This window comes from Devosia sp. P1_H9 (genome assembly GCF_056405135.1).
Genome location: NZ_JBFUCQ010000005.1, coordinates 1 through 54745, shown reverse-complemented (window position 1 = coordinate 54745; position 54745 = coordinate 1). Strand labels below are relative to the sequence as shown.

The following is a 54745-nucleotide window of genomic DNA, read 5'->3' as shown; positions in this document are numbered from 1 at the left end:
GCGCTCGGCGGTGAAGCCGCGCACGGTATCCTGATCCTTTCGCCCCGCGCCGTTGAGCGGCTCGAGACTTTCAAGCCGGATCGCCCGCTGCCCAAGATCTTCCGCATGACCAAGGGCGGCAAGCTCATGGCCGATATCTTCGAGGGCGCCACCATCAACACCGTGTCGATGCTCTGCATCGAGGACGCGGTGGACGCGATGGAGTGGGGCAAGACGGTTGGCGGCCTCAAGGGTATGCAGGCGCGCGCCAACGCCAACTTCAAGGTGTTGAACGACTGGGTGGCGAAGACCCCGTGGGTCGATTTCCTCGCCAAGAACGAAGCCGAGCGCTCGAACACTTCGGTCTGCCTCGTCATCTCCGATCCGGAGATCACGGCGCTTTCCGAGGACGCGCAGGCGGCCTTCGCCAAGGCGATCGTTTCGCGGCTCGACAAGGCCGGCGTCGCCTACGACATCGGCGGCTATCGCGATGCCCCGACCGGTCTTCGCATCTGGGCGGGCTCGACCGTCGATGCCGATAGCCTCGCGGCGCTGACGCCGTGGCTCGATTTCGCCTTCGCGACGGAGAAGGCCGCACTTTCCAAGGCAGCAGCCTAGAAGTTCACGACCTTCACCGCTCCTTTCCCTGGAACAGGGGCGGTCCTTTCCATCGATTTCCATTCATCCGCGTGGCATTCCCGCGGCAAGAGGAGGGCGACATGCCCAAGGTTCTCGTTTCGGACAAGCTGTCGAAGACCGCTGTCCAGATCTTCAAGGACAACAATATCGACGTCGATTACCTGCCCGATCTCGGCAAGGACAAGGACAAGCTGTTCGAGGTGATCGGCCAGTATGACGGTCTCGCGATCCGCTCGGCGACCAAGGTCACCGAAAAAATCCTCAGCGCGGCCAAGAACTTGAAGGTCATCGGCCGCGCCGGCATCGGCGTCGACAACGTCGATATCCCCGCCGCCACCAAGGCCGGCATCATCGTGATGAACACGCCCTTCGGCAACTCGATCACCACTGCCGAACACGCCATCGCCATGATGTTTGCACTCGCCCGCCAGCTCCCCGAAGCCGACGCCTCGACCAAGGCCAGCAAGTGGGAGAAGAACCGCTTCATGGGCGTCGAAGTCACCAGCAAGACCCTCGGCCTCATCGGCGCCGGCAATATCGGCTCGATCGTTGCCGACCGTGCGCAGGGCCTCAAGATGAAGGTCGTGGCGTTCGATCCGTTCCTGACGCCCGAGCGCGCCCAGGCGATCGGCGTCGAGAAGGTGGAGCTCGACGAGCTGCTGAAGCGCGCCGATTTCATCACGCTGCACACGCCGCTGATCGATGCCACCCGTAACATTATCGACGCCGCGGCGATCGAGAAAATGAAGCCCGGCGTCCGCATCATCAACTGCGCCCGCGGCGGTCTCGTCGACGAGGCGGCGCTCTACGAAGCGCTGAAGTCGGGCAAGGTCGCCGGCGCCGCGTTCGACGTGTTCGTCGAGGAGCCGGCGCAGAACAACCCGCTGTTCGAGCTGGACAATTTCATCGCCACCCCGCACCTCGGCGCCTCGACCACCGAAGCGCAGGAGAACGTGGCGTTGCAGGTGGCCGAGCAGATCTCGGCCTACCTCAACACCGGCGAGATCGCCAACGCGCTGAACTTCCCCTCGATCACCGCCGAGGAAGCGCCGCGCCTCACTCCGTGGATCAAGCTCGCCGAAGCGCTGGGCTCGTTCGCCGGCCAGCTGACCGAGACCTCGATCAAGGGCATCCGCATCGAGTACGAGGGCAATGTCGCCGCGCTCAACACCAAGCCGATGACCGCAGCCGCGATCAACGGTGTGCTGAAGCCGCAGGTGGCCGAGGTGAACATGGTTTCGGCCCCGCAGATCGCCAAGGATCGCGGCATCAATGTCGAGATCATCACCCGCGACCAGCAGGGCGCTTATGAGGGCTACATCCGACTCACGGTGATCACCGAGCGGCAGGAACGGGGCTTGGCCGGCACCATCTTCGCCAACGGCAAGCCGCGCATCATCCAGGTCAAGGGCATCAACATGGACGCCGAGCTGACCCCGGCGATGCTCTACGTCACCAACGAGGATAAGCCGGGCCATATCGGCCGCCTCGGCACGCTGCTCGGCAACCTCGGCATCAACATCGCCAACTTCAACCTCGGCCGCGCCGAGGTGGGTGGCGATGCCATCGCGCTCCTGTCGATCGATGGTTCGGTGACCGCCGAGCAGCTCAGCGAAATTGCCGGTTTGCCCGGCGTCAAGCAGGCCAAGGCTCTGGCCTTCCAGTAAGAACGAAAGGCCGGGCCCAGTGCCCGGCCTTCTTGTTTTAGCCCCGCAGCGGGCGGAAGAATTTCTGCAGGTCGCCGGCCAGCAGGGCCGGCTCTTCCATTGCCGGGAAGTGCCCGCCTTCGGCGAACTCGCTCCAGTGGCCGATCTGGTGCTGCGGGTCGAACAGCGGGCGGACCAGGTCGCTGGCGTTGAACACGGCGACACCGCGCGGCGTGGCGCTGGGCGGCGCCCAGCCCATGGCCTTGAACGCCTCCCACAACGCATTCGCCGAGGCGGAACCGCCACCGCCGAACCAGTAGAGGCTCACATTGGTCAGGAACTGGTCGATATCGACCGCGTCCTCGATCGTCGTCTTGTTCGGGTTGGTCCACGCCTCGAACTTCTCGGCGATCCAGGCCAGTTGGCCGATGGGCGAGTCGTTGAGGGCGTAGCCGAGCGTCTTGGGGCGGGTCGACTGGATGGCGATGTAGCCGTTGCGATCGGCGACTTTCGCAAGCAGAGCGCCGGCCCGCTGCTTCTGCTCGTCGGAAAGCGCCGGGTTCTGGCTCAAGTCGCCGCCCATGAACGAGGCTACGGCGATGACGCTGTCAAGATCGGTGCCGAGGTGGAGGCCGATGGCGCGGCCGTTGGTCAGCACATCAAGCTGCGCCGCGACGTCCGATCCCATGTCGGTGCCGTGGATGGCGAAGCGATCATAGCCGAACTGGTTGAGCAGCTCGGCGATAGCTGCCGCCGTCTTGCCGGCGGTCCAGCCGGGCTGGCGCGGGGCAGGGGATAGGCCGAAGCCGGGAGCGGTCGGGATCACCAGGTGGAAGGCGTCCTTGCCGTCCGTCGGATTGGTCAGCGGCTCGACCAGCTTCAGGTACTCGATGCCCGAGCTCGGCCAGCCGTGGCAGAGCACCAGCGGGGTCGCATCGGCGTGCTTCGAGCGGATGTGGAAGGCGTGGATCTGCTCGCCCTCGAACTCGAGCATCACCTGGTCGTACTGATTGAGCTCCGCCTCTTTGGCGCGCCAGTCGAAGGCCTCCCAGCGTTCGGCGAGCTGGCGGAGATAGCCGCCGGGAATGCCGCGTTCCCAGGTGTCGGGGGCGACTTCTACCGGCCAGCGGGCGCTGCGCAGGCGGTTCTTGAGGTCAGCGATGTCGGCGTCGGCGATGGCGATCTTATGGGGCTTGGCGGTGGACGTCTTGGCGGTAGACATGGCGGTCTCTCCTCGGGCGGCTGAATTGGCGATGGCCGTGAACGCCAGCACGAGTGCTGCGGCTACGGCGGACTGGATGAGGGATCGACGGGTCAGGGGCATTTTCGGTCGTCCTCGCTGTTTCGGTGCCGGTCTCTGCCGGCCCCAGAACATTGCGCCAGCGCTGCTGACAGAGCCTGTCAGCAGCGCCGGGACCGGCCAATCTTCGACCCAAAATGCAATGTCCCCGCGGTCTCCCACGGGGACGTTTGCAGCGCCTCGCCTGTTGGTCAGTCGCGGCTCAGCGGCGGCCCGAGCAAGGTCATGCCGTGGCGGGTGAACACGGCCGCGATAGCCGCCCGGTCGGGATTTGCGGCACGCGCCACGGGGCCCAGTTCCTCGTAGAACTTGTGGCCGCCGCCAGGCACGTAGACCACCAGCACCTCCGCCGGCTCGTCGGTGAGGTTGAGGAAGGCGTGCGGCACGCCGGCGGGCAGATAGACGAAACCGCCTTCGTCGACGATCGCGGTCTGCTCGCCGCAGCGCACCTTGAAACGCCCCTTCAGCACCTGCAGCGTTTCCTCCTGCAGATGATGGACGTGCAGGGGCGGGCCGCCATGGGGTGCCACCTCGACGACGAAGTAGTCGAACTTTCCGGCCGTGTCTTCGCCGGTCACCTTGAAGATGAGATCGCGCCCGGGACCCGACTGCAGCCGCAGCCCCGCCTCCGGCGTCAGGAACTTCGGCTTGAGCATCACGTCATTCGATTGTTCGCGTACCACCTGCATTCAGACCTCCCTGGCGTTGAAGTTATTGCCATCGCCACATTCGCGCCGTGGTCCGCTCACGTGCTACAGCAAAGACTGATAGGCCGTTTTTCATTTCTGGGGTTGCCATGGAATGGGATGATCTCCGGCACTTTCTCGCCGTGGCGCGCACCGGCAGCCTCACCGATGCGGCCCGGGCCCTCAAGAGCAGTGCCGCGACGGTCGGCCGACATGTCGAGGCGCTCGAGGAGAAGCTCGGCGCACAGCTGTTCGAGCGCCGGTCCACTGGCTACCTCTTGACCGAAACCGGCACCGCTGTCCTCGCCAAGGCGGAAGAGGCCGAAGAGGCGGTGCTGTCACTGGAACGCGAGACCATGGGCGCTGACCAGCGGCTCGCGGGTCGGGTGCGGGTCGCCACCACCGAAGATCTCGCGACGATGGTGATCGTGCCGGCCCTGCCCAGCTTTTGCAGCTACCATCCCCTGATCTCGCTCGAGGTACTGGCGCGCCTTGACCTCTCGAGCCTGACGCGCCGCGATGCCGACCTGGCGCTGCGGACGGTACGGCCGGACAAGGGGGAACTGCTGATGCGCCGGGTGGGGGCGGTCGATCTCGCGGTCTACGCTTCGCCTGGCTATGTCGTTTCGAGGCACCTGGAAGAGGGTGCGGTGGATTTCCGCAAGGTCGAGATCATCTCGTGGATCGAGGAGATGGCCAACCTTCGGGGTGGGGCCTGGCTGGCCGAGCATGCGGCCGGCGCGCACATTGCGCTGCGCGTCAACACGACGCGACTGTTGTTCGATGCCTGCCGAGCCGGCCTGGGCCTCGCCATTCTGCCGTGCTTCGGCGCCGACGGCGATCAGGGCCTCGTTTGCGTGGTGCCGCCCGAACAGGTGATCTCGATCGATGCCTGGCTGGTGATGCACCGCGACCTGGCGCGGACCGCCAGGGTGCGGGCGGTCGCCGATTTCATCGTCTCGCTCGGGCCAAGATTGTCGCGCCGGCCGTCTCTGGGAGACCGGGATTGGCACTAGCGGCGAGAACCGCCCTCGCGGTGCACCCGCGAGGACGGTTTTGCTGGCCCGCAATCCTCAGGCGAGGGCGCGAGCCTGGCCGAGGCCGATCCACTGGAGGGCGGCTAGCGCCGCAACCGCGACGGCCTGGGCGATGACGAAAGCCACGCCGAGGAGGGTCAGGGGGAACGTGCCGGCCAGCAGCACGATGACGCTGCCGACGACCCACGCGGCGTTGACAATGACGATCAGCATCGCGGCACTGCGCGGCGTCTGCTGCTGCATGCCGACCCAGCCGACGAACGCGGCAAAGGCGATGAGGAACAGGCCGAGCGGCAGCGTCGCGGTTGCCGGCAGGCCGGTCAGGCCGGTGAGGAGGCTGCCGCCGATGGCGAGCAGCGCGCCGGTGGCAACGGTTGCAACGGCGTCGGCAACAAAGGCAAAGCGGACGAGGTTCATTTCGTTTCTCCGTCGGGGGTTCGTGAGTGACGGCGACACATTTCTACCTCCCGCTTCCTCGTCTCAACTAACGCAGAGGTAATTGAACCGACGGCGCGACCGGTTAGGGTCCTCGACATGACACACGCACAAGCCACGGCCTCTGACCGTTCCATCGGTGACTACATCCGCGACTGGCGGCAGCATCGGCGCTTCAGCCAGCTGGCGCTCTCGCTCGAGATCGAGCTCAGCCAGAAACACCTCAGCTTCATCGAAAGCGGCCGCTCGGTCCCCAGCCGCGAGGTGGTGTTGCGCATCGCCGCCGGCCTCGGCGTGCCGCTGCGGATACGCAACCTGATGCTGCTGGCAGCGGGCTACGCGCCGGTCTACCCGGAGCGGCGGCTCGATCACCCAGATCTGGCGCCGGCGCGCGCTGCCGTTGATCTGGTGCTCAAGGCCTACGAGCCCTACTTGGCCATCGCAGTCGATCGCGGCTGGAACCTGGTGTCGGCCAATGCCGCCGCGACGCCGTTCCTGGCTCAGGTCACCAATCCCGAGCTGCTGCAGGAGCCAATCAACGTGCTTCGCCTCAGCCTCCACCCGGAGGGGCTGGGAAAGCTGATCGTCAACTACGACGAATGGGCCCGCGACATCCTGCGCCGGGTCGCAGCCCAGCTCGAAGCAAGCGGCGATCCCGTCATCGCCGACCTGCTCGAAGAGCTGCGCGAGATCGCCAGCATCCCCGCCGGCCACGAAGGTCGCGACGAGCATGGCGGCGTATTCGTGCCGATGAAGATGCGCTTCGGCGACGCCGTCGCCAGCTTCATCTCCACCACCACGGTGTTCGGCACGCCCACCGAGATCACCCTCAGCGAACTGGTGATCGAGGCGTTCCTCCCGGCGGATGCCGAGACGGCGGCGCTGTTGGCGTCGTTGGCGGCGAGCTGAGGGCGCGACGATGCGCCCGACAGCCCATGGGCTTCGGTAGATTCAAAGATCGGGCGGTTCCGGCGTGGGTTCGACCACGCGGGTAGTCCGCAAATGAAAGGCCGTCGCCACGCCGGAACTATTCGGGTTTTTGCGGGGACCATGAGGAAGCGTTCGCACGCCGTGCGCTAGCCCGGACGGTGGATGGGTGCCCATAGCCGCGGCCGCCAGGGGACGGCTCCCCCAGCACCGAAGTCGCCCCACCGACCGTCCGTACGCGACCGCGCCCGTGTGGGTGACGGGGGCAGAATCGCATGGTTGGAGAGAGTGGGGATTAGTTGGGCGAAGAATTTTTCCGCGCAGAGAACTCCGCCAGCACAATTCCGGCGGCGACCAGCACCGCTGCGATGACGTGAAACGGCTGCAGCGCCTCGCCCAGCACGATCACCGAGCCCACGGTGCCGAATAGCGGGATCAGGTTGACGAACAGGCTGGCGCGGTTGGAGCCGATGAGTTCGACGCCGCGGACGTAGAGCAATTGCGAGATCACCGAGGGGAAGATCACTGTGTAGGCGGCGATCAGCCAGCCCTGCATGTCGATGGCGGCGAGGTTGGCGGGGAGAGCCGCGGTGCCGTTGCCGAGGGTGGCCTGGTAGACGAGCGAGGCGATGATGGCGCCGGTGCAGGTGGCGGCGAGAAAACTCAGCCAGTGGGTCTGCGGGCGCCAGCGCAGCGCGATCGAATAGATGGCGTAGGCGAAGCAGGCGAGGATCACCAGGAGGTCGCCGAAGTTCACTTCCAGCTTCAGGATGCGGGCGAGGTCGCCGTGGGTGGCGATGATTGCCACGCCGAGGATGGTGATCAGCACGCCGAGCAGTTGCAGGCTGCGCACCCGGGTGCGGAACAGCGCGAAGTTGAGGATGATGACGAAGATGTTGACCGCCACCTGCTCGAGCGAGGTGTTGACGCCCGAAGTGTAATAGGCGGCGACGTAGACCAGCACGTTGAAGGTGGCGAAGCCGACCGCGCCGTAGAACAGGTAGAGCCACCACTTGGCCCGGATCACCGGCCAGTCGCGCTTCAGCGGGCCGATGGCGAAGGGCAGCACCAGCAGCAGTGCGCCGGTCCAGCGCAGGATCATCAGCGAGTGCGCGTCGATATGGCCGACCGCCAGCTTGCCGGCCACGACATTGCCGCCCCAGAACAGCGTGGTGAGGACGAGGATCAGGTAGGGGCGATCCATCAGGGCGTGGAACGCCCGGGCGCCGGTCGTGGCAGAGGAGTTGGTCATTGGGGCCGTCTGGTTCGGGCATCGGCCGCCACCGTGGGCGGCGGCCGAAGAACGCGCGAACTTAGTCAGCCTTGGTGCGTCGCGCCAGCCCGTCAGGCGGCCGGCGGGATGTTCTGGTTGAGCCGGAACAGGTTCTCCGGGTCGTACTTGGCCTTGATCTGGCGCAGGCGGTCCCAGGTCGAGCCGGGATAGGCGGCGCGGAGGCCTTCGCCACCCTCGATGCCGAGGAAGTTGACGTAGGCGACGGAGTTGTCCTGCCGCACGGTGCCGATGGCGTCGGTTGCCCAGCGGTCGAAGTGGGCCGTGACGTCGGCGCCGCCCTCATACATGGCGAGGAAGGCCACCATGATCTTGCTCCGCCGGTGCGCGAAGGCCGTCGCCTCGGTGGCGACCCGGGAATATGCGCCGCCGAGGACGCGGATCTGGCCCATCTTCATCGGGCTCGGACAGGCCTCGAGCGCCGCCAGCATCTTTGCGGCGGTCTCGACGCTGACATGGTCGACGAAGCGCGAGCGACACGACACCGCTGGGCGCATCTCGGGCGGCGGATCCATGGCGTACATGCTGGAGTAGGGCGCCGGCCGCACCAGGTCGGCGATCGGCGCAGCGATGGCGCGGAACGGCGCCAGGGCGAGCGCCGCGGCTTCGGGCGTGCCCGAGAAGGCCATCATGCCGATCAGCGCCAGCTTGCCATGGTATTCGGCCGGCACGAACGGCACCGGTGGGACGGGCATCACCATGGCGATGGTGGAAAGCGCATCCGGTGCAGCATCGGCCAGCGCCGCGAACTTCGCGACGTTCTCGGCCGACGCCGGCAGCACAAGCGGACCGCCGACGAAGGACGGGAGCGGGTTGAGCTTGAACTTCAGCCGCGTCACCACGCCGAAATTGCCGCCGCCGCCGCGCAGCGCCCAGAACAGGTCGGGGTGGTTGGTCTCGTCGGCGATCAGGATGTCGCCGGACGCCGTCACCACTTCGCCCGCCAGCAGGGAGTCGATGGTGAGGCCGTGCTTGCGCACCATGTAGCCGATGCCGCCGCCCAGCGTCAGGCCACCGATGCCGACGGTGCCGGAATCGCCGAAGCCGACGATCAGGCCGTGCTGCTCGACGGCGCGGGTCACTTCGCCCGAAGTGAGGCCGGTGCCCGCCCAGACGGTGCTCGTCTCGCCGTCGACCTCGATGCCGTTGAGGTCGCGCAGGTCGATGACCAGCCCGCCATCGGTGCCGCTATGGCCGCCGACGCTGTGGCCGCCGCTGCGAACCGCCAGCTCGAGATCGGTGGCGCGGGCGAAGTTGATCACTGCCGCCACGTCCGCAACGTTGGCGACACGGATCACCGCCGCCGGGCGCCGGTCGAAGTTACCGAGGGCGACGGTGCGCACCTCGTCATAGGCGGCTTCGCTGGGCGTAATCACCCGGCCGCGCAGGCTCGAAGCCAGCATGTCGATCTGGTCTTCGAGCGGAAAGCGTTTGTCCATTCCCTGAAATCTCGCTGAGGTTTGCGTTGGAGCGCAGGCCTCTAGGGGCGGCGGATTGAACGGCAAATGAATGCGCCGCTCAGCGCCGGATCAGGAATGAAACGGGCGCCCGGATGTGCTGGGACATCCGGGCGCGAGTGGCCTCAGGCCGGCGGGATGTTCTGGTTGAGCCGGAACAGATTCTCCGGGTCGTAAACCCGTTTCACCTGTCTCAGCCGGTCCCAGGTGTCGCCGGGATAGGCGGCGCGGGTGCGGGCCGGACCCTCGTCGGCGACGAAGTTGACATAGGCGCCGTCATCGCCCCGGTTGAGCGCTTTAGAGAAGTCGGCTACCCAGGCTTCCTTGGTGGGCTTGTCCGCCTCGCCGTCGTAGAAGGCGGCGACGTTGAGCATGATCGGGCTCTTGCGGTGCGCATAAGCAGTGGCCGCGGGGGCCACTCGTCCGACAGCGCCGCCGAGCACGCGGATCTGGCAGACGCGGAGGCTCGCGTCGGACTCCTCGAGATAGCCGATGATCGTCTCCGCTTCCGGGGTTCCGATGTGGTCGACAAGCAGGTTCAGCGCCGTCGCGGTCGGGTGGTAGTCCGGATCCTCCGGCGGATACATGCTGGCGTATGGCCCCGGCTTGACGAAATCGGCCAGTGGCGTGGCGAGGGCGCGGAACGGGGCGAGGGCTTTCTCGGCCGCCTCGGGCTCACCGGCAAAGGCGAGCATGGCAAGGATCACCATCTTGCCGTGCTGCTCGGCGGGGAGGAACGGCATCGGCGGAGCCGGCATGACATTGGCGATGCTCGAGAGCTCCTCGGGCGCCGCCTTGGCTGCAGCGACGAAGCCGGCAATGGTCTTGGCGGTCGCCGGGAGCACCAGCATGCCGCCGGTGAAGGCGGGCAGGGGGTGCAACTGGAATTTCAACCGGGTGACCACGCCGAAATTGCCGCCGCCACCACGCAGCGCCCAGTACAGTTCGGGATGGTTGGCTTCATCGGCGAGCAGGCGCTTCCCGTCGGCGGTGACGAGCTCAACGGCGAGCAGCGAGTCGATGGAAAGGCCGTACTTGCGGGCGAGGTAGCCGACGCCACCGCCCAGGGTGATGCCACTGATCCCGACCGTACCGGCATCGCCGAAGCCGACGATAAGGTTGTGCGGGGCAAGGGCCTCGGTGAGTGCGATGGCGGTGACACCGGCACCGACCCAGACCGTGCGGGCGGCGGGGTCGATGTCGATTTCGGTCAGATCGCGGACGTCGATGACGAGGCCGCCTTGCGTCGTCGAGTGGCCGGCGCCGCTGTGGCCGCCGCTGCGTACGGCGAGCTCAAGGCGGTTATCACGGGCATGGGCAATGGCGGCTGCGATGTCGGCAGCATCGGCCACGCGAACGATGGCAGCGGGCCGCTTGTCATAGCCGCCATACATGACGGTACGGGCCTTGTCGTAGTCGGAATCAGTCGCAGTGATGACCCGGCCGGGGGATCCGGCGGGCAGGCGTAGGGCATTCGCGGCAGTCGAGAGGGGCATAATACTGACCTCAGATTCTCGGGTTGGCGCGCTGGGTTGCGGTAACATGGGTGTGACTATCCGTGATTGCTAGGGGGTGCGACGCAACGGGATTTGTCATCTGAGATGGACTGCTCTAAAGGACGTCCGCAACTACCTCGGACTTCCCCATTGGGAGTCGCCCGGTCAGCTTGCAGCGAAATCGAAACTGATCTTTGCGGTCCGCCGGCACCAGGCCCGGCCGGGCTGCCGCTTCCTGAGGGGCAATAAGCGCATGGCAAATGTGATCGTCGTCGGCAGCCAGTGGGGTGACGAAGGCAAAGGCAAGATCGTCGACTGGCTCAGTGAGCGTGCCGACGTGGTGGTGCGCTATCAGGGCGGTCACAATGCCGGTCATACGCTGGTGATCGACGGAACGAGCTACAAGCTGGCGCTGCTGCCCTCGGGCGTAGTGCGCGGCAAGCTGAGCGTGATCGGTAACGGCGTGGTGGTCGATCCGCATCATTTCGTCATGGAAGTCGAAAAGATCGGCGCCCAGGGGATCGACGTCACCCCCGAGGTCCTGAAGATCGCCGACAATGCGCCGCTGATCCTCAGCCTTCATCGCGAGCTCGACGCGGTGCGCGAGAGCGGCAATTCCGGGCTGAAGATCGGCACCACCCGTCGCGGCATCGGCCCGGCCTATGAAGACAAGGTCGGTCGCCGTGCGATCCGTGTCTGCGACCTCAGCGAACCCGATACGCTGATGCCCAAGATCGAGCGGCTGCTCGGGCACCACAATGCGCTGCGCCGCGGCATGGGCATGGCCGAGCTCTCGGCTCAGGCGCTCTACGACGAGCTGATGGAAGTCGCCGACAAGATCCTGCCTTACGTCGACCAGGTCTGGCGGTTGCTCGACGAAAAGCGGCGCTCGGGCGCTCGCATCCTGTTCGAGGGGGCACAGGGCGCGCTGCTCGACAACGATCACGGTACCTATCCGTTCGTCACCTCCTCCAACACCGTGGCGGGGCAGGCGGCGGCCGGCTCGGGTCTCGGCCCGACGGCGATCGGCTATGTGCTGGGGATTACCAAGGCCTACACGACCCGCGTCGGCGAGGGCCCGTTCCCGTGCGAACTCGATGATGAAATCGGCCGGCACCTGTCGACTGTTGGTCGCGAAGTCGGCGTAAACACCGGCCGGCCGCGCCGTTGCGGCTGGTTTGACGCGGTGCTGGTGCGTCAGACGGTGAGAACGTCGGGGATAAACGGCATCGCGTTGACGAAACTGGATGTTCTAGACGGCCTCAAAGAGCTCAAAGTGTGCGTGGCCTATGAGCTCGACGGTCAAAGAATTGACTACTTGCCTGCCTCAATGGGAGCACAAGCTGCTGTTAAGCCGATTTACGAAACCCTAGAGGGGTGGTCGGAAACTACGGCAGGGGCGAGAAGCTGGTCGGAACTCCCGGCACAGGCGGTTAAGTACGTCAGGTACATAGAGGAGCTGATCGGGGCGCCGGTCGCCATGCTCTCCACCAGTCCTGAGAGGCTGGATACCATTCTGGTGCAGGACCCGTTCCAAGACTGAGTTTTTTTCGTTAGAACATGCCTCCAAAATTACGGATGTCGTTTAGCGAATGGCGGACTACAAAGAGCTGTTACGTAGGGCGGTAGAAGCTCTGCCGGAGAACAATGGGGCCGCGCGCCGCGCGGTATACGAGAAGGCACGCGCTGCCCTCGTCGGGCAGTTGCGCGCCATTAATCCGCCATTGGCCGCCCGCGACATCACCGCTCACCGCCTGCAGCTCGAAGATTGCATCCGCCAGGTCGAGCAGGAAGCCAGCGAGGCAGTGATCGCCGGGCTCGGCTCGAGCAAGGAAGACAATCCGCCCCCGCCGCCGGTGTATTTCGAGGCGCCGGCCAAGAAGGCGCCATCAGCGCTGGCCAAGCCCGTCGCCAAAGCCGCGCCGCAAAGCGCCAAGGAGCCGCCGCGTCCGCTGCCGCCGGGTGGCTCGATCGAAGAGATCATCGCCGCCGCCAATGCCGAGCAGACCGAGTCGTCGGATCGCTCGCGCTCGATCGTCAGGCCCGATGCCAAGCCTATGGGCAAGCCGGTGCCCAAGCTGGTGCCGCCACAGCGGCCGCAGCCGCAGCTGGCTGCCCCGGTGCAGCCGGACGAGGATGAGGACGAAGTCGAGCAGCCGCAGCGCCAGGCGCCGGTCCGCTCCGTGGTCCCCGCCAAGTCGCCCGCCGGGCGTTCGCCATTGCCGTCGATCGTCGCTCGTGCCGAGGCAGCCAAAAGCCGCACCGGCAACACTGCCTTCGGCGCCCCGATTGGTGGCGCGGCACGTGGACCGGTATTCGAGCCGCGCCGCGAGCTGCCGTCGCCGCGCCTTGAGCCGGCAGGCCGGAGTGGCCAGGCCGCGGCGCGCCAGGTGGCGGAGCCGATGGCGTTGTTCAACGAGCCGCCGATTGCCGCTGCCATGTCGGCAGTGCGCGAAGTCGAGGTAGAAGCTCCGCCGGCCGATCCGCAGGGCGCGATCGATCGCGCCATTGCGACGCTCGACCGCGAGGCACGCGGCGATGGTGATCTCGACGGAGGGATGACCAACGGCAACGGTTACGGTGAGTTCGAGGACGAAGCCGACGAGCAGCCGGCGCACAAGAACGGCTTTGCGCCATCGATCCTGCGGGCCGACGCACCGGCCGTGTCGCGGTCGCAGCGCGAGGGTAAGGCAGCCAAGGCCAGCGTGTTTGCCCGTGACGCACGCGAGCCGCGCGGCAAGCAGCGCCGTGAGGCCGAGCCCAGCTTCCCGCGGGCCCGGGCCGAGGACGAGCGCCGTGGCCTCGGCGCCGTTACGATCTTCCTTATCGTTTTCGCCGTGCTGTTGATCGGCGCCGGTGGCGCCGGCTTCTGGGCCTGGCGTGAAGGCTTCATCGACCTCGATGCGATGTTTGGGCGCGGTGCGCCGACGACGCAGCAGGCCGTGGTTACGCCTTCGACCTCCACTGACGCCGCAACGGATACGCCGGCCACTGGCGTCGGCAATACCGCGACGCCGGCCGAGAGCGTTGCGCCGACCGCAGAACTCGGCACCGAGGATCGTCTCGGTTCCGAGCCCGCTCCGGTGGCCGAGACCCAGGCACTGCCGCTGGTCGAGCCCTCGTCCGAGCGGCTGGGCGCCGATACCGCGACCGCCGCGGCTACCGATCAGGCCGGAGCTTCGGTCGATCCGGCCAGCCTCGCCGGCAGCCAGTCCCTGCTGCTCGAGGCCTCGGATGGCGGCACCACAGGCGCCGTGCCGTTCTCGGGCACGGTCGAGTGGAGCAAGGGGACCGACGAGATGGGCCTGCCGACACTGATCGGCAAGGCGAACATCCCGGCGCGCAACCTCGCGGTCGACGTGCTGATCCGCAAGAACTCCGATGCCAGCCTGCCGGCCAGCCACCTGATGGAAGTGAACTTCCGGGTGACCGACAGCTTCATAGGCGGCTCGATCGCCGGCCTGCCCGGCGTGCTGCTGAAGAACGAAGAACTGGTGCAGGGCACGCCGCTGGTTGGCGCCTCGGCCCGGGTCGTCGGCAACTCGTTCCTGTTCGCGCTCAGCGCCTCGCCAGCCGATGTCACGGCCAACAGCAACCTGCTGACCTCGCGCAAGTGGATGGATCTCGCGCTCATCTACGCGACCGGCAAGCGGGCGATCATCACGCTCGAAAAGGACGCCGCGGCCGAGACGATGTTCGCCGAGGTCGTCGGCGCCTGGAACAAGACCGCGACGAACTGATCGGGTTGGCCCAGAATTCAAGACGCCCGGCCTGGTCCGGGCGTTTTCTTTTTGGCACTGCTAGCTCTGCGCCAGCTTTCCATCCGCCAGGTGATAGCGTTTGGCCGCCAGGGCCTCGACATCGTCGACGTGATGGCTGACCAGCAGGGTGATCCAGCCGTGGCGCTCGGTCAGGGATTTGACCAGCGTGCGGATAGTGCCGCGGGTCTCGTCGTCGAGCGCCGAGAACGGCTCGTCCAGCAACAGCACCGGCCGGTTGCGCAGCAGAGTGCGGGCCAGTGCCACGCGCTGCTTCTCACCGCCGGAGAGGGTGTCGGCGCGCTGCTTCAGCACGCCGGGCAGCCCGACTTCTGCCAGCGCCGCGGCCACCTGGACTTGCCGGTCGGCTGAGTTGCGTGGCAGTCCGAGCTCCAGGTTCTGGTACGCGCTGAGGTGCTCGAATAGCGTTTCCGACTGGAACAGGATGGAGATCGGCCGTTCCTCTGGCGGAAGCGGCAGCAGGTCGCGGCCGTCGAGCTTGAGCGACCCTCCGGTGGGGGCCAGGAAACCGGCGATCAGGTCGAGCAGCGTCGATTTGCCTGCGCCGGACTGGCCGCTTACGGCAGTGATCTCTCCAGGCTTTGCCGAAAAGCTCAGGTCGAAATGCCTGGTCGCGCCCGGATGCGTGAAGGTCAGGTGTTCAGCTTCGAGCATCGGTAAGCTTTCCAAACAGCTTCGGCAGCAGCACGAAGGCGGCGATGGTGATCACCAGCATCAGCGCCGCGATAGTGGCGGCGTCGTTGCTGCGATAGGCACCGAGCGCCCGGTACATGAGCAGCGGCAGGGTGGCGAAATCCTCGGTGCCGAACAGTGCGATGACCCCGAGATCACCGAGCGAGAAACAGAACGCCAGCGCCAGTACCACGCCCGCCTCGCGTCCGATCAGCGGCCACTCAACCGCAACGAACTGCTGCCAGCCGCTCAGTCCGAGCGAGCGGATCAGCCGCCCTCGCCGCTCTGCAATGGCATCGAACGGGGGGGCGAGCGTCGCGAGCGCGAAGGGCAGGGACAGCAGCGCATTGGCGAGCAGCACCACCACTGGGGCCGCCGCCTCCGGCATCATCCCTGCGTTGCGGACGAGGAGGAACGCGCCGAGCGACAGCACCACGGCAGGTACGGCGAGATAGGCGTAGGCCGGCGCGCCGATGCCGACGCGGACTAGCGGGATACCCGAGGCGGCGCGGCCCATGCCGATGCCAAGCGCCAGTAGCAGGGTCAGTAGCGCCGAGCCACAGCCGAGCGCGAGGCTGGTGCCCAGCGCCTTCCAGAAGCTCGCGCGGCTGGTGACGTCGACAATGCCCGAGCCGATGCCGTCGATGAGGATGGCGACGAGCGGCAGCGCGAAGCCGACGATGCTGACGACGAGCACCGCCCATTGGGCGGCGCGGGCCGTTGACCGGTCGCGCCAACTCGGTGGGGTGGAGCCGCCAGTGCTGGCCGAGATCGGCGCGAAGGCGGAGGCAGCGACAATGGTGATCGAGCAGATGCCGATCTGCACCAGCGCCAGCGTCACCGCACCCCGCAGGTCGAAATCGAGCCGGACGGCCGCATAGATCGCGACTTCCAGCGTCTGGTTGGCCGGGCCGCCGCCGAGCAGCAGCACGATGGGGAAGCTGGTGAAAGCGAGGAGAAAGATGATTGCGGCGAGCCCAGGCAGGGTGGGGCGCAGCATCGGCCAGTCGATCACCGAGAAGCGCTGCCAGGCGCCGAGGCCGAGGCTCTGGCCGGTCTTCAGCCGCTTTTCGGGAATGGCGTCGAGCCGGGCCAGGAGGATGCGGGCGGCGAAGGCGCCATCGAGGATGACGTGGGCGGCGAGGATGCCGCCGAGGCCGAACAGCGGCACCTCCAGCGGGTGCCCGGTCAGCGCCAGTGCGGTCTGGTTGACCCAGCCGGCACGGCCCCACACTGATAGCAGCCCGAAGGCGACGATCAGTCCGGGGGTGACGATGGCCGAGGCGAACAACCCGACGATCAGGTCGCGGCCGGGGAAACGCAGGCGGTTCAGCGCCCAGGCCAAAGCGGTGCCGACCAGCAGCGACAGGATGGTGGTGAGCCCGGCCTGGATGCTGGTCATCGACACGAGATGCCAGACATCGACGCTGGACTGATGAGCCGCCGGTTCACCGGCAGCCGTGGCCAGGATCGCCAGCAGCACCAGTGCCACCAGCCCGGCAATGGCCAGCGTGATGCCCGCCCCGGCGATGAGCCGGAGCGGGCGATGGGGCAGGACCAGGTTACTGGAGCGCGGCGAGAGCAGCATCGACCCAGGCCCGGCCGTTGGCGGCAAGCGCGGCCTCGTCGACCGGCAGCACCTTTTCCGGCGGTTTGCCGAAATCGGCGGGCAGGTCGGCGCCGATGTCGATCACCGGATACATCCAGTTGGTGGTCGGGATCACCTTCTGCGCCTCGGGAGTAACGAGATAGGCGAGGAAGGCCTTGCCGAGTTCCGCCTGGTCGGTGCTCTTGGTCAGCCCGGCCACTTCCACCTGCGGCACGAAGCCTTCCGTGAACGGTGCGTAGCCGTACTTGTCGTCCTTTTCGGCGATGGCGTGGTAGGCGGGCGAGGTGGTGTAGCTCAGCACCATGTCCGCCTGGCCGTCGAGGAACAGGCCGTAGGCTTCGGACCAGCCACGCGTCATGGTGAGGACGTGCGGCTTCAGGCCCTTCCAGATCTCGGGCGCGCGGTCGCCATAGGCTGCCTGCACCCAGAGCACGTTGCCCAACCCTGGCGTCGAAGAACGCGGATCCTCGATCACGATCTTGAAGCTCGCGGGCAGCGCAATGAGCTCTTCGAACGAGGTCGGCGGGTTGGGCGTCTTCTGCTTGTTGTAGACATAGGCGAAGTAGCCGTAGTCGAACGGCACGAATTCGCCGTCGCTCCACGGCAGCGTGAGACCCTCGAGGGTCAGCCCGTGTGGCGCGAACAGCCCGGTGGCACGGGCTTCGCCGGAGGTGGCGGTGTCGAGGCCGACGACGACGTCCGCCTTGGTGGCGGCACCCTCGAGCTGCACCTTGCGCAGCGTCGAGATGGCGTCTTCGGCGGTGGTGAATTCGACGGTGCAGCCGCAGGTCTTCTCGAAACCGGCCTTCAAGGCCGGGCCGGGCCCCCACTCGGCGGCGAAGCTGTCATAGGTGTAGACGTTGAGGACCGGCTTGTCCTCGGCGAGGACAGGCAGGGCGGTGGCGCAGATGACTGCCGCCAACGCGAAGCGTGCGAACGAGCGCATATCGTTCCCTTCGGTTGCGGCCATGTGAATGAAGGGGGACGTGCATGGGTCGGACGCCTGCGCGCCCTTGCCATCTCGAACTTCCTCCGCCAGCATGACCTGGTTCAGGTTCAATGGGTAACTCTCAGCTCCGGAAGATCCGGAACACCCCAGCGAGACAGCTGACAGATAGACAGAGTTTTCCCTCCGTGCAAGCACGTGCCCCCCAGACTTCCGTTGCGGTCTTTGACGACCTTATGGTCATCGTTGGCGGCGGGACGGTCGATTTCGACCTCCTGCGCGAGCTCTATGCCTCAGGCGGCCACCTGGTGGGGGCGGACGGCGGAGCAGACCAGATCGTCGAAGCCGGGCTGAAACCCGAGCTGATCATCGGCGATTTCGATTCGCTCAAGAACCCGCACTCGTGGCTCGGCAAGACCCGGCTGATGCAGATCGCCGAGCAGGAAACCACCGATTTCGAGAAGTCGCTCTATTCGACCCGTGCGCCAGTTACGGTGGCACTAGGGATGACCGGGCGACGGTTTGACCACACGTTGGCGGCGCTCGACGCGGTCACCAAGTATGCAGCGAAGCGCAAGATCGTGCTGGTCGACGAGGAAGACGTGGCGCTACCGCTGACCAAGTCGTTCTCGTTCACGGTCGAGCCGGGCGAACGGGTGTCGATCCATCCGCTGGCGCCGGTGACGTTCTGGACCTCGGAAGGGCTGAAATATCCGCTCGACGCGGTGAAGCTCGCCCCAGGGGTGCGCACCGGCACGTCCAACGAGGCGCTGACCGGACCGTTCAAGATCGTGCCGGAGGAGGGCGTGCATGCGCCGTACCTGCTGATCCTGCCGCGGAAATACCTCGCGCAGTTGATCTCGAAACTGCTGTTGGCGAAGCGCTAGCGGCGCCAAACGAAAGGGCCCCGGCGATGCCGAGGCCCTTTCTCATTTCAACGATCGTTCGATCAGACGGCAGCTTCGCGCGACTTGGCGTGGGCGGCTTTCTGCACGGCTTCCTGCACCTTCTCGAAGGCGCGGACTTCGATCTGCCGGATACGCTCGCGGCTGACATTGTATTCCTGCGCCAGCTCTTCGAGCGTCGCTGGCTCGTCGCGGAGGCGGCGGGCCTGGAAGATGGCCTTCTCGCGCTCGTTGAGGTCGCTCATCGCGTTGGTGAGCAGCCCCATGCGCTCGGAGAATTCCTCGGTCTCCCCGAGGGTGGTCTCCTGGTCCGGCGTATCGTCGACCAGCCAGTCCTGCCACTCCGAGGCGCCTTCGTCGGCGCGCATCGGCGCGTTGAGCGAAGCGTCGCCCGAGAGGCGCTGGTTCATTGACACCACGTCGTTCTCGGTAACGTGGAGGGTCGTCGCGATCTGCTTGATCTGGTCGGGGTGCAGGTTGCCGTCATCGAGGGCGGCGATCTGCCCCTTGATCTTGCGCAGGTTGAAGAACAGTCGCTTCTGCGCGGCGGTGGTGCCGATCTTCACCAGCGACCACGAACGCAGCACGTATTCCTGAATGGCGGCCCGGATCCACCACATCGCGTAGGTCGCGAGGCGGAAGCCCTTTTCGGGCTCGAAACGCTTCACCGCGTGCATAAGGCCGACATTCCCCTCCGAGATCACCTCGGAGATGGGCAGGCCATAGCCGCGATAGCCCATGGCGATCTTCGCCACGAGACGCAAATGCGATGTGATGAGCTTCTGGGCGGAGCCGGGATCCTGATGCTCCTTGTAGCGCTTGGCGAGCATGTATTCCTCGTCAGGCTCAAGCATCGGAAACTTACGGATTTCCTGGAGATAGCGGCTGAGTCCACCCTCAGCCGAAAGAATTGGCAGATTTGTCTGGGCCATGATGCACCCTCGTCTTTCCCCCGTATCACGGGCAGATAAGCAGCCGTGTCCAGTCCGGCACACGGCTGACTGTCTGGCATATATAGGTCGAAAATGAGCCTTGATAAGGCCCACCAACCCTTGATGAGAACGTTGGTACGCCCCGAAGGTTGCGTGAACCTTGCTAGCGGGCGAAGGCCCGATCGAAAGGTTCGATGGCGGCCTCGAGCGCCTCAAGATCAGGCGGTAACGGGGCCTCGAATTGCATTTCCTCGCCCGTCACCGGGTGCTCGAAGCCGAGTTCAGCGGCGTGCAACGCCTGCCGCCCCAACGCGGCAACAGCCGCTTTGGCTGCATCGGGCAGGCGGTTGACCTTGGTGGCAAAGCCGGAGCCGTAGACAAGGTCGGCGACCAGCGGGTGGCCGATATGCGCCATGTGAACGCGGATCTGGTGGGTGCGTCCGGTCTCAAGTTCGCAGCGGATGCGGGTGATATCCCAGCCCTCGTCGCCGAAGCGGGCCTCGACCGCATAATGGGTGATGGCCTCGCGGCCGTCCTTGCGCACCGCCTGCTTCAGCCGGTTGTTCGGATCGCGGCCGAGTGGCGCCTCCACCGTCCCCGAGGCTTGCTGGGTGCGGCCCCAGGCAAAGGCCAGGTAGGCGCGGTGCAGCGGGCCGGTGCGCCCATGGTCGGCGAATTGCGCCGCGAGGTGGTTATGCGCCTGCTGGGTCTTGGCCGCGACCATCACGCCCGAGGTATCCTTGTCGAGGCGGTGGACGATGCCCGGCCGCTTGACGCCGCCGATGCCCTGCAGGCTGTCGCCGCAATGGTAGAGCAGGGCGTTGACCAGGGTTCCGCTGTAGTTGCCGGGCGCCGGGTGCACCACCAGGCCGACTGGCTTGTTGATGACGATGAGCTGGTCGTCCTCGTAGAGAATATCGAGCGGGATGTTCTCGGGGGTCGGGTCGGCCTCGATCGGCTCAGGCGCCAGGAGCGTGACTTCCTCGCCATCGCGCAGCTTGTATTTGGGCTCCGTAACCGTTCGCCCATTGATCACGACGCTGCCGGCCAGTATCAGGTCCTTGATCCGGTTGCGCGAGAAGACCGGCACGGCACGGGCGAGTGCGGCATCAAGCCGGCTGCCGGCGTCGGCGGCATCGACCAGCAACTGCCACTCCTGTTCCTCGCCGGAAATATCCTGCATGAGCGATCCTCAAGACAAACCCGAAACCACCCCGGAACTGACTCCGGAAGCGCGGGTGGTGCTGAACCGGGCGCGCAAGTCCTTCATGGTGTCGATCGGGCTATTGGTGGTCGGCCTTATCGCCATCGGCGGCGCGCTTGTCTACCGCGCATCGCAGAGCGACAGCAAAGCCGGCGGCGACTATGTCATCGCGGCGCTGAAAATCCCCACGGGCGGCGACGTCATCTCGGCCGTCGCGGCGGATGGCCGCGTCACCGTCACCTACAAGCTCGGCGCGATGACCAGCGTGCGCATCTTCGATGGCAAATCCGGCGAAATGATCCGCGAGATTCCCGTCGTCAGCGAGTAGCCGCCGCTAGTTGTCGTTCCGCAGTTCCTGCAGCGCCTTGAGGCGGTCGGAGACGGCCTGGCCCTCTGGGGCGTTGCCCTTCCGGGCATTGGGGCCGCGAACCGGGGCAGCTTCCGCCTCGGCGTCGACGAATTTCTGCATCCGCGCCGCGAGGCTCTCTTCCTCGTCCACTGGTCCGTTGCCCTCAAGGGCGTAGACGAGGCGGCTGACGTCCGAGGCGATGTCGTTGAGGCGCTCGCGCAGGTGCGACTGCTCGATGCGGTCGGTGTCCCAGTCGGCCATCACGGTGTCTTCGACGCTCGCCACCTTGGCGCGGAGCTTTTCCATTTCCTCTTCGAGGCCGAGCTTTTCGGCCAGCAGCATGTCGCGCTTTTCCTCGCCGTCGCCGACCAGCTTGGTGGTCTCGGCCAGCAGGGTCGAGACGCGGCTCTCGGCGTCGGCGATGCGCGCTTCGGCGGTCGCTAGCTCGGTCTGGGCGTCGGTGGCGGCATCGTCGCGCTTGGCGAGCTTCTCGCGAAGTTCCGTGGCCACGGCCTGCGCTTCACTGGCGCTCCTGCCGGAACTTTCCAGATTTTCGATGAGGGTGCGGTTCTGGGTTTCGAGGAACTCGGAGCGCTTCTTTTCGATCTCGAGGAACTGCAGCAACTCGTCGACGTCGGCATTGTAGTCGCCGCTGAGGGCCTTGCCTTCGAGGGCGAAGGGGCGCGGGGCGCTGCCGCGCAGGCTCTGGCGGGCGGCGTCGAGCTGGCTGGATTTCTCGCCCAACTCCCTGTCGCGCATACGCAGCTTCTGCGCGATATCGGCGCCTTCCTTCTCCAGTTCGAGGATGCGGCGGCGGGCTTCGGCCTCGCGCTCCTCGAGTTCGCGGACCACCTGCAGGTGGCTGTCGCGCTCGCCCTTGATGCCGCCGAGTTCGTTCTTCTTGCGATTGATGTCGCGCAGCTGATCGGAGAGGCGGCGGCGCAGGGCCTCGACGTTCATCTCCAAGCGTCTGGTGGACAAGGCGAATTCGGCGCGGAGCTGGTCCTTGTCAGCGCGGAACTCGGCCATGGTCATGGGCGTCGCGGCTTCGATGCGCTTCTTGGTGAGGCGCACAGCACGGCGCCACACGGCGGGCAGGATGATCAACGCCAACAGCCCGGCCACGAGCAGGCCGAGCACAAAATACATAACGTTTTCAATGACCATAACTCAACTCCGCCACCGGCACGCGCGGTCCCGGGTTTTCGTGCACCACCAGGATCGCAGCAATGGCCGCCCCCGGCCATGCTTGTCAGGTCGTAACCTTACCGGAAGTCGGGGACGCGGTCACGATGAGCCTAGCACGGAAACGACACCGATCCGACACGCTCGCGCCGCCGCGATGAACGGCGGCTGAACGTATCCTGAAGGGTTTTTGCGTGGTTTTCGGCCCTCAGAAGGGGTTCCAGGTCGGTTCCTGGGTGAACTTCAGGTAGCCGACATTGATGCCGAGGCGGGCGCCGACACCGGAGCGGATCGGCACCATCACCACGTCGCCGTACTTGATCACGGTCATGCCGAGGCCGCCGACCACATAGGCGGAGCCGTCGACGCCGGGATAGCGGCCGTAGACGTCGGAGACCGTGTTGAGGTTATAGACCAGCATCATCACCTTGGAGCCGTCGCCGCCGAAATCGAGGCCGACCGTCGGGCCCTGCCAGAAGACCGGGTGCTCGCCCTGGTTGCGGGTATACATGGTGCCCTCGCCGTAGCGGGCGCCGGCGAAGATGGCGCCGCCGGCTTCCTCGCCAAGGATGTAGGCGTTGGGCAGGCCGAACTGGCTGACGGCGCGCTCGACCAGCGAGGCAAGACCCTGGGCCACGGAGCCGAAGAACTGACCGCCGGTAGCAACCAGCTCGTCACCTGAATAGGTATCGGAGACCGAGCCTTCCTGCGCCTGGCTGAAGGTCGGCGCGAGCACCAACGTCGCCGCGGTCAGCGCGACGAAGGCGGCGAGGATAAGGTAGACCATGCGGTTGAGCATGAAGGGAACTCCGGGGGCTTAATTCGAGCGGCAGTCCATTTACGCGGTACTTACCATGACGACGCTAAGGTTCAGCGCATCCGGTCTGCCTGAGGAGACCTCAAGCTAGGCCTTCATGGCGGCAATGATGCGGCAAAAGCGTAAACAAAACTTAACCATAACCGGGCTTCTTGCAGTCATCTGGCTGGCGGCTGGGCTCTGTTTCAGCCTGCCCGCGAGCGCCGCGGCGCTGGTCACCGCGATCGTCACCGACCCGCTGACCGGAGTGGCGCTCGAAGGGTATGATCCGGTGAGCTATTTCACCGAGCCCGATCCGGTGCCGGGGCTGCCGGATTTCGAGTACCAGTGGGGCGGGGTGCCCTGGTATTTCGCCACGGCGGCGAACCGCGACGTGTTCATGCGCAACCCCGAAATCTACGCCCCGCAGTTCGGCGGCCACTGTGCCACCAGCCTCAGCCGCGGCTATCTCTCGGACGGCAAGCCACGGCTCTACGCCATCGTCGGGATGAAGCTCTACCTGTTCTACTCTGTCGCCAACCGCGAGGCGTTCTTCCAGAGCGAGGAGACCTCGCTGCGCAGCGCCGAAAGCGGCTGGATGCAGCTCAAAGGCACGCTGACGGGCGAAGAGGGCAGCGTCGCCGAGGCGGTGGGCAAAGCCGCCGATGTCGAGGCGGCCGAGCAGGCCGCGCCTTAGCTTGTTGCCATGGCTCGGGCTGGCCAATGGCGGGCGGCAAGGGTCTTCCAGTCGCGCAGGGCCAGCGAGATGGCCTGATGCATGTCGAGATAGGTGTATGAGCCGAGCCGGCCGCCAAACCAGACATTGGGCAGGGCTGCGGCCCTGACGCGATAGTTCTGAAGCCGCGCGCGGTCGGCGGCCGTGTCGATGGGGTAGAACGGTTCGTCGTCACGGCCGGCCGAGTGTGCGTACTCCCGGACAATCACCGTTCGATCCTCGGGATAGGCCCGTTCGGGATGCATGTGGCGATACTCGGCGACGCGGGTATAGGGGATTTCGGCGTCGGCATAGTTGATCACCGCGGTGCCCTGATGATCGCCAGTCGGCAACACCTCCTGCTCGAAGCGCAGGGTGCGCCAACCCAGGATGCCATCGGCGTAGTCGAAATAGCGATCGATGGCACCGGTATAGACGACCGGCAGATCGGGCCGGGCCAGCTGGCGTAACTCCAGCCAGTCCGCGTCCAGCACGATGTCGATGAGCGGGTGGGCCAGCATGCGGGCAAAGACCGCGGCGTAGCCATTGAGGGGCAGGCCCTGGAACCGATCGTTGAAATAGCGCGAGTCGAAGGTGTAGCGGACCGGCAGACGCGCGATGATGCTGGGGGGCAGCTCCCGTGGATCGGTCTGCCATTGCTTGGCCGTGTAGCCGCGGATGAAGGCCTCGTAGAGCGGGCGGCCGATCAATGAGATGGCCTTCTCCTCGAGGTTGGTGGGCTGCCGATCGCCGAGTTCGGCGGCTTGTTCGGCAATCAACTGCCGTGCGGCATCGGGCGTGAGATGGCGGCCGAAGAACTGGCAGATGGTCGCCAGATTGATCGGCAGGGGGAAGACCTGGCCGCGATGCATGCTCCAGCCGCGATACTGGAAGCTGTTGAAGCCGGTGAAGCGGTTCAGGTAGGTCCAGACCGCCTCGTTGGGGGTGTGAAAGAAGTGTGGCCCATAGCGGTGTACCTCGATGCCGGTCGCCGGGTCGGGTTCGGAATAGGCGTTGCCGCCCACATGCGAGCGCCGGTCGAGCACCAGGACGCGCAGCCCTGATGCCGCCGCCTGCTCGGCGATCGTCGCTCCGTAAAAGCCGGCGCCAACCACGACTAGATCGGCACTGTTCAAGCTATCCATAGTAATCCCAAGTTGCGGCGCTTCGCGTGAACATGCATAGCGTAACTCAGTGGAGTTGCAGCGAGAAATCATGTCGTCGGGTCGCCGGTTTGTCGTCATCGTCCGCGCCGGAGAAAAGAGCCTGCACGCGAGCTGGCTGCGGGGCGGGGAGCGGAACTGGGACCTTATCGTGTCCTGGTATGGCGACGCGCCTTACCGGCCGGTCGCCGACGAGCGGGTGCTGGTGCAGAAGGGCGGCAAATGGGACGTGCTCGCGGAGCACTACGCGGCCGAGCCGGGCTTGATCGAGGCATACGACTACCATCTGCTGATCGACGACGACATCGCTACCGACAGCGCGGCAATCAGCCAGCTGTTCCTCATGACCGCTCGGCATGGGCTGGAGATCAGCCAGCCGGCGCTGACGCCGGACAGCTATTTCTCACACCTGCATACGTTGCAGGCCGCCTCTTTCCAGCTGCGCTACACTAATTTCGTGGAAGTAATGGCGCCGTGCCTGTCGCGAGCGGCGGTGCGGCGAATCCTGCCCTTGATGCCACAAACGCCGACCGGTGACGGACTCGACTATGTCTGGGGTCGACTGGAGGCCGACAACAGGCACCGCTGCGCCATTATCGATGCGGTGCCTATGCGCCATACCCGGCCGATCGGGCGTTTTCTAAGTGACCGAATGAAGGCGGCCGGGCTAGATCCGATGGCGTATCGCGACGCCTTGCCGGCACGGTTCGGGGTCGATCGCCACCAGCACGAGTTCCGTTGCTATGCCGGGATCAGCAGGTCGGGCAAGGCCCGCAACCTGGCGCAGACGTGGCGGCACATGCTGCTCGACCAGGCGCGGACTCTGCCCAAATGGCGTGACGACCGCCGACTGCGGACGCTGGTGCGTGGCTTTATCCGTGACCGGAAACCGGCCGGCCTGGAGCAGGTATTCTCGCTCTACGAGGGGCCACTGCGGTTCGACGCAGGTCGCGCCATTGCGGCGGCGGCGGAGTCGATCGGGACCCCCTAGGGCTGCTGCGTCCTTGCGGTTACGCTACGCCAAATTGATTCGACGGCAAGGACCTTACGAATGGCGGAATTCATCGAGCTCAAGGCGACCGATCTCGCGGCGATGCTGTGTTCTCGGGTCTGCCATGACCTGATCAACCCGGTGGGCGCGATCGGGAACGGGCTTGAGGTGCTGGCCGACCCGACCCAGGCGGCGATGGCCGATGGGGCGCAGGAGCTGATTGCCAGCGCCGCCAAGCAGGCCCGGGCGAAGCTGGAGTTCGCACGGCTGGCCTATGGCGCCTCGTCGACGGCGGGCACGGATTTCGACACCCGCGAGTGCGAGCGGGTGGCGCGGATTTATTTCGAGATCGAGAAGGCCGATCTCGACTGGCAGGTGCCGCTGATCCTGTTGCCCAAGCACAAGGCCAAGCTGTTCATGAACATGCTGCTGATCGCCGCCATGGCGGTGCCGCGCGGCGGCGTGGTGACGGCCAAGATCGAGGGCAGCGCGGGCGCCGAGGTGTTCACCTTGCTCTCGAAATCCGACCCCGAGAAGCGGCAGAAGACGCTGATGCCGTCGGGCGCCGAAGGGCTGCTGTTCGGCTCGCCCGAGGGTGGCGTCGATGCGCGCGGCATTCAGCCATTCTACACCGGCATCCTGGCGCGGATGACCGATATGGAGCTCAAGATCGGCATCGAGAACGACGTGTTCGAGTTTTCGGCGACCCCGAAGGCCGTAGCCGCCGCCGCCTGACCCATCCCAGGATGGCCGCCTTCAGCAGACGGTTCGCGGATTTCGGCAATTGCACTTCTCGCGCTGCAATCGGATTGCGGGCGGCATTTGTGCTGCGCAAGTTTTGAGCGGCGCCGAGACTGTCGAATTGCGCGCTGGCCAAACAGGCAAAGCCGGCATTGCTGGAAAAAACTCTCCCGATGGGGAGAAGGGTTCAAGTTTCGCTAACCATTCGTAGGGAGATTTGCGGGATAGTGTGCACTGGCGACCAACGTCGGACGATTGCTGCCGGAAGCGATTTGGCAAGGCAGATCAGGACGGTGACGGTCGCGCAGCGAAGGGGAGGGGCCTTGCGGCCGTTCATCTTCGTGCACTTGGGTCGGAGAGATGCGTCATGAAATCCTGCCTCGTGGTCGATGATTCCAGCGTGGTGCGCAAAGTGGCGCGCCGCATCCTGGAGGATCTCGACTACATTGTTGACGAGGCCGAGGACGGGCAGGAAGCCTTCGACAAGTGCCGGCAGGAGATGCCGGATGCAATCCTGCTCGATTGGCAGATGCCGGTCATGAGCGGGCTCGAGTTCCTCAAGCTGTTGCGCGGCTATGTCGGCGGGCAGGCCCCACGCGTCGTTTACATGGTCACCGAGAACGATATCGGGCAGATCGCGCTGGCGCTGAAGGCTGGGGTGAACGACTACATGATGAAGCCGTTCGAGCGCGACCATCTCGAAGGCAAGTTCACCGAGGTCCCGGCCGACCGCGTCAGCGTCGCCTGAGCCGGGTCACGTTTCCGGGTTGCGCCGGGTCGGGCGCCCAGTTCCTTGCGCAAGGCGGCGATCTGGACGGCGATGTTGCCTTCTTCGACGATGACGCCGGGCCAGACCCGCGCCATCATCTCGGGCTTGGTGACGATTTCGCCTCTTGCCTCGAGCATGGTTTCGAGCATCAGGAGGGCACGATGCCCGATGGGGACCGGCTTGCCGTCGCGCCGCAGTTCGCGGCCCGGCGTCAGAACAAACGGGCCGAATGTGTGCCGTGCCTCGTCCATGGCTGCCGTTGTACATCGAACGGCAAGTCTTTCGTAGTCGCGCGGCCCTTTCATTTGTAGGGCACCGGGAAACTCGCTAGCACTACTGCCGGGCGTAACTCCGGACGGGATATCCATTGATGCTGACGACGCAGGACTTGGCGGCGGTACCGATGTTCTCGCCGGAGCCAGAGCCGGTGTTGCGCGAATTGCTGCGCGGCTCGGGGGATATCCAGCTGGGGCGCGGCGAGTTCTTCGTGCACGAAGGCGATGAGCCGATGCTGTTTACGGTGCTTTCGGGCAAGCTCGAGGTGATCAAGCGGGTCGACGGGATCGAGCGCAAGATCGGCGAGCGCCTGCCGGGGGCGTTTCTGGGCGAAGTGCCGCTGATCTACGGCACGCCGTTCCAGGCAGGCGGGCGGGCGGTGGAGGCGTCACGAGTGGCGCGCATCGATCCACGGCAGTTCCACGCCGCGGCGGCGCTGTCGCCGGAGCTGGCGCGGCGGATGGGCGAGCTGGCGCGGGAGCGGGTCGGCGGGCTGCAGTCCATCATGGCCAACGCGCGCCGCAGCAAAGTGGTGATCGTGGGCGAGCGGTGGGACCCCGAATGCCTGGCGCTGCGGCGGTTCCTCGCCAGCAACCGGATCATCTTCGACGCTTTCAACCCGGATGCACCGGAACTGGCGGGGCGCTGGGTCGGCGAGCTGCCGACATTGCTGCCGACGGTACAGATCACCGATGGTCCGACGCTGGCAAGGCCGCAACTACGGCAACTGGCGGAGGCGCTTGATCTCGACACGCGGGCACGGGCCGACACCTATGACACGGTGATCGTGGGCGGAGGGCCGGCCGGGCTGGCTGCCGCGGTGTATGGCGCGTCCGAGGGCCTCAAGACCCTGGTGATCGAACGCGAAGCGCCGGGCGGGCAGGCGGGGACGTCGTCGCGGATCGAGAACTACCTGGGGTTCCCGGGCGGCATATCGGGCGATGAACTGGCGAGCCGGGCGCTGCAACAGGCGAAACGGCTGGGCGCCGAGGTGGTTATCACCCGGCAGATCGACCGCATCGATCCGGTAGGCCGCACGATCGAGCTGGATGGCGGCGAGCGGATCACCGCTAGAACCATCATCCTCGCGACTGGCGTGAGCTGGCGGCGCGTTGCGATCGAGGGGTTCGACCGGCTGATCGGCAAGGGCATCTACTATGGCGCGGCGCGCAGCGAGGCGAGCACCACGCAGGGTCTCGATATCCACCTGATCGGGGCGGGCAACTCGGCCGGGCAGGCGGCGATGTTCTTTGCCAACCACGCGCGGACGGTGACCCTGCTGGTGCGCGGGGACTCGCTCGAAAAGAGCATGTCGCAATACCTGATCGGCCAGGTGCGCAGCAAAGACAACATCAAGGTGGCGCTCTACAGCGAAGTGCAGGCAACGCATGGCGAGGGCCATCTCGATGCCGTCGACATCATCGACCTCAAAAGCGGCGCGGCGCGGCGCGAGGAGAGTGCCGGGCTGTTCGTCTTCATCGGCGCCGACGCCGAAACAGAATGGCTGCCAACCGATGTGGCACGCGACGCACGCGGCTATGTGCTGACCGGGGAGGACCTGAAGAAGGTAGGGCGCTGGTCCGAAGAGCGCGACCCCTATCTGCTCGAGACCAGCGTGCCGGGGATCTTCGCCTGCGGCGACGTGCGGCTCAGTCCGGTAAAGCGCGTGGCGGCCGCGGTGGGCGAAGGCAGCATGGCGATCGCCTTTGTGCACCAGTATTTGGCGCGGCTGGCGGCTCAGTCGGCGCCGTAGCTCTTCATGAACATGGCGACGCCGCTGGCGACGACACGCTCGATCTGCGGCAGCGGCATCGGCTCAGGCAGGTTGCCGAACAGGCGGCGCTTGTAGACCGAGGCCATGGAGAGCTCGAGGAACTGTCGCGAGGCGAGGTCGGTGTCGGTAATGTTCAGTTCGCCGGCGGCGACCCTGGCGTCGAGGTATTCCTGCAGGATGTGGTGGGCGGAAAAGGAATCGCCGGTGAAGAAGCGGGCGGCGACTTCGGGCATGCGCTCGGCGACCCCGAGCACCATGCGCTGGGCGCGAATGACCTCCTCGGAGGTGAGGCGGGTGGTGACGTAGACACCGAAGCGCTGCAGCGCCTCTCGGACAGTACCGCCGGCTTCGAGCTGAGTCTTGGCCGCGGCCATCACAGCTGATTTCTCGCGGTCGATGAGGGCCTTGAACAGATCTTCCTTGTCCTCGAAGTAGACGTAGAGCGTGCCCTTCGAGACTCCGGCTTCGCTGGTGATCTCGTTCATGCTGGCAGCCTCGAAACCGAGGCTTAGGAAACAGCGCTTGGCGCCATCGAGGATCTGAGCGCGCTTGGTCGGATCCTGACCGGCGGCGCGGCGTCCGCTGCGCTCCTCCGACTTGCCGTCCTCCGGAATCTGCATGGCTGCACTCCAAATTTGTTCGAACCACTCGGTTCGATTTCACTTGATATGGCGCATCGACAGGTCTATGTCAATCGAACCGAACGGTTCAGTTCAATTCAGATGCGCCGGAGGGCCAGATGGCTCAGCCTGAGAATTCCGAGAAGATCCGCCCCTTTCCCAAGGCGCCGACGACGGCCGAAGCACCGGTGACCGAGCCGATTGTGCCGGCCAACGATGTCGAGCTCAAGCCGGCAGCAAAGAAGCAGTCGCGGCGGCCGATGATTTTCGCCGGGATTGGTCTGGTGGCACTGCTGGCGGGCGGCTGGGTCGGCTATGACTGGTGGGCAACCGGGCGCTTCATGGTGTCGACGGATGATGCCTATATCGGCGGCGACATCGCGACGATCTCGTCGAAGCTTGCGGGCTATGTGGCCAAGGTCGATGCGGTGGCGAACCAGCGGGTTAAGGCCGGCGATCCGCTGATCACGCTCGACGATGGCGACTATCGCATCGCCCGTGACCAGGCATTGGCGCAGATCGAGACGCAAAAGCTGACGCTAAGCCGTATCGACGCGCAGGTTACCGGCGCCGAGGCGACGGTGGCGCAGGCCAAGGCGCAGAAGCTGGCGCTGGAAGCGGCGCAGAAGAACGCGGCGTTGAGCCAGGCGCGGGCCGCCGAACTTGCCAAGGGCGCGATCGGCTCGCAGGCGGATCTCGACAAGGCCAACGCGGCGCTCGACCAGGCCAATGCCAACCTCGTCGCTGCCGACGCACAGATTGCGGCGGCGGAAGCCAATATCGCGGTTCTGAAGGGGCAGCACGCCGAGGCCGAGGGCCAGCTCAAGACGTTGGGCCTCGCCCGTGACAAGGCGGAACGCGACCTGAACTTCACGGTGCTGCGCGCGCCCTATGACGGGGTGGTGGGCAATCTCGCGGTGCAGACGGGCGACCTCGTGAGCGCCGGCATGCGGCTCGCGGCACTGGTGCCGACCGAGGCGCTCTATGTCGATGCGAACTTCAAGGAGACCCAGCTCAAGAAGCTGGTCCCCGGCGAGAAGGTGAAGATCAAGGTCGATGCGCTCGAGGGCGATGCCATCGAGGGAACGATCGAGTCGATCTCGCCTGCCTCGGGCTCGGTGTTCTCGTTGCTGCCGGCGGAAAATGCGACCGGCAATTTCACCAAGGTGGTGCAGCGCGTGCCGGTGCGGATCGCCATTCCGGCCGCCGAGCTGGCGACGGGCAAACTGCGTGCGGGTCTCAGCGTGGTGGTTGAGGCCGATACGCGGACGGCGCCGGCCGTGGCGAACTAGAACCGCTGGCGGCAGGAGGATCTGATGGCCGATGCAGCTGTTTTGACGGGCGCTCTACCCGCCGCGCCTAGCGCCGACGCGATGCCGGTGCGCCGGATCGTGGCGTTCTTCTTCATGGTCGTGGGGATGTTCATGGCCATCCTCGACATCCAGGTGGTGTCGTCGTCGCTGGCCGACATCCAGGCCGGCCTCAGCGCGGGTTCGGACGAGATCGGCTGGGTGCAGACCGCCTATCTGATTGCCGAAGTGATCATGATCCCGTTGTCGGGGATGCTGGCCCGCATCCTATCGACCAGGGTGCTGTTTGCGATCGCTGCGGCCGGCTTCACAGCAGCAAGCGCGCTTTGCGCCACGGCCACCAATATTGACCAGATGATCGTCTACCGTGCGCTGCAGGGCTTTATCGGCGGGGCGATGATCCCGTCGGTGTTCGCGGTGGCGTTCACGATCTTTCCGCCCGCCAAGCGTGCCATCGTCTCGCCGATCATCGGTTTGGTTGCGACCTTGGCTCCCACTATCGGGCCGACCGTCGGCGGCTATCTGACCAGCGCGCTCAGCTGGCACTGGCTGTTCCTGATCAACGTGGGGCCCGGCATTGTCGTCGCCATTGCGACCTGGATGCTGATCGACTTCGACAAGCCTGAGAAGGGGCTGTTCGCCAGCTTCGACTGGTGGGGCCTGCTCGGCCTCGCGGGGTTCCTCGGCGCAATGGAATACGTGCTGGAAGAAGGCCCCAACAACGACTGGCTGGCCGACCAGAGCGTGCTGCTGTGCGCCATCGTCATGGTGCTGGGGGGCGTGCTGTTCTTCTGGCGGGCATTCACGGCCAAGTCGCCGATCGTCGACCTCAGCGCCTTCGGCAACATCAACTTCACGTTCGGCTCGCTGTTCTCGTTCGTGCTCGGAGTGGGGCTCTATGGCCTCACCTTCCTCTACCCTGTGTTCCTAGGCCGCATCCGCGGCTACGACTCGATGATGATCGGCGAGACGCTATTCATCTCGGGGCTTGCGATGTTCCTTACCGCCCCGGTCGCCGGAGCGCTGTCGGCGCGGTTCGACCTCCGCTACATGCTGATGTTCGGCTTCCTGATCTTTGCCGGCGGCACTTTCATGTCTGCCCAGATCACCGCCGATTGGAGCTTTGACCAACTGCTGTTCCCGCAGATCTTCCGCGGCGTCGGGATGATGCTGTGCATGGTGTCGATCAACAACCTGGCGCTGGGCACGCTGCCGCCGCAGAAGATGAAGGGCGCCTCGGGGCTGTTCAACCTGACGCGCAATCTCGGCGGCGCGGTGGGGCTGGCGCTGATCAACACGGTGTTGACCAACCGCACGGCGCTCCACACCGAGCGCCTTGCCGAGCACGTCAACTGGAACAACCCGGCGGCAGTCGACCAGGTGAACTCGATGACACAGAATTTCAACGCGAGCGGGCTGGACGGGGCGACGGCGGCGATCAAGCAGCTGACCCGCATGGTGCAGCAGCAGGCGTATGTGCTGAGCTTCGTCGATGTGTTCCTGCTGCTCACCGGGCTGTTCGGCATCCTGGCGTTCGGCGCGGTGCTGATGCAGAAGCCGGGCAAGGCCGCGGCCGGGGCAGGCGGGCACTAGGCCCCCGCAGAAGCGAAAACCCCGCACCGTATGGCGCGGGGTTTTTCAAGTCCGCCGCAACGCGGGACTTCTAATTAGGCGACGCCAAGGGACGCGCTAGGCGACGCTCGATTCCGCGAACGTCTCGTTCTCGTCGGGCTCGCGCAGCACGTAGCCGCGGCCCCAGACGGTCTCGATGTAGTTCTTGCCACCGGTGGCGACCGAGAGCTTCTTCCGGAGCTTGCAGATGAAGACGTCGATGATCTTCAGCTCGGGCTCGTCCATGCCGCCATAGAGGTGGTTGAGGAACATTTCCTTGGTGAGGGTCGTACCCTTGCGGAGCGAGAGCAGCTCCAGCATCTGGTATTCCTTGCCGGTCAGGTGCACGCGGGCCGACTGGACTTCGACGGTCTTGGTGTCGAGGTTGACGGTCAGGTCGCCGGTCGAGATGACCGACTGCGCATGGCCCTTGGAACGGCGGACGATGGCGTGGATGCGGGCGACCAGTTCATCCTTGTGGAAGGGTTTGGTCATGTAGTCGTCGGCGCCGAAGCCGAGGCCGCGCACCTTGTCTTCGATGCCGGCGAGGCCCGACAGGATCAGGATCGGGGTCTGCACCTTGGCCACGCGCAGGGTGCGCAGCACTTCGTAACCCGACATGTCGGGAAGGTTCAGATCGAGCAGGATGATGTCGTAGTCGTAGAGTTTGCCTAGGTCGACGCCCTCTTCACCGAGGTCCGTCGTGTACACGTTGAAACTCTCTGATTTGAGCATCAGTTCGATGCTCTGCGCTGTCGCGCTGTCGTCCTCGATCAAGAGTACACGCATGCCGTCAATCCCCTTAAACCGTTCCCTGCTGGAACTATGGATGAGGCGCCTTGCGCGTTCACCCTTAACCGAACCCTACTGGATATGACCCAAACCTAAGCGCAATTAGTTAACAAAGTTTAATTCTGATCCGCAAGATGCAATACGTCTGTCGTTAGTGATATGTTAAATCGTTGAAAATGCTACAGAAATCGCACCTAACGGACTTAAGAAACTAGGTTAAGAAAGCACTTCAATCGACTCTGCCGACTCAAGGATTTGAGGCCCTTGAGGGGTGGAAAAGCGGCTCAGCGCGAGCTGGGCATATGTCGGGGCAGGTCCCCATGGTTAACGCTTTTTGCTTAACGTTCGGTTACCTTGGGAATCAAGCGATTCGCCGGCCCTGAAAGAGGCAAATGCAGTCCCTGAAAGCCGCAATTGATGCCATCGAGGACGTCGAGGTCTTCGGGCGGGTCAAAACTGTGCAGGGGTTGCTCATCGAGGTGGTCGGCCCGGTGCGCGAGTTGCGGGTCGGCGGCCGCGTTTCGATCGAAACCACCAATGGCGGGGTGCTGGGCGCCGAGATCATCGGCTTTCGCGACGGCCATGCGCTGTGCCTGCCGTTCGGACCGCTGAACGGGGTGCGGCTCGGCTGCCGGGCACTGTTCAAGAGCCATGACGGATCGGTGCAGCCGGCGGAAAGCTGGCTCGGCCGGGTGATCAACGCCAATGGCGAGCCGATCGACGGCAAGGGTCCGCTGATGGGTGGGCCGACACCGTATCCGCTGCGCCAGGTGCCGCTGCCGGCGCATGAGCGGATGCGGGTGGGCGACCCGCTCGACATGGGCGTGCGGACGCTCAACACCTTCACCACCATGTGCGAAGGCCAGCGCATGGGCATCTTTGCCGGCTCCGGTGTCGGCAAGTCGGTGCTCATGTCGATGCTGGCGCGGAACGCGCAGGTCGACGTGGCCGTGATCGGACTGATCGGCGAGCGCGGCCGCGAGGTGCAGGAGTTCGTCACCGACTATCTCGGCGAAGTCGGCATCCAGCAGGCGGTCGTCGTGGTCGCGACCTCCGACGAGGCGGCCCTGATGCGGCGGCAGGCGGCGTACCTCACGCTCACGCTATCGGAGTATTTCCGCGACCAGGGCAAGCGCGTGCTCTGCATGATGGACAGCCTCACCCGCTTCGCCCAGGCGCAGCGCGAGATCGGGCTGGCGATCGGCGAGCCGCCGACCGCCAAGGGCTATCCGCCGACGGTTTTCACCGAACTTCCCAGATTGCTGGAAAGAGCAGGACCAGGGCTCGCTGAATCGGGCTCCATTACCGGTCTATTTACCGTTTTGGTGGAAGGTGACGATCACAATGAGCCCATTGCGGACGCCGTACGCGGCATTCTTGATGGGCACATCGTGATGGAGCGCTCGATCGCCGAGCGAGGACGCTATCCGGCGGTCAATGTGCTCCGGTCTATCTCGCGAACCATGCCTGGGTGCGTGCCGGCCAATGTGCGGCCCACCCTGCAGAAGGCGCGGGAGCTCATGTCGACGTTTGCCGACATGGAGGAACTGATCCGGCTGGGGGCATACCGGAAGGGATCGGATCCAGGCGTGGACCGTGCCATCGCGATCAACCCGGCGCTGGAGGCGTTCTTGAGCCAGCAGCGGGAGGAGCGCACCTCGATTGCCGACGGCTATGTGATGCTGGAGGCGATCCTGGAAAAGGTGGGCGAACAATCCGCGTCAGTGAAGTGAATGACTTGAGGTGTAAGGAGTACAAGTCATGAAGTCGCGGAGCGAGAGCCTGATCCGGCTCAAGAAGTTCCAGGTGGACGAGAAGCGCCGTCAGGTCACGCAGATCGAGATGATGATCGCCGATTTCGAGCGCATGGCCGCCGAACTCGATCAGCAGATCGAAATCGAGCAGACCAAGACCGGCATCTCCGACATCGCGCATTTCGCCTATTCGACCTTCGCCAAGGCCGCGATCGCCCGCAGGGACAACCTGCTCGCGTCGGCCAACGACATGAAGGGCAATCTCGAGGCGGCGCAGGACGCATTGGCAGAAGCGGTCGAGGACCTCAAGAAGGTCGAACTGCTGGACCAGCGCGAGCATGGCCGCGAGCAGGAAGCGGAAGCGAAGTCCGAGCAGGCGGAATACGACGAGATCGGCCGGCTGCGGCACATCCGGCGTTAGGAACGCTCAATCAGACAATGAAAAGGCCCGCCGGAGCGGGCCTTTCGCGTTTGCCGTAGCAGTTGGGCGGCGACTACAGCGCTTCGGTGCGCAGCGTCTGGGCGTCGCGCTCGTTGGCGTAGGTGTCCTTGTTGTAGGCGACGGCCTTGTCGAGCTGGTCGCGCGTCACGTTGAGGAACAGGTACTTGTTGCCGTTGGGATCGGTGGCAAAGCGCAGGTTCTCGATACCGACAGCAACCGGCTTGGTGCCGATGCCGAGGAAGCCGCCGAAGTCGATGATCACCGCCTCGACGGTCTTTCCGTCCTGAGCCAGCACAACGTCGCCAATGGTCCCGAGATGCTCGTCCGCCGGGCCGTAGGCGTTGGTGCCGATCAACTCTTCAGCCGTCAGCGGTGCATCGGTCAGCGTATCGCGGGCGATCGGCGTCGCCGCGGGCGCAGCCGCCTTGTCTGCAGGCGCCGCGGCCTTGTCGGCTGGCGCTGCCGCATCAGCGGGCTGGTCGGCAGGGGCGGCAGCGTCAGTCGCCGGAGCGGTGGCGTCGGCCGGCGCCGCAGCGTCCTCGTCGGTGGTCTTGAAGTCGGGCGCAGTTTCCAGCGCTTCCTTGGTCGTGTTGAGGACGAAGCGTTCGGAGCCATCCTCGGCGGTGACCCACTCGAGTTCGGCGTAGTTCACGGCGACGTTCTTCTCGCCGATACCGAGAAAACCACCGACTCCGATGATGACCGCGGCGACTTCGCCGCGCTCACCGATCACCAGATTGTTGACGTCGCCAATGTGCTCGGCATCGGCTTCGGTCGAGGAATAAACCTGTTTCCCGATGATCTCGGTGGCGAGATTGTCCTTGTCGGTCACCGAGTAGCCGGACGCGAGGATGGACGTGTCAAGCGGGGCGGCGGGCGCTTCCGTCGTGGCTGCGGGTGCCTCGGTCTTTGCCGGGGCATCCTGGGCCATAGCGCCGGCGGTCAACAGCGCGGCGACGGCAGTGGTGGTCAATAGGGTACGGAACATTGTAACGTCCTCTCGTTCGTGTCTGTCATGAACAAGGCCGTGCGGCACATCGCTTGGCTGTGGCGTGCCGCACGGCCCGGTGCATTACAACGTGACGGGTGCGCGAGTGTTCCGGGGCGGAGAAATCAAAAGGCCGGCCCCGTTTTCGAGGTCCGGCCCTTCACGCCTCCCAGCGTTTCTTCGGGGCGCGGCGAGGCGCCCCACATCCAACAAGCTAGCGGAGAATTGACGGCGGCGCGCGCTTTGCCGGGTTAACCGGTAAAGATTGAATTAATCCGGTAACGGCTCAGTAGGTCTTCATCGCGAGGTGGAGGATGCCCGAGCCGTCGTCGAACGGCTCTCCGAAGGCGACGAAACCCAGGCCCTGGTAGACGCCGAGCTTGTCGTGCTGCGCGGTGAGATAGAAGCGGGTTTCGCCCCTGGCGCGGGCCGGGTCCATGGCGTGCTGAAGCAACTGCTTCGAGATGCCCTTGCCGCGCCATGACCTGGCGACGACGACCCGGCCGAGCTTCACGTGCTCGGGCGTCCAGATGATCCGCAGCGTGCCCACGACGTTGCCGGCGCCGATGGCGACGAGATGGGTCGCGGTCAGGTCGTCGGCATCGAACTCCTCGCTTTCGGGGATCTGCTGCTCAATGACGAACACCTCGCGGCGGAGCGCGAAGGCAGCGTTGCAGAGGGTGGAAAACACCGGAACGGTGAGGAGCGTGATGTCGTGCATCCGCGATAGAGATCACATCGGCGCGGGGCGCTCCAGTGTCAGGTGCGGGGCAGCTTGGCGGGACCGGTGGGCACATTGATCGGCACGGGCCCGGCCGGGCTGGGCACCGTCCATTGCACCGCGCCGGCCTCGTGCACCAGCTTGTCGATGAAGCCGAGCTTCGCGATCACCTCCGGGGTAAGGACGAAGGGATAGGCGTCGTGCTGGCCGACAGCGCGGTTGAGGTTGTTCATCAGCGACGCGAGGGGGATCCAGTTCTCGATCAGCTCGTCGATGTTCGAATTGCCGTAGGGATCGTAGTCGAGGCGGGCCGTGAGTTCGCCAGCTTGGTCAACGTCGGGCCGGAGATTGACGCCGAACGAGGCCGCCATCTCGGTGGTATCGACCAGGTGCAGGTAGTGGGCGAAGGTCTCGGCGAAATCCTCCCAGGGGTGCGAGGTGGCGTAGGCGGAAATGTAATGCTGCTGCCAGTCGGCCGGTGCGCCGTTGGCGTAGTGCGCCTGCAGCGCCGCCTCGTACTCGGCGGTCTCGTCGCCGAACAGGCTGTGGAACTCGTCGTGCGCAGGGCGCCCGGCAACCAGCACGTCCCAGTAGTAGTGGCCAATCTCGTGCCGGAAATGGCCGAGCAGGGTGCGGTAGGGCTCGTTGAACTGGGTGCGGCGATATTCTCGCGCGGCATCGTCGGCCTCTTTCAGGGCCACGGTGATGACACCGCTATCGTGGCCGGTGAGCACCGGGGAGCGCGAGATTTCCTCGTTGAGGAACTGGAAGCTCAGGCCGTGGATTGGGTCCTCGTTGCGGGTGGCGAGCGGCAGATGCAGCCGCAGCAGCGAATAGATCAGCCGCTTCTTGGCGCGTTCGATGACCTGCCAGCGCCCCAGGTCGACCGGGTTCTGGATGTCGGGGATCATGGCGTTGTGGCGGCAGGCGAGGCAGAAGGGATCAGCGCCCGGGGCGTGCAGCAGCAACCAGTTGCAGGCGCCATGCGCGGCGTTGGCGCAGTAGACGAACGAGCGATTGAAGAAGGCCGGCGCCATCCAGATGCCGGGGCCGCCATCGAGCGAGAACAGGTTGTTGGTGAGCGGACCATAGCCGAGCGACCGCCCACAGCGCTCGCAGCGGGTATTCTCGAAGTAGAGCAGGTGACCGCAATGGTCGCAGCGGAAGAGCTTCATTGGGGCTCACGAGTGACGCGGGACCAGAATGCTCGCCGGCGCGCGGCGGTTCCGCCCGCCATCCCGGAAAATTAACGGCGGCGCGGCATCATTCGCCGAGTTTATCGGGACATCCTGAACGCGATGCGTACGCGACTGGCAGAATTGCCGCAACCGTTGGCCTATGTCGTGCTTGGACTGACGCTGGCTGCCATCGTATTGCTGCTGGTGGCGGCGATGGGGCGGGCGCCGCTGATTCCGGCTGACGCGGGGGGCGTGCCGGCGCCTGAGGGCGATCTGGTCAGCTATCAGCGGATCATCGAGCGGATGCGCGGCGGGGCGGACTACTACACGGCTGCTCATCAAGTGCTGGTGGCCGACGGCTATGGCACGCGCTCGGTGTTCAACTGGCGGATGCCCGCCTGGCCGATGCTGCTGGCGGCGCTGCCGGCGGGCTGGGGGCAGGGGATGTTGGCGGCGCTGGCGTTGTGCGGCGTGCTGATGGTCTATCGGATGATGCGCGAGGATGGAGGCGTGGTGGCGGCGCTGCTCGCGACCGTCGCTGTGGCCGGTAGTCTCGGTGGGATTGCGGCGCCGTCGAGCGTGGTGTTTGCGGAGGTAGCAGCGGGGACGCTGATCCTCGTGTCCGTCGCGGCATACGGCAATGGCTGGCGGGTGGTCGGGCTGGTTGCGGGGCTGCTGGCGCTATTTCTCAGGGAGCTGGCGGCGCCTTATGTGGTGATCTGCCTGCTGCTGGCGCTGCGCGAAAAGCGCTGGGGCGAGCTGTGGATCTGGGCCGTCGGCCTGGTCGCTTACGCCGCCTATTTCGGTTGGCACTGGTGGATGGTGAGCCAGCAGTTGGGGCCGATGGACAAGGCTTATGGGGAGGGCTGGCTGCAGTTTGGCGGTCTGGGGTTCATCCTCGCGACCGCTGGGTTCAACGGGCTGTGGAGCCTTGGCCCGCTCTGGCTCGCAGCGGTATTCCTGCCGCTTGGACTGTTGGGCCTATGGGCCTGGCCGAAGGGCACGCTGGCGCTGGCGGCGGTGGTGGCGTTCGTCGTGCTGTTCGCCGCTGTGGGTAAGCCGTTCAACTACTACTGGGGGGCGCTGTACACGCCTGCGCTGATGCTGGGCGTGGGGTGGGCGATCCTCGGCGCGTGGGAGGCTGTGCGGTCGCGGGTGTGATGCCCCGTCAGCTAGATGCTCCCGATCGTCTTCAACCTTACCCGCGGATGCACTTCGTTCTGGCTCATCACTACGGTCTGCGGGCGGAAGCGTTCGATGATGGCGCGGACGTGGGGGCGGATGCCGGGGCTGGTGATCAGCACCGGGATTTCGCCCATCTGGGCGGCGTTCTCGAAGCCCTGCTGGATGCCGATGATGAACTGCTGCAGGCGGGATGGGGCCATTGCAAGGTGGCGGTCGTTGCCGTCGCCGACCAGCGCCTCGGCAAAGTCGCGTTCCCACTGCGGCGAGAGCGTGAGGAGTGGCAGGTTGCCGTCGGGGCCGAGATTGGCAGCGCAGAGCTGGCGGGCGAGGCGGGAGCGGACGTGCTCGGCAATGGTCTGGGCGGTACGGCCCGGGCCGGCGATCTCGGCGATACCTTCGAGAATGGTCGGCAGGTCGCGGATCGAGATGCGCTCGATGAGCAGGGTCTGAAGCACGCGCTGGACGCCGGAGACCGAGATCTGGCTGGGGATGATGTCCTCGACCAGCTTCTGCTGGTCTTTGGTGAGGCCGGCGAGCAGCGACTGGACGTTGGCGTAGCTGAGGAGGTCCGAGACGTTGGCCTTCAGCACCTCGGTGAGGTGGGTGGAGATCACGGTCGAGGGATCGATGATCGAGTAGCCGCGGAGTTCCGCCTCGTCGCGCAGCGCCGGCTCGATCCAGGTGGCGGGCAGGCCGAAGGTCGGCTCGGTGGTGTGGACGCCGGGCAGGTTGATCTCCTTGCCCATGGGGTCCATCACCATCAACTGGTGCGCGAAGATCTGGCCACGGCCGGCGTCGACCTCCTTGATCTTGACGCGATAGTCGTTGGGCTCGAGCTGCATGTTGTCGAGGATGCGGACCGGCGGCATGATGAAGCCGAGTTCGGTCGCGAGCTGGCGGCGCAGCGCCTTGATCTGCTCGGTGAGCCGGTCAGTGCCGGTGTCGTCTTCCTTGACCAGTGACAGAAGACCATAGCCAAGCTCGAGCTTCAGCTCGTCGATCTTGAGGCTGTCCGAGATCGGCGCTTCCGACGCGACCGGGTTGGCCTGGGCGTGCTCCATGGCGGCTTCGACGATGGCGCGGTCGGCAGTGGCGGCGTGCTTCTTGCCCGACTTGAAGGCCAGCCAGCCGCAGCCACCGGCGAGGGCGAGGAAAGGGATAATCGGCATGCCCGGCAGCAAAGCCAGCGCGCCAATGACGGCGGCCGACATGCCGAGTGCCTTGGGGTAGCCAGTGAACTGCTTCACCAGCGCCTTGTCGGCGGAGCCGGTGACGCCGGCCTTGGAAACGAGCAGGCCCGCGGCGGTGGAAACGATCAGCGCCGGGATCTGCGAGACGAGGCCGTCGCCGACGGTGAGCAGAGTGTAGTTGTTGCCGGCTTCCTGGAAGGTCAGCCCTTCCTGCAGCATGCCGATAACCATGCCGGCGATGATGTTGATGAAGGTGATGAGGAGGCCGGCGATGGCGTCGCCGCGCACGAACTTCGACGCACCATCCATGTTGCCGAAGAAGGCGCTTTCGGCCTCGAGGTTCTCGCGGCGCTTCCTGGCCGTGGTTTCGTCGATCAGGCCGGCCGAGAGATCGGCGTCGATGGCCATCTGCTTGCCCGGCATGGCGTCGAGGTTGAAGCGCGCCGCGACTTCAGCGATGCGGCCCGAGCCCTTGGTGATGACGATGAAGTTGACGATTATCAGGATGGCGAAGACGACGACGCCGATGACAAAGTTGCCCCGCATGACGAAGTTGCCGAACGCCTCGATGACATGACCGGCAGCGTCGGTGCCGTTATGGCCTTCGGCGAGGATCAGGCGGGTGGTGGCGAGGTTGAGCGCCAGCCGCAGCATGGCTGCGATCAGCAGCACCGTTGGAAACGACGAGAACTCGAGCGGCGTCTGGATGAACAGCGCCGTCATCAGGATCAGCACCGAGAAGACGATCGAGATCGCCAGCAGCCCATCGAGCAGCAGCGGCGGCAGCGGCACGATGAGGACGACGATGATCCCCATGATGCCGATGGCGAGCCCGATATCGGACGTGCCGAGCGCCTTCCAGAGGCCCTGGATCGAGAAGGTCGGAAGCTTCAGGCCGGAGGGGCCGGGGGCAGAGAGATCAGCCACGAGGGGATCCTGAAGTCAGAGCGCTAGGAGTGGAGTAGTCGTCGATCACGCCGCCGAGTTCCGCTGCTCGCCGGGAGCGGCGATGGCGATGCCTTCGTCGGCATACTGGTTGAGCTTGTTGCGGAGCGTGCGGATCGAGATGCCGAGGATGTTGGCGGCGTGGGTGCGGTTGCCGAGCACGTGGTCGAGGGTATCGAGGATCAGGTCGCGCTCGACGTCGGCAACGGTGCGGCCGACCATGGTGCGCGAGATGGTCTCGGCGGTCTGCGCGGCCTGGCCGGCCAGTGAGGCCATCGCGACGACTTCGCTGAGGCCGGTGCCGTCGGGCATCGAGATGGCGTCGGGGCCGATGATCTCACCGCCCGAGAGCAGCACGGCGCGGTGCAGGGTGTTCTCGAGTTCGCGGACGTTGCCGGGCCAGGGCGCGCGGAGTAGGGCTTCGCGGGCTTCGGCGGAAAGGACGCGCCGGCCCAGGCCGTTGGCCTTGGCGTATTTGTCGACGAAGTGGTCGCTCAGTGCCGCGGTGTCGCCGGGGCGGTCGCGGAGCGAGGGAAGCTTGAGGTTGACCACGTTGAGGCGGAACAGCAGGTCTTCGCGGAAGCTGCCGTCCTTCACCGCTTCATTGAGGTTGCGGTTGGAGGTGGCGATGATGCGGATATCGACCGGCACGGGCTTGGTGCCGCCGACGCGGTCGATCAGCCGCTCCTGGATGGCGCGGAGAAGCTTGGCCTGGAGCCGGACGTCCATTTCGCTGATTTCGTCGAGCAGCAGGGTGCCGCCCGTGGCTTCCTCGAACTTGCCGATGCGGCGGGCGATGGCGCCGGTGAAGGCGCCCTTCTCGTGGCCGAACAGTTCGCTCTCGAGTAGCGCCTCGGGGATGGCGGCGCAGTTGATCGAGATGAACGGGCGGCTCGCTCGCTTCGAGCGCGAGTGGAGGTACTTGGCCATCACCTCCTTGCCGGTGCCGCTCTCACCGGTGATCAGCACCGAGGCGTCGGAGCCGGCGACCTGGTCGGCGAGCTTGACGACGCGGGCCATGGCCGGGTCGCGGTAGAGGAAGTCGGACGACTCGCGGGCAACGGCGGCGATGACCGCGGCGATCAACTCGGCGTCGGGCGGCAGCGGGATGTATTCCTTGGCGCCGGCGCGGATGGCGCTGACGGCGGCGGCGGCGTTGCTCTCGGTGCCGCAGGCGACCACCGGGATGACGATGCGTTCGGCATCGAGCCCGGCGATCAGCCCGGCGATATCCATCATCACGTCGACCAGCAGCAGGTCGGCGCCGCGGCCGGCGCGGAGTGAGGCGAGCGCGATCTCGATCGAGGGGGCGTGGGCAACCTTGGCGCCGCCGTCCATGGCGAGCTTGGTAGCGGTGGTGAGCTGGCCTTCGAGGGCGCCGACGATAAGAAGCCGCATGATCAGGCCGCCTTGATGATTTCGGTCATAGTGACGCCGAGACGGTTCTCGACGAGGACGATTTCGCCGCGCGCGACGAGGCGGTCGTTGACGTAGATTTCGACGGCTTCGCCGACCTGGCGGTCGAGCTCGACGACGGTGCCCACGTCCATCTTGAGGAGGCTCGCCACCGGCACCTTGGCGCGGCCGAGCACCACCGAGATGCGGACGGGGACGTCGAACACGGCCTCGAGGTCGGCGGCGGTCTTTTCGCCGGGCGGGGTATGGCCCTCGCGACCGGGAGCGGTCATTTCCTCGAAGGTGACGCCGGTATCGCCGGTGCTCATTGCTCGGACTCCTCAATTCGTATGCCGCGGGCGGCAAAGTATTCGGCGATGCGGGCGTCGATTTCGGCGCTCAGCTTGCGGATATCGCGGACCACGCCGCCATCGGCCCACTCGATGCGGGCGTCGCCGATGGCGATGTCGGGATCGCCGAGCACGACGAGACGGCCAGTGAACCCCGAGGTGGTCATCTTGGCGGTGGCGATGTCGCGCACGGCTTCGGCCAGCGCCGGATCGCAACGGATGACGAGGTGCGGCACGCCATCGAGCGTTGCCATGCACTCGGCTACCAGCTGCTCGATTTCGACCGTGGGTTCGCGGGCGATCAGGCCACCGGCGAGCTTGCGGGCGATCGACAGCGAAAGCTCGACGCCCTCGGCGATGGTCTGCTTGCGCGCGTCGTCGATGCTGGCGGCCATCGCGGCGACACGCACGGCCAGCGACTCGGCGGCGGCGGCCTCGGCCTTCGCGGCCTTGGCCACGGCGGTGCGTTCGCCCTCGGCGAGACCAGCCTCGCGGGCTTCGCGGCGGGCTTCCTCGAGCAGCGCGGCCATCGCCGTCTCGGTGACCAGCGAGTTGCGCTCCTGGCGGCGGCCGAGGTCGAGGTCGAAGGTGAACTTGGCGGGGGTGGCGCTCATCAGCCGATCATCTCTTCATCGGCCTTGCCCTTGGTGATGATGATCTCGCCCTTGGCGGCGAGGTCCTTGGCGGTGGCGACCATGCGGCCCTGCGCCTCGTCGACGTCCTTCAAACGGACCGGGCCCATGGCCTCCATGTCGTCCTTCAGCATCTTGCCGGCGCGGGCCGACATGTTGGCGAAGAACACCTCCTTCACCGTGTCGTTGGCGCCCTTCAGCGCGAGGCCAAGTTCCTTCTTGTCCATCTTCTGGACCAGCGTCTGGATCGCCGAGGCTTCGAGCCGCGCCAGGTCCTCGAAGGTGAACATCAGCGCCTTGATGCGGTCGGCGCCGTCGCGATCGCGCTCTTCCAGCGTGGTGATGAAGCGCGCTTCGGTCTGGCGGTCGAAGGAGTTGAAGATCTCGGCCATCTGCTCGTGGCTATCGCGACGCTTGGTGTGGCTGAGGGTCGACATGAACTCGGTGCGGAGCGTCGTCTCGATCTTTTCGAGGATCTCCTTCTGCACCGGGTCGAGCGACAGCATGCGCTGCACCACTTCCATCGCCAGCTCCTCGGGCAGGGAGCCGAGCACCTTGCCGGCATGGTCGGTGGCGATCTTGGAGAGCACCACGGCGATGGTCTGCGGGTACTCGTTCTTCAGGTAGCTGGCGAGCACGTCTTCCTGAACGTTCGACAGCTTCTCCCACATGTTGCGGCCGGCGGGTCCGCGGATCTCTTCCATGATCGAATCGACGCGATCCTGCGACAGGAAGCTCAGCAGCAGGCGCTCGGTGGTGTCGGAGTTGCCGGCGATGGTGCCGTTGGATGAGACGCGGGTGACGAATTCGACCAGCAGCGAATCCAGCATGTCCTGGGTGATCGGCCCCAGCTTCACCATGGCGCGCGACAGCTGGCGGATTTCCATCTCGTCCAGCTCTTCGAGGATCGGCTTGCCGAAATCGGGACCAAGCGCCAGCAACAGCACGGCGGCCTTCTCGTCGCCCGAAAGGGCGCGCTGGCTGGCATCGGCACCGATGACCAGCTGCTTGTTCATCACCTGGTCGGTGGTCTGGGCGATTGCAGCGGCGGCGGCCATCTACAGGGTCCTCATGTGGCGCTCGCCAGCCAGTCGCGCACGATCAGCGCGGCCTGCTTGGGGTTTTCATCGACCAACTGGCCCACCGTCTTCAGGGTCTGGGCCTGGCTCTCGCCCATCGACTTGGCGTTGTTCATCCAGGCGGGGACGCGCGGTGGCTTCCTCGGCTCTTCCTCTTCGGTGTACTCGCCGTTGAGGTTGGGGAGGGTCGAGACGATGGCGTTGTTGCCGAAATTGCCAGGGCCGGTGCCGGGATGCCCGCCGAGTTCGGCGCTGGCGGGGAGCGCCAGGGTCTTGGGCTCCGGCGCCAGCACGCGCTTCAGCAGCGGGCGGAGGACGAAGAACACCAGCGCCAGGGCGATCAGCAGGGTGACCGCCATTTCGGCGCCGTTCATCAGGTCGTCGCGGGTGAAATCGAGCAGGCCGGGCTCGCTGGTGCCGGCGGCGGCGAGTTCGGGGCGGTCGGCGAACTGCAGGTTCGCGACCTGCACCTGGTCGCCGCGGGCATCGGAGAAGCCGACGGCGGATTTCACCAGCGCGGTGATCTGGTCGATCTCGGCCTGGGCACGCGGGGTGTAGACCGAGTTGCCGTTGGCGTCGGCGACATAGGTGCCATCGACCACCACGGCGATCGACAGCCGCTTGATGCCGCCGGCTTCGGTCAGCGCCGTTTCGGTGACCTTGGAGATTTCGAAGTTGGTGGTCTCTTCGGTGGTCGAGCCCTGCTCCATGGTCGACGTGCCGCTGCCGGTATTGGCCGAGGCGCCGGGCAGTTCGTTGGAGACGCTGACCTGGCCGCTGTCGCCGTTCTGGGCGGAGTTGGCGAGGTCGCGGGTCTGGGTGGAGCGGACGACCTGACTGTTCGGGTCGAACGTCTCGGAGGTCTTGCTCAGCCGGTTGAGGTCGAGTTCGGCGGAGACCTGAACGCGGGCGCGCCCCGAGCCGACGATGTTGGCGAGCAGGTCTTCGACGCGGCCGCGCAGGCGGTTCTCGACGTTGAGGGTGCGCTCCTCGGTTTCGCCGGCAATGACGTCCTCGGGGCCGTTGCCGGCGCCGGAGGCGAGGAGCCGCCCGGTATCGTCGACGACCGAGACCCGGGCCGGGGTCAGGCCCTCGATGGCGGAGGCGGCGAGATGCTGGATGGCGCGGATTTCGCCGGCCGAGAGTTCGCCGCGGACGGACAGGACGATCGAGGCGGTGGGGTCCTTCTGCTCGCGGCTGAACAGCGCACGCTCGGGCAGGACGAGGTGGACGCGGGCGCTCTTGATGCGGGCGAGCGAGGAGATGGTGCGAGCGAGTTCGCCCTCCAGGGCGCGGACATTGTTGATGTTCTGGACGAAGCTGGTGGCGCCCAGCGTCGACTGCTGGTCGAAGATCTCGTAGCCGACCTGGCCGCGGGTGGGCAGGCCGTCCTCGGCGAGCGACATGCGGATTTGGGTGATCTGATCGCGCGGCACCAGTATGGTGTCGCCTTCGCCGCGCAGTTCGTAATTGACGTTCTGGGTCTGGAGTTCGGAGACGATGGCCGCCGAATCCTCGAACGAGAGGCCGGAGTAGAGCGGCGCCAATGGCGGCGTCGAGGCCCGCATGATGAGGAACGCGAAGAACCCCAGCATGAGTACAGCTATGACGGCCATGGCGGCGACGCGCGCCAAACCGAGGCGGTTGAAGAACTGCAGCAACCCGTCCACGCGGACTGTACCCTTGTCTAATCGAGGGTGCGCGCGAACGCACCGAGCCCATGGGCAAAAATTACCTAGTGGATGGTAAACAACTCATTAACCGGTCGTTGCAGAATGCAAAAACAGGCAACGATTGCCGGGTGAGGGTTAAGGAGAGGTGAGTATGGGAAATTTGCGTATCCTGGGTCGGGTAACCTCGATCAACGTCCGCAAGGTGAGATGGACGGCCGACCTGATCGGCATCGAGTACGAAACCGAGGTCTGGGGCCTGCCCGACCGTGACCCGAAGGTGCCGGAGTTCCTGGCCCTCAACCCCAACGCGCAGGTGCCGGTGATCGTCGATGACGGGTTCGTGCTGTGGGAGAGTAACGCCATCATGCGCTATCTCGCCGAGTCGCGGCGGAGCGGGCTGTGGCCGGTGATGCCGCGGGAGCGGGCGCTGGTCGACCAGTGGCTGACCTGGCAGGTGGCGGAGCTCAACGCGCAATGGGGCTACGCCGTCTACGCGCTGATGCGCAAGAATCCGGCCTACACCGACGAAAAGCGCATCGCCGATTCGATCCGCAACTGGTCGGCGAAGATGCAGATGCTCGAGGCCCGGCTCATCGAGGGCGGCGGATTTGCCGCCAATGGCCGCCTGAGCATTGCCGATATCGGGCTGGCCGTTTCGAGCCATCGCTGGTTCTCGACCCCGTTCGACCGGCCGGAGCTGCCGGCCGTGCGCGATCACTACGAGCGGCTGAAGGCCACCCCTGAAGGCCAGAAGTACATGGGGGAGGGGACGCCGTAGCAGCGGACCTCGGAGGGACACGGGCATGGGCCGGCTGAGGATTCTCGGGCGCGTCACGTCGAGCAACGTGCGCAAGGTCTTGTGGACTGCCGACCTCATGGGGCTCGACTACGAGCATGAGGTCTGGGGGCAGCCGCATCGCGATCCCAAGGTGCCGGAATTCCTCGCGCTCAACCCCAATGGGACAGTGCCGGTGATCGTCGATGACGGGTTCGTGCTGTGGGAGAGCAACCCCATCATGCGCTATCTCGCCAACACGAGGCGGAGCGCGCTGTGGCCGGTAGATGGCCGGGAGCAGGGGCTGGTCGATCAATGGCTCAGCTGGCAGGCGGAGGAACTGCTGCCGTCCTGGCTCTATGCCGTCACCGCGCTGCTGGGCAAGAACCCGGCCTTCGCGGATCCGCCGCGGATCGCGGAGTCCATATCGGCGTGGTCGGCGAAGATGCGGATGCTGGACGAGCAGCTAGCCAAGGGCGACGGGTTCGTTGCCAATGGACGGCTTAGCTTGGCGGACCTGGCGATGGCGATCTCGGCGCATCGCTGGTTCTCGACGCCGTTCGATCGCCCTGAGCTCCCGGCGGTTCGCGAGCATTACGAGCGGCTGAAGGGGACGGCGGAGGGGCGGAAATACCTAAGCGCGGAGACCCCTTAGCGAGACTGGAGGTGCCCGCCAGAAACGACAAAACCCGCCTCGGCTGCCCGGGCGGGTTGGTCGTCACCACAAGGGAAGGCGTCAGCCTTCGCGGTAGTGCTGGATCCAGGTCGTACGAAGACCGGCGAGGCCATGCTTGTCGATGGCGGCCTGCCAGTTGAGGAACTCGTCGACAGAGAGGGTATAACGCTGGCAGGCTTCCTCAAGGCTCAAGAGGCCACCGCGAACTGCGGCGACAACTTCGGCCTTGCGGCGGATAACCCAACGACGAGTGTCTTTGGGGGGCAAGTCCGCAATCGTCAGCGGACTTCCATCCGGGCCGATCACGTACTTTACACGCGGACGCATTTGGACGGTCATTGTACTCACTTACTCAACCTGACCACATCCCGAACCGTAGCCCATCGCACTTAAAATTCGGCTAAGGCATTACTTAAAATGCGTTAAAAGCCGGGGCTCTCGGGGTGTTGGGTCATTAACATCTCAACAGCTAGTCGCGACCGATTCCGGCGACAAGGCTTGGTCGCAAGTTGCATGGAATGTGACTTGATTTGTCGCTATCGGCGGCATGAAAGGGGGCCTCGTCATGGCCAAGGACTTCCCCGCGCTCAATGCGCACCAGCGTGATTTCATCTCGCGCCAGCACTTCTTCTTTACCGCCAGCGCGGCGGCCGGCACGCGCATCAACATCTCGCCGCGCTCGACCGACATGTTCCGGGTGATGGGCGACAACAGTGCTTGCTACCTCGATCGCACGGGCAGCGGTAACGAGACCGCTGCGCACCTCAAGGCGGATGGGCGGATGACCATCATGTTCTGCGCCGTCGAGGGCCCGCCGCTGATCCTGAGGCTCTACGGCCGCGGCCGCATCATCCCGCGCGGCGGGGAGGAATACGCGGCGCTGCTGCATGAGCAGTTCGCCGACACCGAGCCGCTCGGCGCCCGGCAGATCACCTGGCTCGACTTCGACCTGGTGAAGACCTCATGCGGCTACGGCGTGCCGCTGATGAGCTACGAAGGCGAGCGCGACACCATGGACCGCTGGGCCGAAGCCAAGGGCGTCGACGGGATCGACGCGTATTGGCAGGAAAAGAACATGGTCAGCATCGACGGGTTGCCGACCGGGTTCGGGGAGTAGTTCTCCACCGGTGGGGCTGAACCATTGTGGTTTCGCTTAAGTGGCGTCTGCCGGCAGCGTGACTAGACCGCGTTCTCGTCCGGCGTGTCCGCATCCGCCGCGGTCTTCGCCCGCACCGAGAGGACGGCGGAAAGATTGACGCGGGCGCCGCCGACGATCAGCACGGGCTCGGAGCCGGAGAAGTCGATGCCGGTGACTTCGCCGGTCATGTCGGTGGCCACGTCGACCAGCTTGCCGTTGGAGTCGCGGGCTTCGATCGTGACGGTGTAGGAGCCGTCTTCGCGCTGCTTGCCGTCGTTGCCGATGCCATCCCAGCTGAAGACGCTCTCGCCCTGGTTGACCGTGCCGGCCTTGGTGTAGACCACGTTGCCCTTGGCGTCGCGCACGGTGGCGATGATGTCGGCCTTCGACTTCACCGCGAAGTGCCAGGAGACGGCGCTGTCCACCATTTCGGCCTTGGTGCCCGCGGCAGTGACGATCTTGCCCACATAGCTCACCGCCTGCGAGTTGTTGGCGGTCTGCGTCGAGGTCATCATCGCCTCGAGGAACTCGTTGGTCTTGAGCTGCTGCTCGACGCCGGTGAACTGCACCAACTGCTGGGTGAACTGGTTCGTATCGAGCGGATCGAGTGGGTTCTGGTTCTTCAGCTGCGTAGTCAAGAGCTGCAGGAATGTATCGAAGTTCTGCGCGATGGTCTGGCGGGTGCCGCCGAGGGCACTGTTTGACGTTGAACCGACACCGGATACGGCCATCTGGGCCTCCTAGACGAACAGGTTGAGGCCGCTGGCCGAAGCCGTGCCGCGATAAGTGGTGGTGGCGGCTTCCGCCGCCGTGTCGTCGCCGCCGGCGAAGCTGTCGCCGCGGCCACTGAAGCCGGGTTGGTCGCCGCGGCCGTCGCCCATGCCGCCCTGCTGGGCGAAGGGGTTCTGGCGCAGCGAGAATTCGAGGTTGGTCTTGGTGCCATCGAGCCCGGCCTGCTGCAGTGCCTGCTGCAGGGAGCGCTGGTCGCGCTGCAGGAGGTCGAGCGTCTCGGGGCGCTCGACGGTCATGCGGGCGCTGATGGTGCCGGATTTGTCGACATCGAGCCTGACATCGATGCGGCCGAGTTCGGCCGGATCGAGGCGGATCTGGAAGCGGCTGCTGCCGGCTTCGAACTGGCGCACCACCTCGAAGGCGACCTGCGGCAGGTTCACCTGCTGCACCGGCACCTGGTAGGCGGCGTGGATGCTGCGGGCCGCCGCGGCTGCGCCAGCGACGAGAAGCGGAGCCGGGGGGGCAGTGCTGGCGGCGGCGTCCTGTGCGGCGGGTGCAGGCGAGGCCGCGGTGACGGCGGCTGGCTTGGGTTCCGGATCGGCGACGCGCGTCTCGGTGGTCGTGGGGGTGAGCACGACGGAGTGGCGGACACTGCCGGGGTCGCGCGGTGCCGGTGCTTCGGGCGCTTCGAGCTCCGGAGCGGGGGGCGTTTCGGCGCTCGCTTCGGGCTTGGTCGACTTGGCGACGGCCACTGGCACGACAAGCGACGGGGCAATGAAGGGTTGCGGCGCGGGCGCCTTGGGGGCGGCCGGCCTGGGCGCGGCGAGCGCCTCTATGATGCGCGAGATCTCCGGGTCCGCCGCCGCATCGCCGGAGAGTTCGGCGATCAGCTCGGGTGGCACAGTGCCGCTCTTCAGGCTCTTGGCGAGGGTTTCGAGCTTGGCCGCCAGTTCGGGCGATTGCGCCGCGAGCTTGTTGCCAAGGTCGCCGATCAGCTTGCCGAGCTTCGCCAGTGGCGCAGGAACCGCAGTTGGTGCAGCGCCGGCGTCAGCGTCGGCGTCGGCGTTGGCGTCGGGGGCAAGGGCCGGGGCAGAGGCAGGGGCAAAGGCAGCAGTTACTGCGACGGCCGGCGCCGGCGCCGCAGTCGTTGAGGAGTCCTCGGCTGCTGCGATGACGGTGTCACTGGTCGGGATCGGGACAACGGGTTCGGCGGCGGCGCCTTCCGGCACAGGGGCTTCAGCCGGAATCACAGCGGCGTCGGGTGCGGCCGTGGGAGGTGCCTCTTTCGCCGGGGTAGCGGGGAGTTCGGGCGCCGCGGTGGGCAGGATGCCTTCGCCGCTGGCGAGCGCGGTGATCTTGGGATCGATCTGCGGGGTCGGCGGCGCGAAGGTGCCGAGGTAGACGGCGACGGCATCGAGCGCGTCGCTGAGCTTGTCTGCCAAGGCCGGGTCGACCGGCTTGCCGGCGTCGAGCGCGTCGTTGATAGCGATCAGCGCGTCGCTGAGTGTCTTCAGCAGGGATTTTCCCTGTGCGGTCTGCATCGGAGGCTGGTCGTTGATGGCGATCAGCGGCGTTACCGTGGCCGTTTCGGGCAGCACGGCCGCCTGGCGCAGGACGGCAGTCTCGGCAAAAGCGGTGGCTGGGGTTTCGCTTTCGGGTGTGGGTTGTGGGCCGAGCAGCGACAGCAGGGCCGCGAACAGGCCGGGCTCGGCGACGTCACCTGCCGGCGCCGCAGCCGAAGCGGTGCCTGTCGTCACGATGGACAACGCGGCCGGCGCAAAACCCGATGTAACCGATGCCGTCACAAACGCCTCACGAGACACAATGCTCCGGTGAGAGCGTTGCAAGCGCCGTGCCGGATAGATGAGTGAGTATTTTCAACAGGTTACGATGGATGCGAGCCCAGCATGGGCGGCAAAGCCTGCACGGGGCGGCAATATGTGCCGAGCGGGCCGTCGCTTGCGCCCCACGCCGTTCCCTCTTATACCGCGCCGCATCCGTCGGACCTTGAACCCTTCTGGATGAGAGATATGGACCTGAATTCGCTTGATTTGCCCAAGCGTCCCCAGGACACGCGCGTTGTCGTCGCGATGTCGGGTGGCGTCGATAGTTCGGTGGTCGCCGGCCTGCTTGCCCGTGAGGGTTACGATGTGGTCGGGGTCACGCTCCAGCTTTACGATCATGGCGAGGCGACGCACCGCAAGGGCGCCTGTTGTGCCGGCCAGGACATCCACGATGCGCGGCGCGTGGCGCAGGCGCTGGGGATTCCGCACTACGTACTCGACTATGAAGAGCGCTTCAAGAATTCGGTGATGGAGCCGTTCGCCAATGCCTATCGGCAGGGCGAGACGCCAGTGCCGTGCATCGCGTGCAACCAGAGCGTCAAGTTCGTCGACCTGATGGAAGTGGCGAAGGACCTGGGCGCCGACGTGCTGGCGACGGGGCACTATGTGCAGTCGAAGCTCGTCGACGGCAAGCGGCGGCTGTTCCGGCCGGTCGATGACTCGCGCGACCAGAGCTATTTCCTGTTCGCCACCACCGAGCAGCAGCTGGATTTCCTGCGCTTCCCGCTCGGCGGCATGACCAAGCCCGCGGTGCGCGAATTGGCGCGCGAGTTCGGGCTGGAGATTGCTGAGAAGCACGACAGCCAGGACATCTGCTTCGTGCCGCAGGGCAAATATGCCGACGTGATCCGCAAGATGCATCCCGAGGCGCTGGGGCAGGGCGAGATCGTGCATCTCGACGGCCGGGTGCTGGGCAAGCACGACGGCATCGTCAACTACACGATCGGGCAGCGGAAGGGCCTCGGCGTCGCCGCGGGCGAGCCGCTCTATGTGATCAAGCTCGAGCACCGGACCAGCCGGGTGATCGTCGGGCCGCGCGAGGCGCTGATGACGAAGACCGTGCGGCTGCGCGATGTGAATTGGCTGGGTGAGCGCGAGCTTGCGTCGCTCGCCGCCGGCAACGGTATGCCGATCGAGGTGAAGGTGCGCTCGACGCGCCCGCCGCAGTCCGGCGCCGTGCACATGGCCGACGGCGAGGTGTTCGTCACGCTGTTCGCGGGCGAATACGGCATTTCGCCGGGGCAGGCCTGCGTATTCTATGCCGACGAGAGCGAGACCAGCGAAGTGCTGGGCGGCGGGTTTATCGCTGAGGCGGTACCGCAGGCGCTGGTGGCTTAGGGCGTGGTGGTCGTTTCGGCGGCCGGCTGGGTCGCGGCTTCCTTGAGCTGCTGGTAGTTGCCGAGGCCGCCCATCATGGCCGAGATGATGTAGGTCAAGAGCAGCGCGCCGAGCAGCAGCAGCACGATACGGCTGCGGGTGAGCTTGAACGGGCTGTCGGGCTTTTTCGGATCATCGGACATACGGATGGGACTACGCTTCCTGTGGCCGAGCGGCAAGGGCGGAGGTGCGCCCTGTGGCTGCGGAGCACTCGATGCCCATCTCCTCCTTGGCGGGGGAGAATAGAATTTCTTGGGCTTAGCCCTTCGCTAAGCCTTAGAAGGGGGGCGATGGAGGGCACATTGGCTCCACACCCTCCGGGTGTCATCCCAGCGAAAGCTGGGACCCATTTCACCACCCGCACTAGCCGCGAGTTGGGTCTCAGCTTTCGCTGGGATGACACGGGAGAATGGTGTCAGATCAGTGGCTTAGCAGAATCTTTGCGCCGATCTATCCCCCCACCTCCCCACCCATGCGATTCTCCCGCTCATCCGCTGCACCGAAGCGAGATCATGACGAGTGGTTGGTGCGGGGGAGACCGGGTGGGCTGCGGGTCGCTGCAGTTCAGGCGGAAACCATCACGGCAAGGACCGGTTCGCCGGTCAAGCCGCTATCACGCGAGGGTCGCTCGATGCGGAG

52 protein-coding genes and 1 riboswitch (1 of these 53 cut by a window edge) are annotated in these 54745 nt (G+C 65.6%); of the genes, 22 read left to right on the top strand and 30 right to left on the bottom strand.

Annotation, left to right across the window (positions count from 1 at the left end; genetic code table 11):
• Both AC1DYL_RS10955 and serA read left to right on the top strand, forming a co-directional pair.
• A protein-coding gene (locus AC1DYL_RS10955) for a phosphoserine transaminase (RefSeq protein WP_477173161.1) crosses the window boundary here: on the top strand, positions 1-597 show its 3' portion. 588 nt of this gene lie to the left of the window's left edge; 597 of the gene's 1185 nt are visible here — the last part of the coding sequence; its start codon lies beyond the left edge, outside the window; it ends in the stop codon at positions 595-597.
• Positions 598-698: 101 nt separating this feature from the next.
• Positions 699-2285 carry a phosphoglycerate dehydrogenase gene (serA, locus tag AC1DYL_RS10950; RefSeq protein ID WP_477173160.1) on the top strand — a complete coding sequence of 529 codons (1587 nt, stop codon included), beginning with the start codon at positions 699-701 and terminating at the stop codon, positions 2283-2285.
• A 37-nt stretch (positions 2286-2322) separates the two neighbouring features.
• Here serA and AC1DYL_RS10945 read toward each other — a convergent pair whose 3' ends face one another.
• Positions 2323-3486 (bottom strand): epoxide hydrolase family protein, encoded by a 1164-nt coding sequence (locus AC1DYL_RS10945; protein WP_477173159.1) that lies wholly within the window; start codon positions 3484-3486, stop codon positions 2323-2325.
• Positions 3487-3755: 269 nt separating this feature from the next.
• Positions 3756-4253, bottom strand: coding sequence for a cupin domain-containing protein (locus AC1DYL_RS10940; RefSeq protein WP_477173158.1), 498 nt, complete (start codon positions 4251-4253; stop codon positions 3756-3758).
• Positions 4254-4360: 107 nt separating this feature from the next.
• Between AC1DYL_RS10940 and AC1DYL_RS10935 the strand changes: the two genes are divergently transcribed.
• On the top strand, positions 4361-5266 hold the full coding sequence (locus AC1DYL_RS10935) for a LysR family transcriptional regulator (RefSeq protein WP_477173157.1): 906 nt from the start codon (positions 4361-4363) through the stop codon (positions 5264-5266).
• Between the two features lie 57 nt (positions 5267-5323).
• Here AC1DYL_RS10935 and AC1DYL_RS10930 read toward each other — a convergent pair whose 3' ends face one another.
• The gene (locus AC1DYL_RS10930) at positions 5324-5704 is read right to left on the bottom strand and encodes a hypothetical protein (protein WP_477173156.1); all 381 of its coding nucleotides are present in this window, start codon (positions 5702-5704) and stop codon (positions 5324-5326) included.
• 117 nt (positions 5705-5821) lie between these two features.
• On the opposite strand from AC1DYL_RS10930, the gene AC1DYL_RS10925 reads away from it, so the two are divergent.
• Positions 5822-6631 carry a helix-turn-helix domain-containing protein gene (locus AC1DYL_RS10925; protein WP_477173155.1) on the top strand — a complete coding sequence of 270 codons (810 nt, stop codon included), beginning with the start codon at positions 5822-5824 and terminating at the stop codon, positions 6629-6631.
• Positions 6632-6944: 313 nt separating this feature from the next.
• Here the strand turns inward: AC1DYL_RS10925 and AC1DYL_RS10920 are convergent, their stop codons facing one another.
• From AC1DYL_RS10920 to AC1DYL_RS10910, 3 genes are all read right to left on the bottom strand, one after another.
• Positions 6945-7901, bottom strand: coding sequence for a DMT family transporter (locus tag AC1DYL_RS10920; protein ID WP_477173154.1), 957 nt, complete (start codon positions 7899-7901; stop codon positions 6945-6947).
• Between the two features lie 92 nt (positions 7902-7993).
• Complete coding sequence (locus AC1DYL_RS10915) at positions 7994-9379, bottom strand: FAD-binding oxidoreductase (protein ID WP_477173153.1); 1386 nt, start codon at positions 9377-9379, stop codon at positions 7994-7996.
• Between the two features lie 143 nt (positions 9380-9522).
• Positions 9523-10893: an FAD-binding oxidoreductase gene (locus AC1DYL_RS10910; RefSeq protein ID WP_477173152.1), complete on the bottom strand. Its 1371-nt coding sequence runs from the start codon at positions 10891-10893 to the stop codon at positions 9523-9525.
• A 253-nt stretch (positions 10894-11146) separates the two neighbouring features.
• On the opposite strand from AC1DYL_RS10910, the gene AC1DYL_RS10905 reads away from it, so the two are divergent.
• Both AC1DYL_RS10905 and AC1DYL_RS10900 read left to right on the top strand, forming a co-directional pair.
• The gene (locus AC1DYL_RS10905) at positions 11147-12436 is read left to right on the top strand and encodes an adenylosuccinate synthase (protein WP_477149787.1); all 1290 of its coding nucleotides are present in this window, start codon (positions 11147-11149) and stop codon (positions 12434-12436) included.
• Positions 12437-12485: 49 nt separating this feature from the next.
• Positions 12486-14633 (top strand): hypothetical protein, encoded by a 2148-nt coding sequence (locus AC1DYL_RS10900; RefSeq protein WP_477173151.1) that lies wholly within the window; start codon positions 12486-12488, stop codon positions 14631-14633.
• Between the two features lie 60 nt (positions 14634-14693).
• On the opposite strand, the gene AC1DYL_RS10895 is transcribed toward AC1DYL_RS10900, so the two are convergent.
• From AC1DYL_RS10895 to thiB, 3 genes are read right to left on the bottom strand one after another with little or no spacing between them, the layout of a single operon-like run.
• Complete coding sequence (locus tag AC1DYL_RS10895; RefSeq protein WP_477173150.1) at positions 14694-15326, bottom strand: ATP-binding cassette domain-containing protein; 633 nt, start codon at positions 15324-15326, stop codon at positions 14694-14696.
• Complete coding sequence (locus AC1DYL_RS10890) at positions 15313-16932, bottom strand: ABC transporter permease family protein (RefSeq protein WP_477173149.1); 1620 nt, start codon at positions 16930-16932, stop codon at positions 15313-15315. Before AC1DYL_RS10890 ends, AC1DYL_RS10895 begins: the two co-directional genes overlap by 14 nt.
• Positions 16907-17899 (bottom strand): thiamine ABC transporter substrate binding subunit, encoded by a 993-nt coding sequence (gene thiB / locus AC1DYL_RS10885; RefSeq protein WP_477173148.1) that lies wholly within the window; start codon positions 17897-17899, stop codon positions 16907-16909. The genes AC1DYL_RS10890 and thiB overlap by 26 nt, the downstream gene beginning before the upstream one ends.
• Before the next feature lie 64 nt (positions 17900-17963).
• A riboswitch (TPP riboswitch) is annotated at positions 17964-18061 on the bottom strand.
• Positions 18062-18135: 74 nt separating this feature from the next.
• Between thiB and AC1DYL_RS10880 the strand changes: the two genes are divergently transcribed.
• Complete coding sequence (locus tag AC1DYL_RS10880; RefSeq protein ID WP_477173147.1) at positions 18136-18786, top strand: thiamine diphosphokinase; 651 nt, start codon at positions 18136-18138, stop codon at positions 18784-18786.
• Between the two features lie 62 nt (positions 18787-18848).
• On the opposite strand, the gene rpoH is transcribed toward AC1DYL_RS10880, so the two are convergent.
• The gene (gene rpoH / locus AC1DYL_RS10875) at positions 18849-19736 is read right to left on the bottom strand and encodes an RNA polymerase sigma factor RpoH (protein ID WP_477173146.1); all 888 of its coding nucleotides are present in this window, start codon (positions 19734-19736) and stop codon (positions 18849-18851) included.
• A gap of 163 nt (positions 19737-19899) precedes the next feature.
• The gene (locus AC1DYL_RS10870) at positions 19900-20919 is read right to left on the bottom strand and encodes an RluA family pseudouridine synthase (RefSeq protein ID WP_477149780.1); all 1020 of its coding nucleotides are present in this window, start codon (positions 20917-20919) and stop codon (positions 19900-19902) included.
• On the opposite strand from AC1DYL_RS10870, the gene AC1DYL_RS10865 reads away from it, so the two are divergent.
• Positions 20918-21268, top strand: coding sequence for a hypothetical protein (locus AC1DYL_RS10865; RefSeq protein ID WP_477173145.1), 351 nt, complete (start codon positions 20918-20920; stop codon positions 21266-21268). The two genes, AC1DYL_RS10870 and AC1DYL_RS10865, sit on opposite strands and share 2 nt — an antisense overlap.
• 6 nt (positions 21269-21274) lie before the next feature.
• On the opposite strand, the gene AC1DYL_RS10860 is transcribed toward AC1DYL_RS10865, so the two are convergent.
• Together AC1DYL_RS10860 and AC1DYL_RS10855 are read right to left on the bottom strand one after the other, a co-directional pair.
• On the bottom strand, positions 21275-22456 hold the full coding sequence (locus AC1DYL_RS10860; protein WP_477157048.1) for a hypothetical protein: 1182 nt from the start codon (positions 22454-22456) through the stop codon (positions 21275-21277).
• Between the two features lie 226 nt (positions 22457-22682).
• Positions 22683-23273, bottom strand: a complete 591-nt coding sequence (locus AC1DYL_RS10855; protein ID WP_477149777.1) for a DUF1134 domain-containing protein — start codon at positions 23271-23273, stop codon at positions 22683-22685.
• 127 nt (positions 23274-23400) lie between these two features.
• Between AC1DYL_RS10855 and AC1DYL_RS10850 the strand changes: the two genes are divergently transcribed.
• On the top strand, positions 23401-23967 hold the full coding sequence (locus AC1DYL_RS10850; protein ID WP_477173144.1) for a YHS domain-containing (seleno)protein: 567 nt from the start codon (positions 23401-23403) through the stop codon (positions 23965-23967).
• On the opposite strand, the gene glf is transcribed toward AC1DYL_RS10850, so the two are convergent.
• Complete coding sequence (glf, locus tag AC1DYL_RS10845; protein ID WP_477173143.1) at positions 23964-25130, bottom strand: UDP-galactopyranose mutase; 1167 nt, start codon at positions 25128-25130, stop codon at positions 23964-23966. The two genes, AC1DYL_RS10850 and glf, sit on opposite strands and share 4 nt — an antisense overlap.
• Positions 25131-25200: 70 nt before the next feature.
• Between glf and AC1DYL_RS10840 the strand changes: the two genes are divergently transcribed.
• The 3 genes from AC1DYL_RS10840 (at position 25201) to AC1DYL_RS10830 (ending at position 27628) form a co-directional block, all read left to right on the top strand.
• Positions 25201-26139: a DUF707 domain-containing protein gene (locus AC1DYL_RS10840; protein WP_477173142.1), complete on the top strand. Its 939-nt coding sequence runs from the start codon at positions 25201-25203 to the stop codon at positions 26137-26139.
• 60 nt (positions 26140-26199) lie between these two features.
• The gene (locus tag AC1DYL_RS10835) at positions 26200-26874 is read left to right on the top strand and encodes a histidine phosphotransferase family protein (protein ID WP_477149774.1); all 675 of its coding nucleotides are present in this window, start codon (positions 26200-26202) and stop codon (positions 26872-26874) included.
• A gap of 373 nt (positions 26875-27247) precedes the next feature.
• The gene (locus tag AC1DYL_RS10830) at positions 27248-27628 is read left to right on the top strand and encodes a response regulator (RefSeq protein ID WP_477149773.1); all 381 of its coding nucleotides are present in this window, start codon (positions 27248-27250) and stop codon (positions 27626-27628) included.
• Here the strand turns inward: AC1DYL_RS10830 and AC1DYL_RS10825 are convergent.
• Positions 27547-27954 (bottom strand): winged helix-turn-helix domain-containing protein, encoded by a 408-nt coding sequence (locus AC1DYL_RS10825; protein WP_477173141.1) that lies wholly within the window; start codon positions 27952-27954, stop codon positions 27547-27549. The two genes, AC1DYL_RS10830 and AC1DYL_RS10825, sit on opposite strands and share 82 nt — an antisense overlap.
• Positions 27955-28019: 65 nt before the next feature.
• Here AC1DYL_RS10825 and AC1DYL_RS10820 point away from each other — a divergent pair, with 65 nt between their 5' ends.
• Positions 28020-29678 carry an FAD-dependent oxidoreductase gene (locus AC1DYL_RS10820; protein WP_477173140.1) on the top strand — a complete coding sequence of 553 codons (1659 nt, stop codon included), beginning with the start codon at positions 28020-28022 and terminating at the stop codon, positions 29676-29678.
• Here the strand turns inward: AC1DYL_RS10820 and AC1DYL_RS10815 are convergent.
• Positions 29663-30319 (bottom strand): TetR/AcrR family transcriptional regulator, encoded by a 657-nt coding sequence (locus AC1DYL_RS10815; protein ID WP_477173139.1) that lies wholly within the window; start codon positions 30317-30319, stop codon positions 29663-29665. The genes AC1DYL_RS10820 and AC1DYL_RS10815 overlap by 16 nt on opposite strands.
• 119 nt (positions 30320-30438) lie before the next feature.
• Here AC1DYL_RS10815 and AC1DYL_RS10810 point away from each other — a divergent pair, with 119 nt between their 5' ends.
• Together AC1DYL_RS10810 and AC1DYL_RS10805 are read left to right on the top strand one after the other, a co-directional pair.
• Complete coding sequence (locus AC1DYL_RS10810) at positions 30439-31611, top strand: HlyD family secretion protein (protein WP_477173138.1); 1173 nt, start codon at positions 30439-30441, stop codon at positions 31609-31611.
• Between the two features lie 24 nt (positions 31612-31635).
• Positions 31636-33222, top strand: coding sequence for a DHA2 family efflux MFS transporter permease subunit (locus AC1DYL_RS10805; RefSeq protein ID WP_477173137.1), 1587 nt, complete (start codon positions 31636-31638; stop codon positions 33220-33222).
• Between the two features lie 96 nt (positions 33223-33318).
• Here the strand turns inward: AC1DYL_RS10805 and ctrA are convergent, their stop codons facing one another.
• On the bottom strand, positions 33319-34029 hold the full coding sequence (ctrA, locus tag AC1DYL_RS10800) for a response regulator transcription factor CtrA (protein ID WP_477149767.1): 711 nt from the start codon (positions 34027-34029) through the stop codon (positions 33319-33321).
• A 395-nt stretch (positions 34030-34424) separates the two neighbouring features.
• On the opposite strand from ctrA, the gene fliI reads away from it, so the two are divergent.
• Positions 34425-35765, top strand: coding sequence for a flagellar protein export ATPase FliI (gene fliI / locus AC1DYL_RS10795; RefSeq protein ID WP_477149766.1), 1341 nt, complete (start codon positions 34425-34427; stop codon positions 35763-35765).
• Positions 35766-35793: 28 nt separating this feature from the next.
• Positions 35794-36207 carry a flagellar export protein FliJ gene (gene fliJ, locus AC1DYL_RS10790; protein WP_477149765.1) on the top strand — a complete coding sequence of 138 codons (414 nt, stop codon included), beginning with the start codon at positions 35794-35796 and terminating at the stop codon, positions 36205-36207.
• Positions 36208-36280: 73 nt separating this feature from the next.
• Here fliJ and AC1DYL_RS10785 read toward each other — a convergent pair whose 3' ends face one another.
• From AC1DYL_RS10785 to AC1DYL_RS10775, 3 genes are all read right to left on the bottom strand, one after another.
• Positions 36281-37216 carry a PRC-barrel domain-containing protein gene (locus tag AC1DYL_RS10785; protein WP_477173136.1) on the bottom strand — a complete coding sequence of 312 codons (936 nt, stop codon included), beginning with the start codon at positions 37214-37216 and terminating at the stop codon, positions 36281-36283.
• Between the two features lie 286 nt (positions 37217-37502).
• Positions 37503-37937: a GNAT family N-acetyltransferase gene (locus AC1DYL_RS10780; RefSeq protein ID WP_477173135.1), complete on the bottom strand. Its 435-nt coding sequence runs from the start codon at positions 37935-37937 to the stop codon at positions 37503-37505.
• A 38-nt stretch (positions 37938-37975) separates the two neighbouring features.
• Positions 37976-39112 (bottom strand): zinc-binding metallopeptidase family protein, encoded by a 1137-nt coding sequence (locus AC1DYL_RS10775; protein WP_477173134.1) that lies wholly within the window; start codon positions 39110-39112, stop codon positions 37976-37978.
• Positions 39113-39235: 123 nt separating this feature from the next.
• Between AC1DYL_RS10775 and AC1DYL_RS10770 the strand changes: the two genes are divergently transcribed.
• On the top strand, positions 39236-40276 hold the full coding sequence (locus AC1DYL_RS10770; RefSeq protein ID WP_477173133.1) for a hypothetical protein: 1041 nt from the start codon (positions 39236-39238) through the stop codon (positions 40274-40276).
• 11 nt (positions 40277-40287) lie between these two features.
• On the opposite strand, the gene flhA is transcribed toward AC1DYL_RS10770, so the two are convergent.
• From flhA to fliF, 6 genes are read right to left on the bottom strand one after another with little or no spacing between them, the layout of a single operon-like run.
• Complete coding sequence (flhA, locus tag AC1DYL_RS10765) at positions 40288-42417, bottom strand: flagellar biosynthesis protein FlhA (protein ID WP_477173132.1); 2130 nt, start codon at positions 42415-42417, stop codon at positions 40288-40290.
• A 45-nt stretch (positions 42418-42462) separates the two neighbouring features.
• A complete protein-coding gene (gene flbD / locus AC1DYL_RS10760) occupies positions 42463-43833 on the bottom strand; it encodes a sigma-54-dependent transcriptional regulator FlbD (protein WP_477173131.1) in 1371 nt (456 codons plus the stop codon).
• 2 nt (positions 43834-43835) lie between these two features.
• On the bottom strand, positions 43836-44123 hold the full coding sequence (fliN, locus tag AC1DYL_RS10755; RefSeq protein WP_477150061.1) for a flagellar motor switch protein FliN: 288 nt from the start codon (positions 44121-44123) through the stop codon (positions 43836-43838).
• 32 nt (positions 44124-44155) lie between these two features.
• Entirely contained in the window at positions 44156-44794 is a 639-nt protein-coding gene (locus tag AC1DYL_RS10750; protein WP_477149758.1) for a FliH/SctL family protein, read from the bottom strand.
• Positions 44794-45828: a flagellar motor switch protein FliG gene (gene fliG / locus AC1DYL_RS10745; protein ID WP_477150060.1), complete on the bottom strand. Its 1035-nt coding sequence runs from the start codon at positions 45826-45828 to the stop codon at positions 44794-44796. Before fliG ends, AC1DYL_RS10750 begins: the two co-directional genes overlap by 1 nt.
• Before the next feature lie 53 nt (positions 45829-45881).
• Complete coding sequence (fliF, locus tag AC1DYL_RS10740) at positions 45882-47561, bottom strand: flagellar basal-body MS-ring/collar protein FliF (RefSeq protein ID WP_477173130.1); 1680 nt, start codon at positions 47559-47561, stop codon at positions 45882-45884.
• Positions 47562-47715: 154 nt separating this feature from the next.
• Between fliF and AC1DYL_RS10735 the strand changes: the two genes are divergently transcribed.
• Positions 47716-48342 (top strand): glutathione S-transferase family protein, encoded by a 627-nt coding sequence (locus AC1DYL_RS10735; RefSeq protein ID WP_477173129.1) that lies wholly within the window; start codon positions 47716-47718, stop codon positions 48340-48342.
• Positions 48343-48367: 25 nt separating this feature from the next.
• Positions 48368-48994 carry a glutathione S-transferase family protein gene (locus AC1DYL_RS10730; protein ID WP_477173128.1) on the top strand — a complete coding sequence of 209 codons (627 nt, stop codon included), beginning with the start codon at positions 48368-48370 and terminating at the stop codon, positions 48992-48994.
• An 81-nt stretch (positions 48995-49075) separates the two neighbouring features.
• On the opposite strand, the gene sciP is transcribed toward AC1DYL_RS10730, so the two are convergent.
• Positions 49076-49354, bottom strand: a complete 279-nt coding sequence (gene sciP, locus AC1DYL_RS10725; RefSeq protein WP_055046067.1) for a CtrA inhibitor SciP — start codon at positions 49352-49354, stop codon at positions 49076-49078.
• Positions 49355-49580: 226 nt separating this feature from the next.
• On the opposite strand from sciP, the gene AC1DYL_RS10720 reads away from it, so the two are divergent.
• Positions 49581-50132, top strand: coding sequence for a pyridoxamine 5'-phosphate oxidase family protein (locus AC1DYL_RS10720; RefSeq protein ID WP_477157034.1), 552 nt, complete (start codon positions 49581-49583; stop codon positions 50130-50132).
• A gap of 62 nt (positions 50133-50194) precedes the next feature.
• On the opposite strand, the gene AC1DYL_RS10715 is transcribed toward AC1DYL_RS10720, so the two are convergent.
• On the bottom strand, positions 50195-50884 hold the full coding sequence (locus AC1DYL_RS10715; RefSeq protein ID WP_477173127.1) for a flagellar hook assembly protein FlgD: 690 nt from the start codon (positions 50882-50884) through the stop codon (positions 50195-50197).
• 9 nt (positions 50885-50893) lie between these two features.
• The gene (locus tag AC1DYL_RS10710; protein ID WP_477173126.1) at positions 50894-52690 is read right to left on the bottom strand and encodes a flagellar hook-length control protein FliK; all 1797 of its coding nucleotides are present in this window, start codon (positions 52688-52690) and stop codon (positions 50894-50896) included.
• Positions 52691-52915: 225 nt separating this feature from the next.
• On the opposite strand from AC1DYL_RS10710, the gene mnmA reads away from it, so the two are divergent.
• Positions 52916-54067, top strand: a complete 1152-nt coding sequence (gene mnmA / locus AC1DYL_RS10705; RefSeq protein WP_477173125.1) for a tRNA 2-thiouridine(34) synthase MnmA — start codon at positions 52916-52918, stop codon at positions 54065-54067.
• Here mnmA and AC1DYL_RS10700 read toward each other — a convergent pair.
• Entirely contained in the window at positions 54064-54249 is a 186-nt protein-coding gene (locus AC1DYL_RS10700; RefSeq protein ID WP_477173124.1) for a hypothetical protein, read from the bottom strand. The two genes, mnmA and AC1DYL_RS10700, sit on opposite strands and share 4 nt — an antisense overlap.
• Between the last annotated feature and the right edge of the window lie 496 nt (positions 54250-54745).

Excerpts from the sequence above, each read along its gene's own strand:
- serA (WP_477173160.1), top strand. The coding sequence starts at position 699 with ATGCCCAAGGTTCTCGTTTCGGACAAGCTGTCGAAGACCGCTGTCCAG.
- AC1DYL_RS10945 (WP_477173159.1), bottom strand. The coding sequence starts at position 3,486 with ATGTCTACCGCCAAGACGTCCACCGCCAAGCCCCATAAGATCGCCATC.
- AC1DYL_RS10940 (WP_477173158.1), bottom strand. The coding sequence starts at position 4,253 with ATGCAGGTGGTACGCGAACAATCGAATGACGTGATGCTCAAGCCGAAG.
- AC1DYL_RS10935 (WP_477173157.1), top strand. The coding sequence starts at position 4,361 with ATGGAATGGGATGATCTCCGGCACTTTCTCGCCGTGGCGCGCACCGGC.
- AC1DYL_RS10930 (WP_477173156.1), bottom strand. The coding sequence starts at position 5,704 with ATGAACCTCGTCCGCTTTGCCTTTGTTGCCGACGCCGTTGCAACCGTT.
- AC1DYL_RS10925 (WP_477173155.1), top strand. The coding sequence starts at position 5,822 with ATGACACACGCACAAGCCACGGCCTCTGACCGTTCCATCGGTGACTAC.
- AC1DYL_RS10920 (WP_477173154.1), bottom strand. The coding sequence starts at position 7,901 with ATGACCAACTCCTCTGCCACGACCGGCGCCCGGGCGTTCCACGCCCTG.
- AC1DYL_RS10915 (WP_477173153.1), bottom strand. The coding sequence starts at position 9,379 with ATGGACAAACGCTTTCCGCTCGAAGACCAGATCGACATGCTGGCTTCG.
- AC1DYL_RS10910 (WP_477173152.1), bottom strand. The coding sequence starts at position 10,893 with ATGCCCCTCTCGACTGCCGCGAATGCCCTACGCCTGCCCGCCGGATCC.
- AC1DYL_RS10905 (WP_477149787.1), top strand. The coding sequence starts at position 11,147 with ATGGCAAATGTGATCGTCGTCGGCAGCCAGTGGGGTGACGAAGGCAAA.
- AC1DYL_RS10900 (WP_477173151.1), top strand. The coding sequence starts at position 12,486 with ATGGCGGACTACAAAGAGCTGTTACGTAGGGCGGTAGAAGCTCTGCCG.
- AC1DYL_RS10895 (WP_477173150.1), bottom strand. The coding sequence starts at position 15,326 with ATGCTCGAAGCTGAACACCTGACCTTCACGCATCCGGGCGCGACCAGG.
- AC1DYL_RS10890 (WP_477173149.1), bottom strand. The coding sequence starts at position 16,932 with ATGCTGCTCTCGCCGCGCTCCAGTAACCTGGTCCTGCCCCATCGCCCG.
- thiB (WP_477173148.1), bottom strand. The coding sequence starts at position 17,899 with ATGCGCTCGTTCGCACGCTTCGCGTTGGCGGCAGTCATCTGCGCCACC.
- AC1DYL_RS10880 (WP_477173147.1), top strand. The coding sequence starts at position 18,136 with ATGGTCATCGTTGGCGGCGGGACGGTCGATTTCGACCTCCTGCGCGAG.
- rpoH (WP_477173146.1), bottom strand. The coding sequence starts at position 19,736 with ATGGCCCAGACAAATCTGCCAATTCTTTCGGCTGAGGGTGGACTCAGC.
- AC1DYL_RS10865 (WP_477173145.1), top strand. The coding sequence starts at position 20,918 with ATGAGCGATCCTCAAGACAAACCCGAAACCACCCCGGAACTGACTCCG.
- AC1DYL_RS10870 (WP_477149780.1), bottom strand. The coding sequence starts at position 20,919 with ATGCAGGATATTTCCGGCGAGGAACAGGAGTGGCAGTTGCTGGTCGAT.
- AC1DYL_RS10860 (WP_477157048.1), bottom strand. The coding sequence starts at position 22,456 with ATGGTCATTGAAAACGTTATGTATTTTGTGCTCGGCCTGCTCGTGGCC.
- AC1DYL_RS10855 (WP_477149777.1), bottom strand. The coding sequence starts at position 23,273 with ATGCTCAACCGCATGGTCTACCTTATCCTCGCCGCCTTCGTCGCGCTG.
- AC1DYL_RS10850 (WP_477173144.1), top strand. The coding sequence starts at position 23,401 with ATGCGGCAAAAGCGTAAACAAAACTTAACCATAACCGGGCTTCTTGCA.
- glf (WP_477173143.1), bottom strand. The coding sequence starts at position 25,130 with ATGGATAGCTTGAACAGTGCCGATCTAGTCGTGGTTGGCGCCGGCTTT.
- AC1DYL_RS10840 (WP_477173142.1), top strand. The coding sequence starts at position 25,201 with ATGTCGTCGGGTCGCCGGTTTGTCGTCATCGTCCGCGCCGGAGAAAAG.
- AC1DYL_RS10835 (WP_477149774.1), top strand. The coding sequence starts at position 26,200 with ATGGCGGAATTCATCGAGCTCAAGGCGACCGATCTCGCGGCGATGCTG.
- AC1DYL_RS10830 (WP_477149773.1), top strand. The coding sequence starts at position 27,248 with ATGAAATCCTGCCTCGTGGTCGATGATTCCAGCGTGGTGCGCAAAGTG.
- AC1DYL_RS10825 (WP_477173141.1), bottom strand. The coding sequence starts at position 27,954 with ATGAAAGGGCCGCGCGACTACGAAAGACTTGCCGTTCGATGTACAACG.
- AC1DYL_RS10820 (WP_477173140.1), top strand. The coding sequence starts at position 28,020 with ATGCTGACGACGCAGGACTTGGCGGCGGTACCGATGTTCTCGCCGGAG.
- AC1DYL_RS10815 (WP_477173139.1), bottom strand. The coding sequence starts at position 30,319 with ATGCAGATTCCGGAGGACGGCAAGTCGGAGGAGCGCAGCGGACGCCGC.
- AC1DYL_RS10810 (WP_477173138.1), top strand. The coding sequence starts at position 30,439 with ATGGCTCAGCCTGAGAATTCCGAGAAGATCCGCCCCTTTCCCAAGGCG.
- AC1DYL_RS10805 (WP_477173137.1), top strand. The coding sequence starts at position 31,636 with ATGGCCGATGCAGCTGTTTTGACGGGCGCTCTACCCGCCGCGCCTAGC.
- ctrA (WP_477149767.1), bottom strand. The coding sequence starts at position 34,029 with ATGCGTGTACTCTTGATCGAGGACGACAGCGCGACAGCGCAGAGCATC.
- fliI (WP_477149766.1), top strand. The coding sequence starts at position 34,425 with ATGCAGTCCCTGAAAGCCGCAATTGATGCCATCGAGGACGTCGAGGTC.
- fliJ (WP_477149765.1), top strand. The coding sequence starts at position 35,794 with ATGAAGTCGCGGAGCGAGAGCCTGATCCGGCTCAAGAAGTTCCAGGTG.
- AC1DYL_RS10785 (WP_477173136.1), bottom strand. The coding sequence starts at position 37,216 with ATGTTCCGTACCCTATTGACCACCACTGCCGTCGCCGCGCTGTTGACC.
- AC1DYL_RS10780 (WP_477173135.1), bottom strand. The coding sequence starts at position 37,937 with ATGCACGACATCACGCTCCTCACCGTTCCGGTGTTTTCCACCCTCTGC.
- AC1DYL_RS10775 (WP_477173134.1), bottom strand. The coding sequence starts at position 39,112 with ATGAAGCTCTTCCGCTGCGACCATTGCGGTCACCTGCTCTACTTCGAG.
- AC1DYL_RS10770 (WP_477173133.1), top strand. The coding sequence starts at position 39,236 with ATGCGTACGCGACTGGCAGAATTGCCGCAACCGTTGGCCTATGTCGTG.
- flbD (WP_477173131.1), bottom strand. The coding sequence starts at position 43,833 with ATGCGGCTTCTTATCGTCGGCGCCCTCGAAGGCCAGCTCACCACCGCT.
- fliN (WP_477150061.1), bottom strand. The coding sequence starts at position 44,123 with ATGACCGCTCCCGGTCGCGAGGGCCATACCCCGCCCGGCGAAAAGACC.
- AC1DYL_RS10750 (WP_477149758.1), bottom strand. The coding sequence starts at position 44,794 with ATGAGCGCCACCCCCGCCAAGTTCACCTTCGACCTCGACCTCGGCCGC.
- fliG (WP_477150060.1), bottom strand. The coding sequence starts at position 45,828 with ATGAACAAGCAGCTGGTCATCGGTGCCGATGCCAGCCAGCGCGCCCTT.
- AC1DYL_RS10735 (WP_477173129.1), top strand. The coding sequence starts at position 47,716 with ATGGGAAATTTGCGTATCCTGGGTCGGGTAACCTCGATCAACGTCCGC.
- AC1DYL_RS10730 (WP_477173128.1), top strand. The coding sequence starts at position 48,368 with ATGGGCCGGCTGAGGATTCTCGGGCGCGTCACGTCGAGCAACGTGCGC.
- sciP (WP_055046067.1), bottom strand. The coding sequence starts at position 49,354 with ATGACCGTCCAAATGCGTCCGCGTGTAAAGTACGTGATCGGCCCGGAT.
- AC1DYL_RS10720 (WP_477157034.1), top strand. The coding sequence starts at position 49,581 with ATGGCCAAGGACTTCCCCGCGCTCAATGCGCACCAGCGTGATTTCATC.
- AC1DYL_RS10715 (WP_477173127.1), bottom strand. The coding sequence starts at position 50,884 with ATGGCCGTATCCGGTGTCGGTTCAACGTCAAACAGTGCCCTCGGCGGC.
- mnmA (WP_477173125.1), top strand. The coding sequence starts at position 52,916 with ATGGACCTGAATTCGCTTGATTTGCCCAAGCGTCCCCAGGACACGCGC.
- AC1DYL_RS10700 (WP_477173124.1), bottom strand. The coding sequence starts at position 54,249 with ATGTCCGATGATCCGAAAAAGCCCGACAGCCCGTTCAAGCTCACCCGC.